We start from the raw sequence: 57,425 nt of genomic DNA, 5'->3' as shown, positions 1-57,425 counted from the left end.
CCGCTTCGGCCAAGTCCGCGTCGGTGGCGGCCAGGTTGGCGTCGCGCTGCTCGTTACGCTTCTCGACCTTCGCCTTCACATCGTCCATCTTGGCCGACGCGTCAGCCTTCATCTGCGCCCACTTACTCTGCGCCTGCTCGGCGGTATCACCCGCCTTCTGTTCGACATCCTTGCCCGCCTGATCGAGGTCGACCTGGGCCTGGTCGATTCGCGAGCGTAGTTTGTCGCGCGACTCGCCGGCCGCGCTCTTCACCGCGGACAGCCCCTCGGCAGTGCGCTTCTCGAGGGCCTCGAACTGCATGGAGAAATCCATCTCGTTCCCTCCCCTTACTCGACTCCGGAGCCTGCTTCCGACAGATACAGCCAACTCCTGGTGAAGACTCATGACAACCCCGAGCCCGCGATCTTCGAGGTCGACCGGACTCGACCTTGCGCGGGACGCCAGCGCCGCACCTGCGAGCCGGTTCCGCATTGCAGAAGTCCGAGAAAATCAATGACCGCGGGGAGCGCCAGGCAGTTGTTCGCTGGCGGGGTGGCACGTAGCGCGTCGAGGGCACGGCAGGCCCGGGATCGGAAGCCAGGAGGGGAAGACACTCAGCTGGGCTGCGCCGACGAAGTCGGCTCGTCCACGGCCCGCAGGACCGGCTTGCATGCGAGCACACGGCGTCGGCGGGCAGGACAGCGGTGATCGCAGACGAGTCCACGCGACCCCGGAGGCCTGGCCTGGACCGTGTCGGTCACTCGGGCACGCCGCCAGCTGCTGGCCGTCCGGCTACCCCCAGGGTCTACCGACGGCTGGCAGCTTGTCACGGGCTCCCCGCCGGGATCAGCTCATTCGGCAGCGGGTACGGGCGGGTACGTCACGCTCAGCAGTCCAGTGTGGGAACAGCCTGGGAACAAAGAGGTGTCGATCCAAAGCAACTGGAGTCACGATCGGCCGAACTGGTGATGGCTGGCTACGCCTGCAGGGGCGTATGTCGGTAGGGTTGCGTCGGTTTCCTAAACCGTGCGTCGCAGGTTCGAATCCTGCCGGGGGCACCCAACAAACCTGCAGGTCATGCGCGTGTCCCCCTTGATAGCCGAACCGTACAGGGGATCGGCGTGGGGCCACTCGTGGTGCGAAGTGAGGTTATTCAGCGCTGCTGGAGTGTGGGGGCGTGGGTCGATAGGCCCTTGCGTTCGTCGGGGGCGTCGAAGGTCGGCGGGTCTGGTGCGCGGGTTCAAGTCGGCCGGGACTTGTGTTGTCGTCGATCCGGGGGTCACGCTAGTTGCGTGGAAAGGTCTGACGAAGACCGCGCAGTCGGTGAGATCGTCGACCGACTGGCGAGGCTGTTCCCGCAGATTCCGCCGGCCGAGGTCGCCGAGACCGTTTCCGCGTCGCGGCCGGAGTTCGACGCCGTCCCCATCCGCGACTTCGTCCCGCTGTTCGTCGAGCGCAGCGCGAAGCACAAGCTCCGCGGGTGGCCGCCTACGTCTAGTTGATCTGAGGCGTGACTGGTCTTTTCGTTCCGGGCTGTTACCTCAGTGTGGTCAGGCGACGACGGGCCGAAGTGAGACTGTCGGCTGCCTGCTCCAAATACTTGGATGCAGCCTCCAGGTCGGCATCGGCTTGCATGATGACCTGCCCTGGCGTGACAGTGCGGTAGGGCTTGGGCTGGCCGTCTGCCCCCCAGGCGACCATATCTTTGTAGCGTTGAAGCTTGAACGAGAGCATCATCTGAGCCGCTGCGGACATCATGATCCGGAGCTCGTGGATGTTGGCGACGATTCCCATCGTGTCGACCTGATCATCAGGTCGGCGTCTTTCAAGCTCGACGGCTCGCAGCAGGCCGGAGTAGGCGTGCTGCAGTGCTCGGTGGACATCGTCAGTGTCGAAGTCCACTGGAAATCACCCTCCAAGTCCAGGTGGACTACCGCAGCAGCCTGGCAAGGAGCATCGCAAGTCCTGGATGGTTCAACCTGCGACTTCGTTATCATCACAGTACTCGCCCGAGATCTTGACGATTACGTGTCAACCGCAAGTGCAGTGCTGTGGGTCACCCCGCTCGCCTGTCTGACTACTTGTGCTGTGTGGTCCTGCCTGGCATGGACTCGAGGCTAGTGGTCGACGTAGGCCGCGTGAGCCACCTCGAAGCGATGTTCGGTGTACTGCTCTACGGTCGCCGATGTAGACACTGACAGCGCGAGGATTCCGATCAGGGCAACCGTTGCCGTTAGTCGGCGCTCTCGAGGTGGGGGCTTGAGCAGCGCGTTGGTCCGGGGCAACCACTGGGCCGCCTGCGATGGTAAGCAACGGCGGTGCGCTCGGTCGCCGAGTGGCGGTTGCGGTTGCCAGGCCGGCCTTGGCGACTGCTCGAGCGGTTATTTCACGGTCTCCCACGGCGACGGCTGCATCTTCGTCGGCCCATCGTTCCACGGACGTCCGGACGACAGAAGGCACGGCTGCGAGCAACGGGTTGACGGCTGCGGCCAGCTCGCTGAGGGCGATGCTGCGATCCGGCGACGGTTCCCGTTCTACGAGATGCACGTACAGGTGGTGTCGGTGATTCAGGTGCGCGGCCTCGTGGGCAAGCAGCACCCGGCGTTCGTCGCCGTCCAGAGCGGCAAGCATCCCGGTGGAGACCACGATGCGTCCGGCAACGAAGCCAGGTACCGTGCCGGCTCGGCGGGCGCCGTACCGATGGTCGCCGTGCTGCGCCGGGCAGATCGCGACTACGCCGTGCCGATCGACTGGCAGGTCTCGTCGCCGGCTGTGCGACCGGCGCCGGGGCGGAGTTTGGCGCCGTACGTGGATGGGGCGGCATTGCTTCTGCTGGAACTCGGGGTCGTGGTTTGTGCCTGGTGGCTTGTTCGAGGTCCGGGAGGTTCACGATGAGGTCTCGTGCGGTCGTAGTGATCGCGTCAATCGCGCTGTCCGGACAGTCCCTTGCCGCCCCGGCTGCCGACCCGTTCGTCGACGTCATCGTGGTGATGAAGTCGCAGGTGGCTCCCACAGTCGTCACTCCGGATCGGCGGGAGCGGATTCGTCAACTGGAGAAGGCGTTGCGGGATCACGCCGACGCGACGCAGCGCGGTGCCCGTGACCTTCTCGCCGTACGGCGCAAGCAGGGCCGGGTGACGTCAGTCGTCCCACTGTGGATCACCAACGCGATCGGCGCGCGGCTCCGGTCCAGTGTGGCGGTGGAGCTGGCGGGCCGTCCGGATGTCCGCGAGGTACGGCCGAGTACTACGATCCAGGCGCCGTCCGCCGCCGTTGCGACGGCTGTTGAGCCGAACGTGGCGCAAGTGAACGCACCGGCGTTGTGGGACCTCGGCTACCGGGGTCAGGGCATGGTCGTGGCGTCGATGGACACCGGCGTCGACATCAGCCACCCCGAGCTGGCCGCACGCTGGCGTGGTGGCGGCAACAGCTGGTACGACCCGAACGGCCAGCATCCGGCCACGCCGATCGACCTGGCCGGACACGGTACGCAGACGATGGGAGTGATGGCCGGGGGCGACGGCGGTGGTTCGTCGATCGGTGTCGCGCCGGACGCGCGGTGGATCGCGGTGAAGATCTTCAACGACCGCGGCCAGGCCACGTCGACTGCCATCCATCTCGGCTATCAGTGGCTGCTCGACCCGGACGGGAACCCGGCGACCGCCGACGCGCCGAACGTGGTGAACAACTCGTGGACGATGACCACGGGCAGCTGCAGCCTGGAGTTCCAGCCGGACCTACGCAACCTCCGCACCGCCGGCATCCTGCCGGTATTTGCTGCCGGCAACTACGGGCCGACGGCGGGGACGTCCGCCAGCCCGGCGAACAATCCGGAGGCGCTCGCGGTCGGCTCGGTCGACGGCAACGGACTGATCGATCCCTACAGCAGCCGCGGACCATCCGCGTGTACCGTGGGGACCTATCCACAACTGGTTGCGCCCGGCACGGACATCCGCACGACCGACCTGTACGGCGGCTACCTGGACGTCTCGGGGACCTCACTGGCGGCGCCGCATGTCGCCGGCGCGTTGGCTTTGCTCCTCCAGGCGTCGCCGGGGCTATCGGCTGATGGTCAACAGGCCGCACTGCAGGCCGGTGCGGTCGATCTGGGTCCTGCGGGTGCCGACAACGACTACGGCGCCGGCCGACTCGATGTGTTGGCGTCGTACAACTGGTTGCGGAGTACGCCGGACTTCAGTGTGACCGTCACGCCGGCAGCGGTCAGCGTCCTGCCGGGCGGTACTGCGACCTACACCGTGACGGTCGCCAGCAGTGGTGGGTTCACGGGAGATGTCGCGCTCTCGCTCAGCGGTCTCGCCGGGAGCTTCAATCCGCCGGTTGTAGTGGGAGGTGTCGGAACTGCTGCGCTCACAGTGGTCGCGCCTTCGACTCTGGGGACCACTGCGCTCGTCGTCACTGGTACCAGCGGGGTTGTCAGCCATAGCGCGTCGGCGTCGCTGACCGTCGTACCGCCGCCGGACTACAGTCTCACCGCGACTCCGGCCACGCGGACGGTGAACGCTGGCGCGGCTACGGCGTACACGGTGTCCGTCAACCCGGCCAACGGCTTTGCCGGGGACGTGACGCTGTCCGTCGCCGGTTTGCCGGCCAGTGTGGGCACGGTGGCGGTCAGTCCGGCTGTTGTGCATGGCAACGGTACGGCGCAACTCGCTCTCAGCACTGCGGCGACGGCACCCGCCGGCACCTACACGCTGACGGTGTCGAGCTCCAGCGGTGCACTCACTCATTCGGTGACGGTAAAGCTGATCGTCAACAGGCCGGACTTCGCCGTGACGATGAGTCCGTCGTCGGTGACGGTCACCCGTGGACAGACTGCGACGTACACGGTCACTGTGTCGTCGATCAGTGGTTTCGCGGGCTCGGTGAGTCTGAAGGCGTCGGGGCTGCCGGCGAACGCGTCTGCGATCTGGACCGGCAATCCGGTCACAGCTCCGGGAACGACCACGCTGAAGGTGAAGACGACATTCAGCACGACCCGCGGAACCTTCAGCCTCAAGGTGACCGCCACCAGCGGATCCCTGAGCCACCAGGCCGGCGCGGCCTTGGTGGTCCGCTAACACCTTCCACCGGTTGACAATAGTTCTATTCCTCGTTAACTATTGCAACATGGTGGAAGATCAGGTGGATCGGTTCGGGGTATGACGGGCATCCGAACGAAAAGTCCCGTTAGCAGGTCTCGGTTCGGCGGCTTACCGTGACTTTCCGTTCGGATGTGCTTCTGCGATGGTTTCTGCGGCCTGGGGCGCTGCTGTCTGTTCGCCGTGCTCGCGCAGCATCCGCAGCACGGTTGCGGGCGAGGGGTGCTGCCCCTTCTTCTTGCCCGTGGTGATGACCAGGCGCTTGGCGACGTCGCGCAGGCTCACTCCCTGCTCACGCAGGTGCAGGGCCATGGACAGCATGTCCTGGTCGGTGACGCCGGCGCCGCCGATGGTCTTGCCGCGCTTGCGGGCTGACTCGTGGCCTTCCAGGGTGCGGTCTCGGATGTATTCGCGTTCCATACCGGACAGGGCGGCCAGCACGGTGAATACCACTCCCGACGGGTCGTGCGAGCCCTGGAGTTCGCCGGCGAGGAACTCCAGGCCGATGTCGTTAGCCTTCAGTTCCTCGGCCAGAGCGGCCAGTTCGATGCCGCGGCCGAGCCGCTTGTGTTCGTGAACAACGAGGGTGACTCCTACGGCGGAGCTGCGGATCTCGGGGCCAGCTTGACCGCAGCCTCCAGCTCCGGCCTGCGGGTGGCCCGGGTAGAGATCTTTTCGGAGAAGACACGAGTGACGCCGGCACCGGAGAGGGCGTCGAGTTGGGAGTCCAGGGATTGGCGCGTGGTCGAGGCGCGGGCGTACCCGATCCGAACATGCCCGACCGGCTCGCCGCCGAGCTCGACCGGCCGCGGCAACTCGGTCCATACAGATCCCGGCCGGCGTACGGCCGGTGTCGGCACGTTCAGCACCTTGGCCAGCCGCGGGACGAGCCGAAAGCGGGCAGTGTGGTACTGGACCGCCACCTTTCCCTTCCCCGTACGGCACGGCGAGCCAGCCGGGGCGGCGCAGGTCGACATCGGGCACGCATACGCTTCCACGTGCTGGTAGTCCCGGTGACCATGGTCGGCGCTGCTCACAGCGACCGACTGTTTCATAAGTACGTTTCACTCGTCCAGTTGTTTGCAACAACTCATGAAACGTCAGCGCCCGCTCGTCGTTGGCGGGGCGCCGACGTGTTTCACGAGCGACCACCTATGAAACAAGACCCGACGACACGGGCCTCCCGAGATCCGATCGCTTACTTGTCACTTGGCGACAGCTCCGGGAGCTCCTTAAGCCGTGTAGCGAGACACGCCGAGCGTGTTCGCGTCCGCGGCACGTTGCGCGTTGGTCGACAGGACGTTGGAGTCGAGGTCGTAGGTGTAGTCGGTCTTCGCCTTCTCCGCGCCGGTCTTCAGCTCCTGGACCTGCGACATCCGGGCGAGGCCGTCGGTGGTGATCTTGAAGGTGTCGGCGAGGGCGTTGGGGTTGTCGTCCTTGACCTCGGTCTGCTGGCCGTTCATGTCGGCGGCTTCAGGCCGCAACTACCAGCTCGTGAAGAGCCGGCCTACCGTCGCGTCAGGACCTGATCTTGAAGGCTACGACATCCTCGAAATGCGCGGCTACTACCGAAAATCCCTCGTCCGTCAGGACCGGGCCACTCAGGCCCGCGTTGTACTGAACCTCGACGATGTACTGCCCGAAGCGGCCCACATATACATAGTTGGTGCAATAGTCATCTCCCTTAATGCAGACCGCCTTGTAAGCATCTGAGGGAGCAGGCGCACGCAAGGCAACGGATCTCGTGCCGTCGCACTCACCCGGATCGCAATAGACGACGGCAGGATCGGATCTTGCGAACTCCAGGCGAGCCAATCCTGGAGAACTGTATCTGTACACCCTCTGAGCCAGACGGCCAGACGCATTCCCCCAAGCCCGTCCCGCCTTATCGGATGGCCACAGGTCGCCATCCATCAACCGTGTAGGAATCTCGCGCTCATACTGCCACTGCGTGGATTCAGCTGAAAATCCGGCCGCACCATCGAGCAGCGAATCCGCGTCAACGTCCCGTCGCGATCCGTGGTATGCCACCAACAACCCGCACAGAACCAACGCGATCACGAAAGCCAACAGGGATAGCAATAGCGACCGTCGTCGGCGATGACCGCGTTGCGTCGCACTCACATCATGTATGACCACTGGGACCGTGCTTTCACATCAGGGAAACTTCACTACCTGGCTTGCGCGAATCGCATCAAGATCATCCACCAGTCTGTCGACGGCAGACGCCAACTCGGCCTCTGTCAGATCTATACCGTACTTCTCATAGAGATCGACGCCGACGTCGACCGAGAGCTTGTCGCCGTTGTCGTTCTTACCCGCAGCGCCGCCCCCGTTCGCGCCGACTTGAAGCTCTTGCCGACCGATGCCGACCCTACTGCCAACATAGCCGTAGTGGATGTTGGAGTAGATATCATAGCTTACGGCCAGATTCTTACCCGGAACCGCCCAGTATCTTTCAGAGACAGCCTTTATATCATACTGCCGTTGCAAGATGGGCTTGTGATCCCATTGACACCCTGAGCAGACGGTTTGGTGCCAGATCCAAAGATTGTCCGCGTGGGCGCCAATGCCCATGAATTGCTGGGTTCGCATGGCATTTGCTGTGTCTGAACGCGAGTTGCGATACATTTCGCCATAGATGTAGGTGATCGAGTTTCGATACCGCCGTTCGCCTTCTTCACGGCTGAGCGAAGACTTGGTCGTTGAGACGTACGACGGCCAGTCGTTGGTGTGAACGCTCTCCTGTTGTGTCAGGCCAACGCGACCCTCGCGGTCGGCTGGCAAGGTTGGAATCGGCTTGATCGGGTTCCCGTCATCGTCGATGGCGTAGTGGCCGTCGAGTTCGATGCCGGTGATGGGGTTGCCGCCGGCGAAGGCATACCGGTTGGCGTTCCATGGGTCGGTGCCCAGGGCGAGGTCCTTCAGGGCGCCGTTGTAGTAGTCGCGGGACAGGTAGCGGTTGAGGCCGGGGTTGTATTCGCGGAACCCCATGTCATAGGTGCCGGTGGCCCCGTCGAAACGGGCCGAGTTGAAGCGGTACGGGTTGACGATGTCGGCGTCCTGGGCCTGATCGTCCTTGATCGCGTCGTCGCCCGTCGTACCGACCTTGTCCGGCTGACCGTAAGCGGTGTACCGGTAGGTCGAGGTCGTCGTGCCGGTGGTGGCGTCAGTGAGGGTTTCGACGTCGCCGTGCGGGTTGGTGCCGTAGAACGACTTCTTCGACGTCGTACCGCTCACTGGCGAGTCGACCAGCGACAAGTTCTCACCGCCGGCGCCGTACGCGTAGGACTTGGAGGTCTTCCAGGTCCCGGTGCTGCCTTGCTCTTCCTCGACCGTGACCTGGTTCGCCAGCCCGACGAACGTGTACCTAGTGGTGACCGAGGCCGCCGTGCCGACCTTCTCGGACTGGTTACTGACGCGGTCGAACGGGTCGTAAGTCTGGTTCCGGGTGTACGTCGCCGTGCCGGTCGTGTCGAACTTCTGCTGCCGGACCAGGCGGTCGTAGCCGTCGTAGGCGTTCTGCTCGACCACCTGCGAACCAACGTCGGTCGTGGTGGTGCGACCGAACGGGTCGTAGCGCTGGTTCAGGGTCGTGGTGCCGGTGACGGTTTTGGTTAGCCGGTTGCGGTCGTAGGTCATCGTCGACGTCGTCGCGCCGATGGTTTGCTTGGTGGTGTTGCCGGCCGCGTCGTACTCGTACGCCTCGTTGTCGCCCTTGTCCACACCGGTTTTGGTCACCGCGGCGAGTTGCCGGGCGGGTGTGTAGGTGTAGGCCGAGGCCTGGTCCAGGTACTCCGAGGAGTTCGCCTGCAGGACCTTCTCGACATCCAGCGAGCGGTCGCCGTCGGGGTTGTAGTACAGCGAGTGCGACGAGACGAGCTTGCCGCCGGTGGTCTTCTCGGTCAGGATCCGGGGCAGGCCGTCCTCGTGGTACGTGTACGTCGCCAGGTTCCCGTTCGGTTTGGTGATCGTGGAGCGCAGGCCGCGGGGGTCGTAGGTGTAACTCCAGGTATCCGTGCTCGTCGACGTGGAGCCGGCCTTGACGGTGTCGACCAGGTTGCGGACGTCCCAGGTGTAGCCGGTGTAGCGGGTGACGCCGACGGTGTTGGCGTCCGCAGGTCGTTGTGCGTTGGTCGACAGGATGTTGGAGTCGAGGTCGTAGGTGTAGTCGGTGGTCGCCTTGCTCGTCGTGCCCTTGAGCTCCTCGACCTTTGTGGTGCGGGCCAGGCCGTCGGTGGTGACCTTGTAGGTGTCGGTGGCGGCGCTCGGGTTGTTGTCCTTGACCTCGGTCTGCTGACCGTTGGCGTCGTAGTTGTAGGTGAACGACCGGCTGTCGACCGGGTTGGTCGACACCAGTTTGATCGCGTCCGCGCTCACGACACCGGTGGCAGAAGGCTTCAGGGTGATGGATTTGGCGACGCCGTTCGGGAAGCTGTAGTTGCCCAGGTTGATCCACGGGGTGGCCGCGGTGCACCCCTTCTGGTCAACCGTCTTGGTAGCCGCCCCGGTGGAGTGGTTGATCGTGTACGTCGCCGCCGTCGTAGCGCCGGTGGTTACGGGGCAGGATGCGTAGACGTCGAACGAGCCCGCCACATCGGGCAGCACCCGCCAGTTGAACGTGTCACTCGCTTCCGGCGTACCAACCGCGGCGGCCGTGTGGGTGCGGTAGTTGGCGCCCTGCGTGTTCGTGCCGCCGGTGACCGTCGCCCAGGTCCCGGTGGAACTGGTCTGCCAGGTGTCGGCGTTGTCGACGATGTCGACCGGCTGCTGCGCGGCCGTGTCCGAACGCGACGCCAACGCACCATCAGGGTAGTAGCCCCAGGCTTGCGTGCGCTTCGCGTCATCGCCCGGCACCGTCAACGTACGGTCCGTCTGCTGACCCAGCTGGTTGTAGCCGTACGTCGCGGTAATCTGCCACGGATCCGTCGAGGTCTTGATGTCACCGGAGCCGTAGTAGGTGAAGTTGGTCCACTGCGTCGCTGGCGGCTGAGTGCTGCCGAATGTCGGTTCGGATTGTGCTTTGATCTCGCCGGTCGGGTAGTACTGGATGAACGTGCTCGACGGCGTCTTGTACAAGGTGGTCGTGGTGTCGAACGCCGACTTGTTCTGGACCGGCCGGTTGTTCTTGTCGTAGACGGTCTCCGAATACAGCGCAGTCGGACGATCGGCGTTGGTCGGGCGCGTCTGCCGGGTGACGTTGCCGACCTCGTCATAGGTCAGCTTGGTGACCCACTGCTCCTGATGCCCACCGATGGCCGTGTGCGGAACACTAACCTCGATCGGCTGCCCGGCCTCGTCGTACTTGGTCGTCTTCGTGTGCCCGGTCTGGTCGATCTCCGCGGTCACCAGCCCGTCCGCGTCGTACACCTTCTTGCTCGTGTAGCCGGCGGCATCTGTGACGGCCGTGGGCTGGTGGTTGAGGTCGTAGACCGTCTTCGAGGTGTAGTCCGTCGCCGGCGACGCGTTGCGCAGCGGGTCGATCACGGTGGTCTGGTTGCCGACCAGGTCGTACTCGTAGCTCGTGGTCGGCGTCTTCGTCGACCCGTCCGAATCAAGGAACGGGGTCTCGACCTTCAGCACCTGACCGATCCGGTCATAGCTGTACTTCGTGACGAAGTCGTTCGGGTCGGTGGTGGTCGCGACGCCCTTCGGCGCGGTCTCGGTGACCTTCCGCCCGAGCACGTCGTAGGTGTAGACGAGCTGCCGGCCGGTCGTGTTGTTGTCCGGCAGCGTCTTCGTCAACAGGTTGTCCGCGGCGTCGTACGTCGATACCGACTGTGCACCGTTGGGCGCGGTCTCCTTGGTGACGTTGTCGTTGAGGTCGTACTCGGTCGCGGTGGTGCGGGTCACCGCGGGGGTCTGGGTCGCGTCGTAGGGCTTGGTGACCTTGGTCGGTCGCCCGAATGCGTCGTACTCCGCGGTCGTCAACCGCTGCTGCGCGTCCTTGACCTGCACCACGTTGCCGCGGATGTCGTAGGTGAAGTCGGTCTCCGCCAGCAACGGGTCGGTGATCGACAGCGGATAGCCGCTCGGGTCGTAGTTCGAGTCGGCGCCGTACTGGGTCGCGTTGCCCCGCGCGTCGGTGGCCGTGGCCAGGGTCCCGTTGGAGTTGTAGGCGTAGGTCGGGCCGAAGCCGCGGCCGTTCTTCACGGTCTTGACGTTGCCGTTCGCCTCATAGGTGAAGGTGTCCGTGCGGCCGGCGGCGCTCGTCTTCGACAGCAGCACGGTCGGCTTCGCGCCGGTGGTCAGTGTCTGGTAGGTCAGCAGCACGCCTGGCAGGCCGTTCTTGATCGCCATCGCGTCGCGCACGATCAGCGGGTAGCCGGTGTTCGGGTCGTACTCCCAGGTCGACACCGCGTCGTTCGGCTCCTGCAGCCGGATCACGTTGTGGTCGCTGTCCCAGCCCAGCAGGGTGGCTTTCGTTCCGCCGGTCGCGTTCTGGTTGGCGTCCAGGATGCTCGTCGTACGTCCGTAGCCGTCCATCCGGTACGTCGTCACCGACGGCGTGGACCCGTTGACATCGGTCACCGTGGCGACGATGTCCTCAGCGGCCGAACCGTCCGGGTCGGCGTACGAGAATGTCGTGTCGTTCCCGCGCCGGTCGGTGTAGCTCTTCGGCCACAACGCGTAGGTCGAGTTCTCCGTCGACGTGTAGTACAGGACCTTGGTCTCGGCGTTGCGCGGGTCCTTGACCGAGATCAACTTGGTGTTGCCGTTGTTCGACGTGTCGGTGTAGCCGAGCTGGAACGACTTCACCGGAGCACCCGCCCCGAACGACTGAGTGGCGGGATCGAACGCGCCGCCGTCCTCGAGCTTGGTCAACTGGTGCGAGCTGTTGTAGTTGAACTTCAGCGCCCGCCCGGACACGTCCCGGATCCACACCAAACCGGCAGTGTTGTAGCCGAGCGTCAGCACCTGCCGATTGCGCGAGTCCGTCACCGTCGTCAACCGGCCGGAAGTGTCATAGGCGAACGACATCGTGTTGCCGTTACGGTCCACCACCGACGTCTGCCGACCCGTGTCCTGGTTGAAATAGAACCGCGTCCCGTCCGGGCGAGAGAACACCCACTGATGCGCCGCGTCAGCCGTCAGGTCACGGATGAGGTCCATGCCCACACCGGCCGGCCGCGTGTAGGTCAGCAGGTTCGCCGTCTGCGTGTCGAGCTTGTAGGTGTGCGTCGTACCGTCGCCGTCGACGAACGTCATCAGGTTGTTGACGCTGTTACCGCTCGGCACCGAAAGCCAGCTGCCCAGCCTGGTCAGCGTCGCCGGCTGCACCGAGATACCGAACCCGGCGCCTGGGTCGGTGCCGTCCATCGAGTTGTAGGCCAGCCTGACGAACGCCGACGGCCCGATCGACGGGTTCGACAACGCATCGTACGACCACACCGCGTTCCCGGAGTACAGGTTCGTGAGGAACTGGGAACCGCCGCCGGTCTCCTCGCCGGTGTATGACAGGAACTTCTCCAGACCGAGCTGGTTGGATGTCGGGTCCTCGACATACCGGTCGACGCACAGGTAGCCGGTGGTCACGACGACACAGCCCTGCGACGGGGGTGTGGTGTTCGACGACGGCGGGACCGTCGTGGAGAACCAGTCCGTGCCGGTCCACAGGTCCAGGTAGATGTCGTAGGCCAGCCGTTTCGTGCCGGTGTCGGAGTTGATCGGCGTCCGGATCGGCAGGTTCAGCCTGACCGCCTCGCCCGGCGCCAGCGCCTTGCCCAGCGGCACGAAGTTGCGGTCACCCGACACAGTGATGTCCGTGGTGCTGCCCGGCTCGGTCCAGCGGTAGGACAACTGCAACCCGGCCGGCCAGGTCTGGCTGGTCGTGTTCGTGACCGTGACCGGCGTCGTGATCGTAGTGCCCGGGACGAACCGCTCCGGCATCTCGTCGGCCTGATAGGTCTCCGCCTGGTTCTTGGCCAGGTGCTCGATCCACAACCGCGGCCGGAACAGCGTGTCAGGCGACTCGCCGTTCGTGATGCTCACCAGCTGCTGGCCCGCCGCAGCCGGCGCCTCGTCACGCGTCCGCAGCAACAGGCCGTGGTTGTCACCGGGGTTGTCGACCCACGACTGCAACTTCGTGAGCAGGCCCGGGTTGGCCGCGGAGGCGAACGTCAGCCGCTGCGCGTTGCCGTCGGGGTGCACCGATCCCAACAGGGCGGGATCGTAGTCACCACCTGGAGCGGTCCAGTTGATCGTCGACGTCGCTTGATTCCAGGTCGCCTGATCTTCGACGAAGTCCTTCGTTAGTCCGTAGAGGTCGAAGTCCGCGCGGCCGCTGCCGGAGCCGTAGTTCGAGAACAACTCCACCCGCGCGTCGGTGACCTTCGTGCCCTGCTTGATCGACGACGTGTCGAACTCGAACACCCCACGCTCGGCGCCGTACGTCGGGTGATTGTTACCGACCTGCACCCAATACCGCGTGTTCGACGTGCCGCCGTCCGGACGTTGCAGATTCACCGTCGCCTGTGTCTTGCTCAACGTCGTGTCGGAGATGTCACCACCAAACGACTGCAGGATCCGGCCCTCACGCGGCATCGTCACCGTCTGGACGTTCGACGCGGCCTTGCCGTTCGACGACCCGTCCCCCACCGTCCGGGCCACGATCCAGTAGCTGTACGTCGCGGGCTCGGTTGCCGAGGACGGCGTCGCGGTGTCGTCGGTGAACGACGTCACATCCGGGGGCACCGTCCCGACCAACTCCAAGGCAGCCGGAGCGGTAGTCGAGTAGTAGTCGCCGACCGGCGTGGCGCACGTGTTCCCCGGCAGCGCGCGACAGCCGCGGAAGATCTGGTACTCGACCAGGTCGTCGTCATCGGCCGGCGTCGGGTCGACGTACTTGCTCCAGGTGAGCTCCGCGCCGCTGGCGTTGATCGTCGACGGCGGGTTGAGCGCGACACCCGGCTCGTCGTACGTGACCACCAGGTTCGGCCGGGCCGCGGTCTCCCCGCCGTACGTGTCCTCGCTCGCGCTGTAATACAGACCACCGGCCGGCGCGGTCGCCGGGTTCTCGTCGACTGCCTTCAGCATCACCCCGTAGTTCGGCGACGAGCCGTTCAGCCACGACTGGACATAGCTGCCCAGCCCGTACGAATGCCAACCATCCCGGTCACCGGCCTGCTTGGTCGCCGTCGAGTACTTCGTCCACTTCATCGCATCCGCGATCGGGATGGTGGCGACCCCGCTCTGGTCGCGTTTGGCCGTCACCCGCGTTGTGTTGCCGGGGCGCGCGTGGATCGTTCCCAGCGTGTACCAGAGGTCGCCTCCGGCTCCGGGCGTACCGGCCGTCTGGTTCCACACGACCGGCTGCGTGGTCGGCACGCCGTCGGGCGTCGCGCCGATGAGCGTCGTCGGCAGGCTGCCCCGCACGCTTGACGGGTAGTAGTGCCCCTGCACCTGGTAGTCGCCCTCGCTCGGCACCCGCGCATCCCACGTGAACGTATCCGGCGTGGTCCCCGTCGGTGCATACGAGAACGAGCCGTTGATGGCGCTCGTGTTGCTTTGGTACTTCCAGGACCCTTCATACGACGCCGACAGGGTGTCCTGGTCGTCCACCTGCACCGTGTTGGTGGCGTACGTCCCGTTCCAGAAGGTGTTCATCGACGCCCACGTGGCGGTCGACTCCGACCAGTCCGACGTGACCTTCACCGCCGAGAACGGCAGCTTCACGTCTGCGCCGAAGCCTGCCCCGTAGTGCACGTTCAGATCAGCAGACCGGATCGTGGTGGTCGACGGGATCATCGACAGGTCGAACTTCAGCAGACCACGCCACGTGTTGTGGCTGGCGTCGTCGCCGACCAGCATCGTCGGGTTCGTGCCGTAGTTCGTGGTGCCGTTCGCCTCGGAGATCGACGTGTCCTGCGCGGCCGTCGGATCCGGTACGACGACGATCGTCGGGTCGATGACGATCGGGAACACCCGCTCCTTCGCCGTCAGCCACGCCTGGTCCGGCTTGAGCGTGAGCAGCGTCTTGCCGCCCTGCTGGGTCACCGTCTGCGTGATCTTCTCCGAATACCCCGGCTGCCCGAGCCGGTTCGCCGCCGACGAGTCGTACATGTTCGGCGCCGGGATCACATACTTCGGACGGGTGTCGCCGTTCTTCTTAAAGAAGCCGATCGATCCGTCCGGTTGCGCTTTGGCCGTCAGGCCGCTGGTGCGTAGCTCGAACGTGTACTCGTTCGCCGCGTCGGCCGGCGCCGTCAGTACGACGGTCTCCTTCACGCCCGTGCGCGACACGTAGTAGCGAACGTCTGCCGTACCGAAGACGTCGGCGAAGCCCACCGAGGAGTCCTTCACCAGCGGCGTCAACTGCCGCTTCTCGCCCGCCGCGCCGAGACTGATCGACGCCCCGTCGGCCTCGAACGACAGCAGCCGGTCGGTCGACTTTCCGAACCGGGTACGGAAGCCGTTCTTCGCGTTCTCGAACGCGTCCTCGCCAGTGCCGGCCGTGACCTTGGTGTCGATGTCTTGCCACTTGCCCTTGGAGTCCTTGTAGTGCACCGGCTCCGTCGACAACTCGACCTGCGTCGTGCCGTCCGACATCCGGTAGCTCGACGACGTCGCCGTACGACGCTCCTGCATCTCCCGCACCCGCGTCGGCTTCCCGGTCGCGGCTGCGGTGGTCGACGAGGTCTTGGCCACCCGCGCAGGCACCGGAGGTGCCAGCGGACCAACGGCTGCGCGAGGAGCTTGCTGTACCGCGACCCGCGCAACCTGCTGTGGATGCGCGAGCGCGAGCGCGGGGACGCCGAACGATGCCGGAAGAGACAGGACCAGGGCAGACGTCAGCAACCTGCGGGTGCGGCGCATCGACACTCCAAGACTGGGCGGGAATCCGGCGCACCCCGAGTACCACCGGCAAAGACAAGAAGATTTGTACCTGTCGAACACCCACCGTGGCAACCCAGTTGCATGTTGTTGCAACGACCCGCCCGCAGCGACCCACCGGCCGGTCCGACCGTGTTAAAGAGCCCAGTCGGTCGCGACCAGGGCAGGATTCGCAAGCGCCGGCCACCGGGCCGCGGAAATAGTCACCGGCTGGGGACCGTGTTGTGATATCGACCTGACTGGCCGAGATCTCGACGGGACTCGCCGGCAGAACCTGCAGGGCATCCAGCCGGTGGCCACGACGCTGCTGCGCCGTGGCCGCCCCAACATCGCGAGCGTGGGTCAGGGCTGCGTTGTCGTCTCCAGCTTGTACTTCGGTACTGCGACTCGGACCTTGGCCGCCACGGTGTCGGCTGGTACGTCGATGGTTCCGCGGGAGACCCATTCGGTGATGTTGCCGACCATCGTCACGACCGCCTGCTGTGAGGCTTCGTCTGGGGCGGGGACGGTCCAGTTCGTCGGGCAGCGTCGTACCAGGAAGCAGCCGTAGGCGAAGGTGGAGCCGTTCATCACCCGGGCGCCCGACGGTGCGGTGTAGGCGGTGACGTGCATCGGGGTCGCCCTGCCGTTCGAGCGGCACGTTCCGGTGCCGCTGGCCAGTGTGGTCAGCCCAGGCTGTTTGTAGAGGTCCGGCCAGACGAAGTCGACCTCTCCGGCGATGAACCCGGGCAGCTGGGTGCCGGCTGGGACACCGTCGAACATCCAGCCGGTCCCGGTGGTCAGGGTGTTGCCCAGCACCGGACAGAAGTAGTCCGCGCCCAGCAGCGGCTGCGACGCGTACGCATCACCCTGGTATCGCCAGGTGGTGGAGTTGTAGCCGTCGGTATACCGGTCGATGTCCCACGCCCGCCGGGTGTCGTCGGTGAACGTGATCAAGCGGTAGGCCGTGTTCGCGCCGAGGTTGGCGACGTTCACACCGCGGGCGATGCCCTGGCTGAGCGCGGCACGCATCCGCAACGAGTAGTACTCGTCGTGCCCTGGCAGGAACAGCGTCCCCGCCCGGGACGGCAGTTGGGCGCCGAACTCGTCCAGGTCGTTGTCGGTCCAGTAGGTGACGTCCAGCCCCTTGGACTCGGCCCAGAACACCAGCCCCTGCTCGAGCGAGAGGTACTGCCCGGAGCCCTGTCCCTCGTTGTAGGGGCGGTCGAAGGTCAGCCGGCCGGAGCCGCCGTCGACTCCCCCGGTGTAGAAGCCCGCTCCGCCGTAGCTGTTGTACGCCTGCCAAGTCGCGTTCGCCTGCTGGATCAACAGGTCGTGCTTCGTACCAGTGTCGTCCCTGACCGTCAGCGGCGCGTACGACGCCGCCGTCCCGTCGCTGACCTTGATCAGATACGTGCCCGGAACCCACACCTTGTCGACGGGGATGCTCAAGGTCTTGGTCCAGTGGGCCGCCGACGTCATCCGCAGGTCCTTGCCGTCGAGCGACGTACCCCCGGTGGTCGGCTTGTCCTGGGCCACGGTCGGTACGTCGTCCTCCCGCCAGACCTCCCGCGCTCCGAGACCGGCGTAGTACCCCATCCGATAGGCGACAACGCTCACCGGATTGCCCGAGGTGACCTTCAGATCCACAGTGTCACCGCAGCTGGCCGACACCTCGGTCAGATAGGCGGCCAACGGACCGTCCATGGTTTGTGGGATGACCCAGTCGGCCGTGCCGGCCTTGGCGTTCTCCGCGGACGTCGTCGGCCAACTGTCGGGGCACCCGGCGGGGATCGCGGCGAAGCCGGCCGCCGCGAGCACGGGCATCGGGGCGGGCGGCGCGATGAACGGCACGCTCGCGGAGCCGGCGGTCAGGACGACACCCGTCGAGGTCGTCGCGGACACGCTCAGGCTCATCGTGCCGCCGTACTTGGACAGCACGACACCGTTGACCGGAATCCCGAGGCGTGCGCCGGGCTGGACGCTGATCGGTGCCTTCGGCTTCCAGGTCGCGTAGCCGCCGTCGACGGTGAGAGTGCCGTTGATGGTGGTGTACGTGCCGGTGGCGCCGGTCGGCAACTGCATACGAACGGCAGCAAGGGTGCCGGCCTTGGTGACGGTGGCCTGATACACCAGGTTCGTTGTCTGCCCGGGGATCGGGTTGGTCGCCTTGATCGCCACCTGCGGCGTGTAGGTCTGCAAGGGCTGCAGGACGCCGGCGCCGGAGGTGATGACCTGCCCAGCCGTTCCGATCGATTTGAATCCCAGCGTCCACGGGCCGCCGGCGGGCAGCTTCAACCCATACAGCGGGATCGCGAGCCGGGCACCGACGGCAACGTTGACAGTCTTGGCCGGACGCCAGCGCAACACGGTGCTCGTGACCGAGCTGACCGTGCCGTTGACCGAGGTCACCCGCCCGGTCGTCCCGGCCGGAATCGCCATGGTGATCTCGCGAATCGTGCCCGCCTTCAGCACCGTCGCGCGGTACGTCAAGGTCGTCGTCCCGGTCGTCGCCTGCGTGGCGGTGACGGAGATATTGGCAGCCGCCGCGTCGGCGGCGCGGTTGATGAACAGGATCGCGGCCGCAGCGACGGCCAGCGCCGCCACCGAGGCAAGCAGCCTGCGAAGCAAGGTTCCCCCCAGATCGTGTGGATCGTCCCCGGAGGGAGAGTACGGAACGAATCCCCGTCTCGGTAATTTATTGCCGATCATTAACCGAAACCGGCCTATACCGCCACGGTGCGTACGCGCACGAGCACCCAACGGGACCATGTCCCAGGCGAAGATGCCGGCTTGGACTCGGTCCCGGCGCCGATTTGGCCGTCAGCGTGGCGCGGGCCGCGTCGGCAGATCACGGACCCCAGAGCCACTCTGCCGGATTCGCCGTGGGCCTGGTTCTTGGCACACCCCGGTCGCCGGGCGTCTACCCGCCGACCGGCTCGTCGAGCAGCAACAGGCGGCGCCCGTCGGAACCGAACCGACGACCTTCTCATTACGAGGAAGACCTACACCGTCGCATCTGCTCTCTACCAGCGTCTTCAGCAACACGTCCGCCCCCAACGAGCGCGAGATTCCCCATGCGTATCCGTCATTTCGTGCCACGAGTCATGCCACGCATCTCGACCACCTCAGGACGCTGATCACGCCGCCGGCGTCGGCACCTTCTGATCCGCAGGAGCCTGCACAGCTCGATGACCGCCGCCCTGCTTCACACGCTCCTGCTGCCAGTGGTGCCGACCAACGCACCTCGTCAGGGGTCGTTGGGGTCGGACTGGGGCCATCGGCGACCCGTGATTTCAGAGTCGCCGATAAGTCGTCTGATCGAGTCCGTACGATCGTGTTGGGGCGCATGCCCCCGATATTCTCGGAACCGCCTACGCCGGTCGCCATCAGTCCACCCGGCGTGTTAGCAAATCCGTTAGCAGTTCCAGAATCTGACGCGGGAGGCTCGGTTCATGCTGATCAGCGGCCGCCCACCCGATGACGTAGCCGTGCCCGTGCAGATTCGTCGACTCGGCGGCGACGAGTCAGTTATCCCGGTCTGGCGCAACGGCCTTGGCGGCTTGACCTTTCAGGTAGGTGCAGGACCTTCGCGCAGGTTCGCAAAGTGGGCACCGGCCGGATCTGGCGTCGACCTGCCCGCAGAAGTCGAGCGGCTGCAATGGGCCTGTGAGTTCGCATCGGTACCAGTCGTGCTCGACTACGGGGCGGACGCTGACGGAGCTTGGATGCTTACGGCCGGGCTGCCCGGGGACAGCGCTATCAGCGATCATTGGAAAGAGAATCCCGAGACGGCCGTCCGCGCAGCTGGTGTAGGGCTGCGAGCGCTTCACGACGAGCTGCCAGTTGACAGGTGTCCATTCACCTGGTCGGTGGAAGACAGGACTGAGCAAGCCGCTGTTGCGGGCAAGGACTCGACGAGCGGTCTCCCAGCTTCAACCTCGATAGACAAGCTGGTGGTGTGCCACGGCGACGCCTGTGTGCCAAACACTCTCATCACTGAGGACGGCCAGTATTCGGGCCAGGTCGATATGGCTCACCTCGGTACGGCTGACCGATGGGCAGATCTCGCTGTCGCGACTTGGAGTACCGAGTGGAACTACGGCCCAGGCTGGGAGGAAACCTTGCTTTCCGCGTACGGAGTTGAGCCCGATCCGATCCGGACCGCGTACTACCGCGCGCTCTGGGCTCTCGACACCACGCCCGCCCCATCCCCCTAATCGCCGCAAGCCCCAGACCAGCACGAACGCACACCTAGCGGTGCCCTGCACATGACTCCCACCCCGCGTCTTCCCGTCTGCCGTTCAGCCCCACTGGCGGCTCCTGATAGGTCCTGGGCCTGACTGAGCTGAGCGGCAGGCGGGAAGACGCACCCCGGCCCCCGACCAAAGTGCCGGCCGATCGGACCCGTCATCTCGGAGTCGTGAGGCCCCGCCGGAGGCACTGCTCTTGGCTCTCCTGAAAGACACCGAGAGCGGGCGCGGGCGGTGAACGGCCGGAGGCCGCATACGCACGCCCGCGCCGCGCGCCGAAGGCGCGCCTTGATCTGTTAGAGGCAAACTCAGCAACCGAGATGCCTGCACGTTGTCCTCCGTCGACTGATGCGCGACGCTCGTCCGCCAGCTGATCTGCGACAGTCGAATGCACGGATCGCGGCATGTGAGTGCGTTTCCCTTGTTAGGCGCGGCTGGGGTTGAGAAGTGACCTGAGGATGTTTTCCATCTCGTCGAGGCTGTCTTGCCGGCCGTCGAAACTGGTCATGTGGTCGCGTCCGGCCTTGTCGCGGAACGCGAGTCTCCAGGTGAACGTCGTTATTCCGTCACGTTCCTGCAGCTCCATCGTTTCGACTGCCTCAACATCCGGCCAACAGTTGAAGTGCCACGTCTCCACGGTTCGGGCCGGCGCCTCGACCTCTAGGTATGTCCCGCTGAACGAGAACACGGTGCCGTCTCCGGTCACGAAGGAGGAGTGGTAATTGCCCCCGACCCGCAAGTCGATCGAGCATTCCGTCATCCGGTCCGGGGGTGTCGCACCCCACTTGCTCACGTGCTCGGGCTTCGTCAACACGTCGAAGACGAGAGCGATCGGAGCGTCGAACTCTCGGGTGATGACAACCTCGAGCTCGTTGGGGAACGTGATGACTGCAGAGCCGTGCCGATCAGGTGCCACTGTCCTCTCCTTGTCGTTGCAACTCTTCGAGGTAGTCCTCGATCCGATCCAGTCGGTCGTTGATCGCCCGCTCGTACTTGGCCACCCAGTCGTGCAAGGGTTGAAGGTGCTCTGGAGCCAGGCGGTAGAGCCGGCGGCGGCCATCGGCCCGGCAGCTAACGAGTCCCACCTCACCGAGCACCCGTAGGTGCCTGGAGACCTGGGGCTGAGACATCGAGACGTCGCGGACTATCGCCCCAACCGGCTTCTCGCCTGTGAGCAGCACATCGAGGATCGCGCGGCGGTGGACGTCACCGACTGCGTTGAAGACATCCGAAGTTGTCGAGGCGCGGGCCACCGTTCGAACATATCTCCATATGGATATGTGTCAATACTTCGGACGCCGAAGCGCTCCCCGGTGGGCAACCGCTCATCGGCATGTCAGTGAGCTCGGATGGCGGCCGGAAGGTTCTGTCAGGTGGCGGAGGCCATGTAGGCGGCGAGGATGTAGTTGGGGTGGCGGTCGAGGTTGTTGCGGGCGCGGTCGTAGCGCATGGTGGTTCTCGGGTCGGCGTGGCGGGCGGCGATCTGGACGTCGCGTAGGTCGACGCCGGCGTCGAGCATGGTGGTGACGAAGGTGTGCCTGAGCATGTGCCGGTGCATCCGCGGCAGCTTGACCCCCGCTTGTTTCGGCGAGGTGCCGCAGTCTGCGGGTGGCGCAGTGCCGGTCCATCCGGGTGCCGCGAGACGTCAGCAGGATCGGTCCAGCCGCCCGGTCGTCGACGGCGCGTTCGATGGCCCGGCCAACGGCTGGGGGAAGCGGAACCAGGGCGATCTTGTCGCCCTTGCCGTGCACGCGCAGATCCCGGTGGCCGTGTTGTTCGCCGAGATCTTCGATGTCGCTGCCGGTGGCCTCGAAGATCCGCAGCCCGAGCAGACCCAACATCGTTACCAGGGCGAAGTCGAACCGACTGGGTGATTGCCTGGCCACGGACAACATGGCCTCGAACTGCAGGTGACTCAACCCGAGGGTCGGCGATTGGGCCGGCACGTGCGGGCGGCGCACGTACTCAGCCGGGGAGTGCTCGAGAACGCCGTCGATCACGCAGGTCCGGTAGAAGCCCGCAACGACCGACAACCGGCGCGACACCGTCGACGGCTGGTGCCGGCGCACCTCCTGTAACCACCGGACATACAGCTCAACGTGTGGCCGGCCCGCTGTCAGCGGGTCCAGGCCCCGCCGCTCGCACCACACCAGATACCCCCGCAGGTCCGACTCGGTGTGGATGCGGGACTGGCCCTTGAACCGAGCCAAGTAGGCAGCGACAGCTAACCGCAGCACGCCAGACATGACGACAACGACACCGGAAACGGCCGGCCCTGGCTGTGAGATCTCCATTTCCCCCGGTGCCCAAGAACGTGCCAGTCACGTCAACCGCTCACACATGCACCATCTGCGGCGGATCCGGACGTCGTCCGGCTCCTAGGATCAGGGGCATGACGGTTGACTGGCTTCGCGCGTTCCCTCGGGATTTAGCGCCTGTGGTCACCAAAGCAGCCCTGAAGTTACCACCCTCGGAGTTCGACCAGTCCGGCCTGATCACCGAGAGCAACTCGCGCGCGTGGCCGACTCTTGTGGCATCGGGCCAAGCGATTGAGGTTCCCTACCGGATCTACAGCGATCACCTCTCGGCTCGCGACTGGGATGCGGCCACCTCAGTCGAGCGCACAGTCCTTGGGTGCTTCTACTCACGACACCACGATGGGCACGTTCGGCAAACCGCGCTGCCCTGGCTGCTCGACTCCGCTGAACCCTTCGTCGCTCCGTTCGTTGTGCAGTTCCTCGGCGAGTACGTCCTGGAGATCGTCGTGGACATAGCCGAACGGATCGAACGCGACCGCGTCAACGGCTCGTGCCTCCTGGAGGCGCTCTCCCAATTCGCACATGAAAACCCCGCCTTCGTGACCCTCACCGAAGCCCGCGCACGAAGCTATTGGGCCGAGTACTACCGCCGTGAGTTCGTCTGGGCGCGGGACTATCCGGCGCTGATTGCCATCTCTCGCATCAACGCGTAGCGCACGCATGGAGCAAGCGCTGATCGGCATGACCACACGGATCGCGGCATGCGGAAACGCCGAAGCGAAGCTAGAGTCTTCGCCTGTGGAGGTGCCGGACGACGTTTGGTCTGTGGCCGACCGCTTCCTGTTCGACGGCAGGATCATCAGGGCGCTCGAGCATTTGGCGGAAGTGGGTGGACTCTCGCTAGGCAACGCGATCGATGCTGTAGATGAGCGCGTGGCGTTCCTGAAGGCGAACCACGCGGTGGGCTTCACGGTCCCGCTTGAGACTTATGGTCAGGGCTCCTACTCCTGATGGCGGGGGTCAACTCGGCGACATCGGTCGCCCGGACGGCGGCTACTCCGGTTGCCGCAGCGCACGCCATCTGCGGCACGTCCGAGCGACATGGTCCCTTCGTCGGGCGACGGTCATGAATGGTTGCGCAGTCGTCGCCGCACCACACGCCGCCGCAGGGTGGGCGAGGCCACCACCTCGTAACCGGCATCGAGGAAGACCTGGACTAGCCCGACCGAGGCCTCGTCCCAGATCACGGTCTTGCCCGGCGGCGGCTCGATCGGGTACCCCTCCAGGACGCGGGCGCCGACCTGCTCGCCGTACTCAACGGTGGCGGCGGCGAGCTCGTAGGTCAGCCCCGACTGACGCCGGCCCTTGCGCACGACGAAGCACGTGACTGACCAGACGCCCTCAAGCTCGGGGTCCATCCGCATCCACGCCTGCTTCCGGCTCCACAGCCTCGGGTAGTTCTCCCGCGGCTCGACCGCGACCCAGCCGGCCGCCTCGCCGCCGACGTACCCGATCAGCCCCGACGTCGCTCCGGTGGTGGTACCGCAGGCGGTCTGCTCCAGCAGCGCGGCATCCCTCTGCTCCTGGGTCGTGTCCCGCCAGATCCAGCCGGGCACCTTCAGCGCTTGGCAACGGCACTTGTGGGCTCCACCCGTGGCGAAGACCGCCTCGACGTCCTCTGTCGATGCTTGATTGGCCGGGAGCCACACGAAGTCGGGCATGCAGCCATCATGCTCTTCGCTGGGCCTGCCATCGGCGAAGACCGCGGTCCACCACCGGCACGCGAACGAACGGGCGGAGGGTCTGGGAGAGACGGTCTTCGTACCAGCAGGTCCACGCCTTCACTATCTGCGGCAAATCCGGGCGTTCGGCCCGGAGATCCGTACCTCTGACCAGCACATGGCTGAAGCTCGAAGCGGGCAGCGAATAGACGAGGAGTGGAAGCGCTACTTCAGCCTGCGCGAGGAAGAGTGTGTGACAGAGCTCGAGGTCATGGCCAGCACCAAAGCGATGACCAGGATGAGGCAGGCGATTGGCCACAGCCACTCAGGGTTGTGGGGCCAGGCCACGAGTACGGCCGGAATGGTGAGGGCGATGGCGAGACCGGCGGCGGCCAAGATGTCGACAACGCGCCGCCTGGTCGGGCTTTCCTGAGTCTCCGCGTACGAACTCTCGGGAGCCTCGCCTTGATTGCTCGATCGCGGGGTCTGCGCCCAGTAGGTGATCAGGCTGGCCGCGCGCTCCTCGGCGCGCTTGGGCTTCCACAAGCCCACGGCGGTGCAAGGGCGACCATCTCGTCGAATGATGATGATTCCGTGCGAGCCGGACCTGGCTGAAACGACGTTGTCTCTGGCGATTCGGTGAGTCCGCAGCCGATTGCGCACAACCAGCTCGTCGGGTGACAGCCAGACCGCGGGCCGTACGACGCCAAACCACCACAGCGCCGCGTATATCGCGATCGCCGTGAGCGGGTCGCTGATCGGGTGGTCGTCTTGCATCGCGCTGGAGATCAGGGCGATCGCGCCAGTCGCGACGACTGCCGCTCCCGTGCCGAGCCGGATGGACAGGGCCACCCGCCAACAGCGGCCGACCGCACCGTCAGCCAACTGCGGTCCCACGCGACGCTCTGTGCTCACACGCGAATCATCGCAGGCACACGCCTGGCAGCGGAACCCGCTGCCACACTCGCCGCGCCGAGGGTAACCAGGCCAGGCCCGGCGGCACATTTGCTCCACGAGCGCTCGACCCGATAACGCCGGGCCCTGGCATGATCCGCAGTTGGCCTTCCCGTCGAGCCCTTCCTGAATTCGGCATGTGCGTGCGTTGGCCGGCGCCCAGGGTCGCCAGGCATTCCAGCCGGTAACGAATCAATCGGCGAACATGTGTCGCGCCTCTGCTGGCGGATCACATCGTGCTGGGCGGGCCTGCCCGGTAAGCCAACAATGCGACTGCCGACCTTCTCATTACGAGGAAGAACGACAGCGTCGCATCTGCTCTCTACCAGCGCTTCTAGCAACACGGCCGCCCCAGAGAGAGCGCGAGATTCCCCATGCGTATCCGTCGTTTCGTGCCACGAGTCATGCCATGCATGTCGACCACCCCCCGGTTGCGGCGATCGTCCACGTGCGTCGCTGCTCGTGCAGTGCGAGACGGCTACCGCGTTTTTAGCTTGTACGTGGATGGAGACAACGTGGCCGCACTGCGGCTGTACCTCGGCTCCGGGTTCGTCGACCACCATCAAACCGCTGGCGGCATAGTGGTGGTCAAGCAACTGGACGGCTGACGCCGTCGCCACACCTGGCCTTCTAGGGGCAGGTTCGGGTGATCGCCTGGGCGGCGTTGCGATCGGCCGCGGTGATCGGCAGCGCGTACTTGCGGGCGACCTGGAGGTACTGCAGGACGTAGGTGCATCGGTAGCTGCGGTTGATCGGCAGCCACTCGCCAGGCCCAGCGTCGTTCTTTGACGCGTTGGCCGGTCCATCAACAGCCAGCAGGTTCGCTGCCTGGTCGTTCGCGAAGTCGACGCGTCGCTGGAGCGGCCATCGCGCCGCGCCCATGTCCCACGCCCGGGCGAGCGGATACACGTGGTCGATCTGCACCTTGGTCGCGACGGCCTTGCGGAACTCGACCCGGCGACCTGTGTAGGGCTCGACGGGGAGGGTGCCAGCGATGACCACGCATCTGGAGCCGCTGCGGTACTGCACCGCGGTCAGTTGGGCCGCGAGTACGTCGTTGCGGGTGTCGCAGCCGTTGTGGCCACCGCGGCCAGCGTGGTCGTCGGTCCAGGTCTGCCCGAACTGGTCTCGCTTGTATCCCGGCACCTCAGGCCGGGCGGCAATGACTCGGAGCTCGCGGAGTTCGGCAGAGATCAGCTTGGCCGTGCCGGTCGCTGGCTGAACGGTGACAGGACTGCTGGTGGGCGTGGCTGGCGGAGGTGGGTTCGATTTGGCCGGGTTGGCTCCGGCGACTGGATAAGCGCACCCGGTGATGACGACGGCGAGGACGGTCAAGGCGGCAAGGGGTTGCGCATCACGTGACCTTAAAGTATGGCTGAGGTCTCGCGCGCCTCAGGTCATGGCTCGGGCTCCTCTCGGACTCACGAGCTGCGCGAGCTGGGCAACGCTCAGCGGTTCATCATCGATCCTTCAGATGCGGAACGGAGACCAGTCAATCGCGACGTGGACGACGCGAACCGGTCTGTACGGCATCGACCTGCAACCACGATTGCAAACCGCGTACCTGGCCTTGGCGGCATGCTGGGTCGACACGTAGTGTCCGCGTTGTGCCCAAGAAGATGCTGGTCCTGGCCGCCGCTGTGCTCGGTGCAGTTGTTATGGCGGTGATGGCGGTTGTTCTCGACATGCCTGGCTACCTCGCCTTTGGGGCGACTGCGGCGTTCGTCGCAATTGGCTATGTTCTGCCGTTTCGCGGATTGCCGCTCCTCGTGGCCAGACGACAGCGCGAGCCGACTGGGGTACCGGGAGTAGCCGTGATCTTCACCGTGCTCGGCATCATCATGTCGCTCTTCTGCACCACCGCGGTTGATGGAGCTGACTCATCGATACAGGCCGCAGGATGGTTCGGTGTCGCGATGATGACAGCGCTAGGTGCGATCACCGTCGCGGGCCTTCGATGCGCCGAGAGCCTGAGGGCGGCACAGCCGTCAGGCGCTTGACGATTACGCGTCGAGCGCGCGGGCAGTCCACCGGGGATGCGGGATCTCACGGGCAGACGGGCGGCTCGGGTCGTTCGCCGAGGCGGTAGGCGGCCGGCACGGATCGCGGCTATGTCAGTGCGTTTGTCCGGTTGACTTTCGCAGGGCGGCGCGCTTGGTGTCGCAGGTTCTGTGGTCGGGCTCTTGTCCGCCTCTAGCTGCTCCAGTTCGGTCACCAACGGCTGGGGCGGCACGCCCTGGTCAAGCCAGCCAAGTGTCAGATCGGCCCAGTAGTCGCTGGCTCCGATGGCGTACCTGACCAGCTCCGTGGGTCGTAGTCCCGCTCGAGTCCGGCGTCGAACTCGCGCTCTAGATCGACGAGGAACGGCAGCATGGGTGCGTCGGTTCTAGCACGATCTCAGCTTGCCGGAGACTGACCTCGCAATGCGCCAACTGCGGCATGTCCGGGCGTTCGGTTGGCAAGGCTGGCAGTGATACCCGGAGCATGGGTGGCGCGAGGCGCGGTGATCGTCCCGTCGGGTCTGCCCGGCAATCTCTGGTTCTGGGAGATCACGGCTGTTCTCCGCCTCCAGGGCCTGACCTCCCCGGGACGGTAGGACCTCCGCCTCTTGTGACTGTCCGCGGAGAGCCACAGCGTGAAGAAGACCGACCCAGTACATCGATTGGATCGGAGGTCCGGCAATGGCGCATCTGCGGAGGCGCAAGGTTATGCCCACGGCTGCACGGCCAGTGGCGAGCAGTGCCGCAGTCCCCGGTGATCCGCCGATCGGCAGGAGGAGTGGAACCGACGCAGACCTAACCGTTCCGATCGATGTCCCAGCGGTCGTCGGGTTCGGTTTCTGGGTCGCTGCCTCGACGGCGGTGGTTGCGGCAGTCTCTGTTGCGACCGGGATCACGACACCACCGCGGTCGGGGCCGAACTGCCACGGCGGGTGCGTCGCGTATCCGTACACCGATGCTGCGGCGTTCGTGCCGCGGGACTACCTGTGGATGTACCCGACGCTGCTGATGGCCGTTGTGTTCCTCGTCCTGTCGGTCTGCCTCCACTACTGGGTGCCGCCCGGTCGGAGGCTGTTCAGCGCTGCCGGTGTGTGCCTGACGGTGATGGCGGCGGGAGCGCTGGTGGTCGACTACGCGGTTCAGCTCACCGTCTTGCAGGCCGGCCTACGTACTGGTGAAACGGAGGACCTCTCGGTCTTGTCCCAGTACAACCCCCACGGGATGTTCATCGGGTTGGAGAACGTCGGATACGCGACGCTGAACTTGGCGTTCGTGTTCCTTGGCATCGCCCTGGCGACACGGGGATCCAAGCTGGCTCGCGCGACCGCGTGGGTCTTCGTTGCTGGTGGCGCGTTGACCCTTCTTCTCCTGGTTGTCTTTGCGGGCATCTACGGCACCGGCTTGGACTACCGGTTCGAGGTGATGTCGCTGCTGGTCACCTGGCTCGTGCTGATCACCGTGGGAGTCCTGCTCAGCGTCACGTTCGCACGTGCCGGCCTGACCCACGACGCCCACCTCACCAGAGAGAAGGTGTCGCATGGTGACACTGCTGATTGACCAGGTGCTCCCGAGCTACGACTACGCCATCGTGCACGCGAGCGTCTTCCACACCCCACCGGAGGCGTGCTTCCGCGCAGCATGCGAGCTCGACGTGCTCCGGAACCCTCTGGTGCGGACCCTGATCAGGGCCCGCTCGCTGGCGACACCGAGCCAGCGGCCACGACGCCTGCGGGTCCTCGACATGGCTGGGCCACCGTTGAACTGGCTCACGTTGGCCGAAGGCGCCGGCAGCGAGATAGTCCTCGGTCAGCTCTCGCGGCCCTGGGCGGCGGACGCCGCATCCCCAACGCAGCCTCGGACGGCGGAGGAGTTCGCTGCATTCGACCGGCCAGGTTTCGCCAAGATCGCGCTGAGCCTGCGGGCAGACCCCTATGGGGCAGCCTCGGCGATTCTCACCGTGGAGACTCGGGTCGCGCTCACCGACGCCGACAGCCGGCGCCGGTTCCGCCGATACTGGCGGATGGTGCGCCCGGCCAGCGAGTTGATCAGACGCCTCGCGTTCCGGCAGATCGCAGCAGACCTCGCGGCTCCACGCGCCGATGTGCAGGGCGAGATCGACATCTTGCGACCTACCGACATCGTGTTCGACACCGTGGCCGACGAACGCAACGAGCCCCACTTCAACCCGCGGCTGCACCGGGTCGAAAAGGCGACACCCGGCCCCGTTGGGGTCGGGACGACGTTCCGGGCGGAGACCACGACGATGGGGCGCAGCGTGCCCATGACCATCGAGTACACCGACTTCCAGCGTCCGCACCGACTCGGGTCCGTCACCCACATGCAGGCCATGGACATCGAGGGCGCCTTGACCTTCGACCCGACCTCCGAAGGCACGCGCATGAGCTGGGCCTGGAACTTGCATCCCCATGGCGCAGCGGCACTGATCCACCCGCTCGTCGTGGCGGTGGGCCGGCGGCAGGAGCGGGCTATCTGGGGCGAACTGAAGCGCTACCTCGAGGACAACCAACAAGCATCTGGCCAAAAGGGCGACGCTTGATCACCACACTGCCGATCAAGCGAGGCCTGAAGCCGGCTTCCATTGCCTCCCTGGAGTCGCGTTCGCGTCAGCAGCCGCTATCGACAACCTCGCGGCCGGCCTCCACACCGACTGGTCCGTCGTCATCGTGCATCTGGTCATCAGCGCGGTCAGCCTCGCCGTGCTGGCCTGGTATCTGCACACCGCCTCTCATGAAGTTCCAGACAAGCCCGGGACCGCACAGCCATCCCATACCCCAACGCTGCCGCTGCCCTGAGCGGCGGCTCCTTGCGTCTCGTTGAGAGTTCGTGCCGGTTCAGGCCATCCTGACATCGTGTTCGGCACGGGCCCGCGGTCAAGACCCTTCTCGAGTCGACGGTGCCGCATCTCCCGGCACCCGCTCACTGCTCATCGGGGCTCCCTCGGCGTCGTAAGCGGGGCAGAGACCTAGCGGTACGGAAGACTCAAGGATGCGGCGGCTCTCCCCGGGGATCACCTTTGTGTCGCTTCGAGGCGGGGCTGGACCTCAAAGACAGGATGGTCGTGCGGGTCGGGGAGTGAACGGAAGCACCGCTTGACGCTACGGCCGGCGATCTTGCGGTAGTCAGCAATGATCTGGGCTCGTTGGTCGACGGGGACCTCGCGGGCGACGAATCGCTCTGGCCCTCCGTGGCCGTGGAGTTCGCCCTCGCCCGCGGCGCGCAAATTCTGCACCCAGTCCGACTCCCCGAACGGCGCCACCAGATAGCGCCGTGGCCCGACCTGGACGGGAATGACCGGGACGTGCCGTGGCTGGCCGGTACGTCGGCCGGTCACGGTCAACTGCTCGACACCGCCGGTCCTGAGCTTGCCGACCACCGGGTTGACCACATGCCGGGTGAACCCCGGCGGCTTCAAATACACCATCACTGGACCTCCCCATGGGTGGCGGTTCTACGGTTCGCCCAGAGGCTCGCCGCCACCAGAGGCTAAGGTCCCGTCGCCCTGGGCGTCAGCGCACCCGCCAGGGCGAGCAGACCTGAATCAGTACCGCGATTGCTCGGCCCCGCATGTACGAGGAGCGATTCCTGTCATCGGCATGAGCGCGCGGATCGCGGCTACTTGAGGATGTTCCCCTGACTGATGGCCGGTTGGATGTTGAAGGACTGACGGAGCGCGCTGACTCGCTGCTGAAGAGGGATGCGAGGCGGGGGGGACTATCAGCCATGACTGTCGACGCGGCCGGCCTGCGCGCTATCGCAGAGTGCGTGAAACTCGTCACCGCCGAGTTCGACAGGAACCTCGACTGGCGTCTTGAGAGCCTTGAGACTCTCGACGAGGTGTGCGCGCACCTTCTGAGTGCAGGCCCGCTCAACGCGGATCGACAGGATCTGTGGTGGAAGCTCGTTGGCACGTACGTCGGCGAAGTTGTCCTGGCCGCCTACACCGAGACGGTCAGCGCTCTCCGGACCTGCCTCCCGCAGTCGCTCAGGTCGTACCGCCATGGTGGCCGGCGTGGCCAGATGAGTAGAGCGGCAGGCGGAACAGCATGACGGCGACCATGGCCACGCATGCCAGACCGCACACGCTCGGAACCAGTGCCTGCTGCGACACGATGCCGATCCAGTACCCGGCGATCAGCAGCACGCCGGCTGCCACGGACGACCCGGCCATCTCCAAGGTGGGCCGCCACTCCATGCGCCGGAACCGCATCCAGGCAACCATCGCACCCGCCAGGATGACGGAGCAGATGAGCGCTGACAGTGCGGGAGCTTCTTGTGTCAGGTCGGTGAACCCGAGAAGCGCCGCGACGCCGAAGAACACGCCAATCAAGACGCCTCCTCCGAGGCACATGACCGCGCACATTTCCAGGAAGTGGAAGCCAAACCGGCTGGTCGACTTCGCGGTCCGTGAGATCGGCCCGTCGCGGGCCGGAGCCTTGTGCGGGGATCTCGCTGTGTGTAGTACTCGCATGGGAACCTCCCTCGGTTGGCCCCTGGCCGCCGGGAGTCTCCCCCCAGTAGCGCATGGGGCAGACGTCTTTTCTGCCATCATCCGCTCCGCTCTCGGGCGTACGAAGGGTCCAACGTCTCCAGCGGTCAGGGCTATGGACCCCCTCCGGGCAGCCGACCGTTTCTGGTACCGGGCAGTGTCCGAATCTGCTGCCGCTCTACGGCTCGGAACGGCATGCGCGGCGCGTCGAAGAGGGGGCGTTCGGCCCTGTCACCGGTCATCGGCCGGGGGAACTTTTGGGGGGTCGGTGTCAGCCCGGCCACGCTCACCCAGTCGGAGTTTGCGCCGTAGAGCAGCGCAACGACGAGTCCATCTCGGGTGCCGAACGCCCACACCCGGGTCGCATAGTCGCGCCCGGTCACGCGGCCCCGTCTGCCGCAGTTCGCATGCGTTCGAGCAAGGTTGGGCATGGCCGCTCAGGGTCGGATGGCAATGCGGGGCATCCGGCCTGGCTCTTTCGTCACCGCGCTGTCGCGCGCATGCTCGATGGCGGGTGCGTGTACACCTGGAAGGCGAGGTGGCCCGTCATGAGGTTGCGACGCAAGACCGCGCCCACGAGCGGCGACCAGGACGTTCCCGCCGGCCCGGGGCCAGGGCGCTCGCACGTTGGCGGGGTCGTGGCCGGATCGCTGGCCGCGGGTTTCGTTGCGGCGGTGATCCTGCCGTTCCTCCCAGTCGGCACGGTAGATGTGGACTTCGCCACCGCCATGGTGCTGTTCGGTTTTGCGCTCGGGTGGGCGCTGATGGCGGTTCTGTCTACTCGGTTCACCGATCAGCCACAACGCTGGGCCGTGGCGCCGGCGATCTTCATGGCGTTGTCCGGGGCGCTGGTGCTGTTGGCCCCGGACGCGATGGTGGATGCGCTGGGGTGGGTCTGGCCGCCGGCGCTGGTGGTCTTGGTGGTCTGGGCCTGGACCCGCGCCAGGCGCGCGCTGCACAGCCGGACCAGGGTGTGGCTGCTGAACCCGGTGCTGGTCATCCTGGTGATCTTCGCCCTCGGCGGAGCGTACGAGACGATCCGCCAATCGACCGAACCTGGGGTCGTCATGCGCGGTCAGCTCGTCGATGTGGGACCGTACCGACTCCACCTGGAGTGCACTGGCTCACGCGGCCCGACCGTGATTCTTGAACCGGGTGGCGGCGGCTCCGCGGCCTCGATGGGGCTGATCGCACCCGCTGTGGCCCGCGACAGCAGAGTGTGCGTGTACGACCGGGCGGGGCGTGGCTGGAGTGATCCTGCCGCGAGTCCGCCCGATGGTGCGCAGATCGCCACCGATCTGCACAATCTGCTGGATCGCGCACACGTTCCGGGTCCGTACGTACTGGCCGGGCATTCCTTTGGCGGCCTGTACGTGAGGACGTACGCCGCCAAGGGATGGATCGCTGCTCAGAACGAGATGGCCACGCTGTCGACAGCCTTCATCGCGTCGAGTCGGGGTCGACCCACGCTTCCTTCGTGGAAAACCCAGCTCACGCCGCCGCGGTCACCCGCGCGATCCACGACGTGGTCGTATCCGTGCAGACCGGGGAACCCCTGAAGGGTCCCTGACGCGGCATTCGCCGTCCGCACATCGGCATGAGCGCGCGGATCGCGGCAGATAAGTGCGTTCGTGGGTCCGGCGGACAAAATGCTCGGATGAAGTCCGACTTGGAGCGATTGTCCGAGGAGTACGAGCAGGTCGAGGCCACGTTCATGGCGGCTGTCCGTGATCGGCTCGGCCATGCGCAACTTGCAGTCACGGCGAGGACCGTGGCGGAGGCCGCGGCTCGATTCAATGCCGAGGCGTACCGCAAGTTCCACGCCGGCGAAGAGGACGCCTGGATGCCCTTGGATCAGCTCACGGAACGCACGGAGGTCCTGGCAGAGCTGTGGGCCGACCTGGCGAGCGCCTTCGGCGGGTAACCCCACCACCGAATCTGCGCGGACAGCGGCAGAAGAGTGCGTTCTGATGGCTCTGGGGCACAATCCAGTTCGTGTCTGTAAAGGTCTCGAAGCGCGACGATCGCTCGTTACCAGGCCATGTCGCCGTGCAGTTCCACCCCGACTGGCCCTTCCGTCATGAGGGGATGGTGATCCAGGCGATCGCGCGAGATGGCATCTACCGCTCCCAGTTCGAGACCAAGATCTCGAACGGTGGTTTGACTGCATTCCCAGGCGGTGATCGCTGGCACTGGGAGAGTCGGCTTTTCGCGGGCCGATACGATCTCGCGCACCCCTCCGAGCGACCGATCTACGGGGCCCTGGACCGAGGTCGCTACGCCCAGGGTCCGGCTGTCCGCTTCGGGTCAGCGTTCCTGCGGCTCCGGCAGGACGTCACGTCGCGATCGACCTTCTGCTTTCCGGACTCAGCGTTCGCGCCCGTGTCTGTCGCCGGACCGGAGACATTGCCGGAGTTGCAGGCACTGGCGTGCGCGGCCGAGCACGACGACCTCGATGACTACATCGAGGCGCACGTGCATGGCGGCCTCAGGCTGGATCGAGACGTCGAATCCATAGTTCTCGATCCGTGCTTCCGGGGTACTCCGGTCGAGCACGAGGCGCTCGAGACAGGGTGTCCGGTGGAGTGGCATCCGGGTTTGCGGGTGTCCACAGCTCACCTGGACCCGGCTTACCGTGGTGCCGAGTTTGTCGATCTGGCTCGCTCTCTGGGGGAGGAACTGACACCGGCGGTTATCGGTTCCGCCGCGCGATCCGGTCTGCATGATCTTCAATCACTCAAACGCGTTTGGCACTTGCTGGCGCGATTCGGCCGGCTGACGTAACCCAACCAGTACGTGCGCTCATCGGCATGAGCGCGATTCACTCTCTGCGGCAGATCCGGGCGAGCGTGGCCGCCCTCACCGCGGCAGATCCGGGCGAGCGTGGCCGCCCTCACCGCGGCATGACCGGCAACCGCCTCACACGTGTGGTCAGATGGTCTCGAGCGAGCTGATGGCACGATCAGTTACCGGAACCAACCGCTGTCTCGCTGGCAACAAGTGCTTGTCGACGGCACATGGAGACTGGCTCCTGAGGGGAGATGGTCATGGCAGGCCCACTGCTCGAGACCAAGCTCCACGTCCCCAGGGGACGACGCGGTCTGGTAGCGCGTCCGAGACTGAGCGAGCGCCTGAGCCGCGGGGCGGAGTCGACGCTCACGCTCGTCTCAGCTCCGGCCGGGTTCGGTAAGACGACGTTGCTGGCCGAGTGGCTGGCAGGCGCGCCTGCCGAAGGACGGTCCGCGGCGTGGCTCTCGCTCGACCGGCGCGACAACGATCCCGCCCTGTTCTGGTCGTACCTTGTCGCCGCGCTGCAGGCAGCGTCGCCGGGGGTCGGTGCCGGTGCGCTCTTGCTCCTGCAGTCGTCTCAGACGCCGATCGAAGCGGTCCTCGCCACTCTGCTCAACGACCTCAGCGCCAGCTCGGACGACGTCGTGCTCGTGCTCGACGACTACCACGTCATCGACGCACGCGACGTACAGGACGGGATGGCCTTCCTGCTGGAGCACCTCCCCCCACAGATGCACCTGGTGATCGCCAGCCGCGCAGACCCGACGCTGCCGCTGTCTCGCTTGCGAGGGCGCGGCGAGCTCGTTGAGATCCGCGCCGCCGATCTGCGCTTCACGCCTGACGAGGCCGCGGCGTACCTAAACGAGGTGATGGGACTGGTACTGACGGCGCAGGACGTCGCAGCGTTGGAGGGGCGCACGGAAGGGTGGATCGCCGCGCTCCAGCTGGCGGCGCTCTCGATGCAGGGCCGCGCCGACATCGCAGGCTTTATCGCGGGCTTTGCCGGGGATGACCGGTACATCATCGACTACATGGTCGAAGAGGTCTTGCAGCGCCAGCCCGACAATGTCCGCAGCTTCCTGCTGAAGACCTCCATCCTCAGCCGGCTGAGCGGCCCGCTCTGCGATGCCGTGACCGGCCAGCACGGCGGCAAGCCCATGCTGGAGGCTCTCGATCGGGGGAACCTGTTCCTTATCCAGCTCGACGACCGCCGCCAGTGGTATCGCTACCAGCATCTTTTCGGAGACGTGCTGCGAGCGCATCTGCTGGACGAGCAGCCTGACCGCGTCCATGAGCTGCACCTGCGCGCGAGCGACTGGTACGAGCGGAACGGCGAACGATCCGAGGCGATCCGCCACGCGCTGGCCGCCGAGGATTTCGAGCGGGCGGCGGACCTGGTCGAGCTGGCGATCCCGGCCATGCGCAGGAGCCGGCAGGAGTCCACAATGCGTGGCTGGCTCGAGGCGCTTCCCGGCGAGGTGGTCCAGGTCAGGCCCGTGCTGATTGTCGGGTATGCCGGAGCGTTGCTGCTGGGCGGCGAGCTCGAAGGCGTGGAGGCGCGGCTGGAGGACGCCGAGCGGTGGCTGGACACGACGACCGGTACCCATGTGGGACCGGAAGCCTCGCCGGCGGGGATGGTCGTCGTCGACGACGAAGAGTTTCGAGGCGTCCCGGGGACGATCGAGCTGTATCGCGCTGCTCTGGCCCTGGCCCGGGGCGACGTGCCCGGCACCGAGGGGCATGCCCGGCGGGCGCTCGAGCTTTCGCCTGAGGAAGACCACCTCCGGCGCGCATCGGCATCGGGGCTGTTGGGGCTGGCGTACTGGACGAGCGGAGACCTGGATCAAGCGCACCGGGCGTATGCCGACTGCATGGCGGGGCTGCGGCGGGTCGGGCACGTCGCCGACACCTTTGGGTGCGCGATCGCGCTGGCGGATATACGGCGTAGGCAAGGCCGGCTCGGCGACGCGATGCACACCTACGAGCAGGCCTTGCAGCTCGCATCCGAGCAGGGCGGGTCGGTGTTGCGGGGGACGGCGGACATGTATGTCGGGATCAGCGAGATCCACCGCGAGCGGAACGACCTGCCTACCGCCACGCAGTACTTGCTGCGGAGCCAGGAGCTCGGCGAGCACCTCGGGTTGCTGCAGAACCCATACCGCTGGCGGGTCGCGATGGCTCGGGTACGCGAGGCTGAGGGGGATCTGGGCGCCGCACTCGACCTGCTCAATGAGGCGGAGCGCCTGTATGTCAGTGACTTCTTCCCCAACGTGCGGCCGGTCCCGGCGTGGAGGGCACGGGTCTGGGTCGAGCAGGGGGCGTTGGGTGAAGCGATCGGCTGGGTGCGTGAGCAGGGTCTTTCCGCCACGGACGACCTCAGCTACCTGCGCGAGTTCGAGCACATCACCCTGGTCAGGGTGCTCTTGGCCCAGCCCAGGGCAGAGCGTGCAGAGGGCTCCATCGACGAGGCGACCCAGCTCTTGGATCGGCTCCTGCAAGCAGCAGAAGAGGGGGGAAGGACGGGGAGCGTCATCGAGATCCTGGTGCTGCAGGCGCTTGCCCACCAGACGCGAGGCGAGATCCCGGCTGCGCTTGTATCGCTGGAACGTGCGCTGACGCTGTCTGAGCCGGAGGGCTACGTCCGAGTGTTCGCGGATGAGGGCGCACCCATGGCCATACTGCTGAGAGCTGCCGCACGGGTAGCACCTGGCGAACAAGAGGGGATCGCCCGGGACGATGTGCGTCGGCTCCTGGCGGCCGTTGACAAGACTGAGGACAGCCCTCCCGTCAGTCAGGGCTTGCCCGAGGACCGACAGGGTTTGGTTGAGCCACTGAGCAAACGCGAGCTGGAAGTGCTTCGGCTGCTCGGGACCGACCTGGACGGCCCGGACATCGCCCGCGAGCTCGTGGTGTCCCTGAACACCGTGCGGACCCACACCAAGAACATCTACGCCAAGCTCGGCGTGAACAACCGTCGGGCAGCGGTGCGCCGGGCCGAGCAGCTTGACCTGTTGTCCCGGACCCGCGACCGCTGAACCCGGCGCCGGCCAGATCACCACATAGATCACCACACGTGGTGATGCCCGCTCACCACATCCGTTCCTACCTTTCGAGCATGCGAACGAACGGACCGTACGAAATCCGCCTCAAGGGGCACCTGGATTCCCGATGGGCCGGCTGGTTCGACGGACTGACCATCACCAACGAGAACGACGGCACCACCCTCATCCAAGGCTCGGTGGTCGACCAGGCCGCGCTGTATGGCTTGCTCCAGAAGATCCGCGACATGGGCCTGCCGCTGGTCTCGGTCACTCAGGTCGAGCCCGACCAGCCCGATGTACCCACCGCCGATCCTCGATAGCTCATCAACCCACTAAAGATCAATCGCGAAAAGGGATAGACCGACATGGCCACCACCGTCCAGACCGCAGCAACGAAACGAGTCCCGAAGGACCCAACGCGAAAGACCTCGCTCGTCGCGGGCATCTTCTACCTGATTACCTTCGTCTCAATCCCCACACTCGCCCCCCCAGCCCTCTACAGCTCGGTGAAGGGCAAGGACTTCATCATCAGCTCCGCCGCCGACACCCCCGCCCTATGGGGCTGCTTCCTCGAGGTCATCGTCGCCCTCGCCGGCATCGGCACCGCCATCACGCTGTATCCGGTGGTCAAGCGACAGAACCAAGGCATGGCGCTCGGCTTCGTCGCCTCCCGCACCCTTGAAGCCGCCATGCTCTTCACCGGTGTCGCGAGCCTCCTCTCGCTCGTGACCCTGCACCAGGACCTGGGCACAGCGGCCGGAGCCGACGCAGCCTCGCTGGCCGCCATCGGCGCGTCGCACGTCGCGACCTACCACTGGGCGTTCACGCTCGGAGGGAGCCTCATGCCGGGCATCAACGCCATCCTGCTGGGCACCTTGCTGTACCGATCCGGCCTCGTGCCACGCGTCCTTCCCATGATCGGACTCATCGGAGCCCCACTGCACCTCACCGCGGTAGTTCTGACGATGTTCGGCGTCGTCGACCGGGTCGGCACGGTGACGGGGATCGCCGTCATCCCGATCGCCTTGTGGGAGCTCTCGCTGGGCGTCTATCTGATCGTCAAAGGCTTCAAGCCCTGCCCCATCACAGATGCCATCCGCGAAGAGGCAACCCCGCCCGCCTACCGCGAGGTCGCCGTCTGAGCGTCGAAAACGCGGCCGGGCCCACGAGGGGCCCGGCCGCTTCGTCGATGTGGGCGCTCAACGAACACCCTTCACGGGCAGGATGGCGAATGCTCCGATGATGGCGCAGAGCCCGGCGATCGCGTAAAGCACGCCGTAGCTGCCGCTGCTGATCGCCAGGATGGCCGGCGCGATCGCGGGCGCGATGGAGAACGGAAGCGCGCCCGCGATGTTGAACAGGCCGAGATCCTTGGCAGCGTTGTCCTTGTCCGGCAGCACGTGACAACTAGCGCGAGGTCGACGGCCGCATACACGCCGAAGCCGAGTCCGCCGATGGCCATCCCGACCAGGAAACCGTTGAAGCTGCTGGCGATGGCTTGTCCGCCTTGGCAAGCCGGCGATCCTTCAACGTGACCGCCAAGAGGAGGATGAAGAATCCGCCGATCGCGCACGGGGCCAGGAACATGGTGAGCTGGTTGCCGGTGAAGAGCTTGACCACGAAGGTGCCGCTCACCGACGCGATGGGCACACAGACACCCAGGACACCGGAGACCTGACCGCGTTGAACGACCGAGACCTGGTCTGGTAGCACCGCCACCATGGCGGCGAGCAGTGCGTTGAAGAACACCTGGGCGATGCACCATCCGAGCAGGACGACCGGGATGTTGGGTGCCAACGCGACAACGAGGACGCCGAGGGGGCCGACCACCAGGCCGATGGCCATCCATGGCCGCCGCATGCCCAGCTTCGACGAGGTGCGGTCGCTCATCTTCCCGAAGAACGGATTGGCGAGATTGACAGCAGGGAGCCGGTCGCGGCGACAAGTGCCAAGCTGTTCGGTGCCTGTTTGATCCCCACGAGCGCGTTGACCTTCAGTGCCAAGGTGACCAGCAGCGGCGCCCGGCGGCGAAACTGCTCGCGATCTCATCAGGCTGAACGTCCGCTATTCGGCAGATCCGTACGTTGTCGGCCGGTCGGGTGCTGCCTCCGCGCCACGCGCTGCCGGTTGGGCCACCTGTCGACGTCGGACCGACGACCTTCTCATTACGAGGAAGAACTACAGCGTCGCATCTGCTCTCCACCAGCGCTTCTAGCAACGCGGCCTCCCCCAGCGAGCGCGAGATTCCCCAGGCGTATCCGTCGTTTCGTGCCACGAGTCATGCCATGCATCTCGACCACCCGGGCTCGGCTCACGCCTGGTCGGCCGACCAGGTGCACCAGGCGCCGGACTTCTGATCCGTAGGAGCCTGCACGTGCTCACGTGTCACGTCGCCGAACCTAGCCGACCGCCGCGTGCCTGGCTGCTCCGTGCTCGCTGCTCGGGGTCGTTGGGGTCGCGGAAACGTCCCGAGACCGGCATCGTCGAGGTCGAGCGGACCGTGTCCCTGGGCGGGACCGTCTCGTTGGGATCCCGCGTGGTGCTGGTGGCGTGGATGCTGGCCGGCCGGTCGGGGTGTGGATCGAGGACGGTGCACCGCTGCTGTTCTTCTGGGCCGTGCATGGGACGGCAATGGGCGCCCGGACAATTCGAGGCCAAAGGCCAGGTATCGGGCCCTCAATGGTCCAACTCGGCGGGTGGCATCTTGGGGGGAAGACCGCTACTGAGGCGAAGAACAATCTCAGGATTGTGCTGGGGACTCGGGCGACGTTGAGCGTGCCTGCGGAGATTGAGCCTCAGACTCGGGTGTCCGTGGTGGCTGAGCTGTTTCTGGCTGAGGTGAAGGAGGTTGGGAAGCAGGATGTCGGCCAAGACCGACTCGGATGGAAGAGCCAGCACGTCGTGCCAGCTCCAGCGTCGCTGCACACCGGTCTCCGACGTGACCGTCAACTTTGTCCTTGGGGATCAGTGGAGTCACGCTCGCTGACAACACCGGGAAGTCGTCGGTGAGTTGCTGGCCAGGTGGGAGTCTGTGATCATCGGATCCGCTTCTGCCTTCGAACCCGCGGTTGATGACCGCCATCTGAACCTCCTCGCCGGCAGATCTTTCATTCTGCCCCGGACTGCTGCTCGGCCAACCTGAGGTCCCCCCATCGATCGGGTCGGTCCGCAGAAATCGATCCAGTGCCGTCGAGACGTTGCTCATGCGATCTGCTGCTCCGGCAAGTAGCCGGCGTCGACCAACGCGGTCCGCAGCTTACGGCGGGCGTCGAACATCATCTTGTAGATCGCGTTGTGTGTCGCGCCGAGCTGATCAGCGAGGACATCGGTGGGCATGCCCTTCAGCACCATCGCGACAAAGACCATCCGTTGCTTTGCCGTCAGCTTCTCGTCGACGGCGCGATGCACGGCATCCATCAGATCCCGGCTTTCGGCATGCGACTCCGGCTCGATCCCCACTCGTGCGGGAAGGCGCTGCCAGTCCTCGTCGTCGAACGCAACATCAGCCCGCTGCCAGAAGTGCCGGTGGACCTTGGCGGCCACGTCGAAGATCACGAACTTGTACGCCCAGGTGGTGAACTTGCAATCACCGCGGAACGTCTCGACTTTGCCGCAGATCGCCAGCAGGGCGTCCGCGGCGGCCTGGTGTGCGATGTCGTCCAGCTCCGGGCCGACGAGTCGCAGCCTAGCCGCCCGCCGCCCGGCCTCTGCCCTCGCTGCCCGCTGGAGAAACTCGTACAAGCGTCGGCTCGCAAGCTCACGCCGATCTCCACCGCTGCTCAAGTCGCGAACCCAGGCACGGTTCTCCCGGGCCACCTCTGGAGAGACGACCCGCACCTGCGACAAGGACTCGGAACACTCGCTCTTCATGGATCTCCGCCGATCAACTCAACGCAGTGACCACAGGTCCGACACACCTGTGTCGACCGGTGAAACAGCAACATGGACGCCATCGTCCATTCGGGACTCCATCCAGCCAGCACCCAAGCGGCGACGTGTCAGGCGCGGACTCGTCACCTCCTTCCGCGAAGATGCGTCATTCATCGCACAGGAGCTGAAGGAGCTAGGCACCGTCACGCTCAAGTCGGCCTGACTGCAAACACAGCATCGCTCCCCCGCGACCTCCAGAGACATCTCGACAGGTGGGCTATATCGTCCTGTTCCATCGTCCGAGCAGGTAAGGTCCGGCATCCGATGTGAGATCGCCTCGAGCTCGCATGCTCCGGTGTCCTGGTCGCGGTGGCATGGCGGTCGGTCGGTTTGGCTCGCCAGGGCGTCACGATCATCAGCCCCGGCAACGGCCGAGCCGACGCCCTCGGCATGAGCCCAGCCGACACAGGAAGCAGCGCGCAGCGATCGGCACAGATCCTCACAATGCTGATCGACAGCGACACCACGGGCACCACTCGACAACCTCACGCAAAGGTCAGCCGCGGAGATCTCCGGGAACGGAATGATGCTGAGGAACAGCTTCTGCCACTCCAGCCAGCGCTGCTGGACCTGCCGGAACATGTTGCCCCGGATCGCGCCGTCCATGGCGCCGTACACCTGGTTGCCCTTCTCCTCCTCCATCGGGAAGCACGACCGCATGATTTGCTTCAGCGGATCCTTCTTCCGCACCGTCTCGAACGTGTAGTCGGTGCCGAACCGGACCGCCGCGGTGACGAAGGTCGGCTCCCACCACAGTTCGGTCATCTTGGCATGCGCCTTGGTGAGACTCTGCCTGCTCATGGACTGCCTCCAGGGTCGGGAGCCGGCCGGGGGGTGGAACGGCTCCGGAGGTGGGCGTTAGAGCGATGAAAGCGCAGCGACGACGGACTTGCGTCTCAACATGAGATACGGGTCACACCCTTGCGGATTTACCTTGGGTCATGTTCCGTTGACTCCAGGTCCCAGGGTTCAGAACAGCAGCGTTGGGGACCGCGCCCCTTTGCCACAGGGACCATCACCGAGCGGCGGAACGCCGCCTGGACCTTCCAGCCGATGTAGCTGATATCAAGCGGGAAGACAGCTTGTCCTGGAAGGGAGCCGCGCTGTCTTCCCTCTACCTGTTACCGTCTCCGGCGCTTAGGCCACGACCGCAAAGAACTAGGTCGCTGTTAGCGGTGGACGCAGGCGACGCCGAGCCGCCTTCTCGGTGTCATTGGTACCTGCCGTCACCCTCGTGTCCTGCTCCACTGCGGTCACAGCTGGCCGACGCCCGCCGGCAGGTCCCGGCCATGGTAGGTGACTAGGTGCGCAGTTCCGTCGGCCAGCCGGTAGGACAGGCGGCTCCAGCACGAGTACCGCCCGGATCAGATGTATTCGTCCGGGGTGATCTCGAAGAGCCTGATCTTACGGTAGATCGACGCCCGCGAGATCCCGAGCGACGTGGCCGCCACGTCCTTGCGACCCTCGCCGGCGCGCAGCGACCGCACGATGGCCCCGCGCTCGAGCCATTCCATCGGGGTAAGCCGGCGGCGCAGCCCGCGACCGAAGCGAGCCGGCAAGTCGGAAATGTCGAGCTTGTGGAGATCGGTGGCACGCAGCATCTCGGCTAGCAGGTCGTTGATCTCGGCCACGTTCCCCGGCCAGCGTTCGTGCTGGAGCCTGGTCATCAGCTGCTCGGTGACCGCGACGGAACGCGTTCCGGGCTGCCGGGCGAGCAGCGCCGCGACGATCGCCGGGAGATCCTCGATCCGCTCCCGCAGCGGCGGTACTAGCACGGTCGGAACGCCAGTGGTGCCCAGTTCGGGCGTGATCGGGTCGCCCTCAGCGACGCAGACGGTCAGCGCCAGCCAGCCGGCGTCGGTGACCGCTCGCACCTCAGCGCACAGCCGGTCGAGCGCGTTGGCCGTCAGGCGCTCGCCGTGCTTGACCATGACCGGCGACCCCGCGCGGAGCGCTGCGCCGACGTCGGTGATCAGCCGGTCGAGATCGTCCGGGCCAGCATTCCGGACCGCGTCACGAACGACGACCATCTTGCCCGCGGCATGCAGTTGCAGCGCCGCCTCCACCAAGGCGGCCTTGCCGACCCCGGGCTCGCCGATCACCGCGAGCGGATCGCGTTGCGCGCAATGCCGGCTCACTCTCCGCGCCGCATCCAGCACCGCCGGAGTGCTGGCGGCGAATCGGGGGAGCATGCCTGCCACCGGTCTCCTTCGGGCGGGCGGCCGGGGCGTCGTACCGGACGGGAAGGCCAGCGCGCCCACAAGCTCGTTGCCGCGGCGCACAGCGCGGAGCCGAAGCATCGTCTCCCTGCCGTCGGACATGGTCAGCGGTGTCTCCGCGGCGTCCGACCGCCCGAGGGCGTCCCGCACCATGGTCCACGTGTCACCGTGCTCGACCGCGCCGATCACCCGCGCCACCTCCGGCGTCGACATCCAGACGCTGTCGCTGATCGCGAGGACGGCGGATCCGGACCGCCGTGAGGCACCGAGGTACTCGTCCAGCAGCATCCGCTCGCCCTGTCCGCGGAGTGCGACCAGCCGCGCCTCGACCACGGCCACCGCCTGTCGCACCAGCGCCGCGAGGGCCGGGTTGGCGCACGCGGCCCAGGTGGTGATATCCAGCACGCCGACGAATCGGTGGCTGAACGGGTCACGGACCGGGGCGCCGAAACAGGCGAAGTCCTGCAGTGGCTCGGAGAAGTGCTCGTGTCCGCGAACCGCATACGCTCCCCGATCCTCGAGGGCGCTGCCGATGCCGTTGGTCCCGACATGGTGCTCGGCGTAGCTGAACCCTGGCGCAAGCAGGACCGAGTCGAGCCGGCGCTCGAAGTCACCGTCCCCAGAACGGCGGAGCAGCACCCGCCCGCGACTGTCGGCCAGGATCGCCGAGACGGGGCTGCCGGCCACGTCCTGGGCGACCCCGTCGACGACGGAGCTTGCCGCCCTGGCCAGACGTGAGGCGAGGTTGACGTTCTCGACGTACGAGGTGGTGAGCTCGTTGGCGTCGACGCCGTCGTCGGACGAGCGACGCCACGAGGCGAGGATCTCCGCGCTCGGCCCCTCGATCTCCTCGATCCGCCCACCGGTCAGCAGCCGCTCCCTGGCCCGGAGCAGCGTCGCGCCCCAGTCGTCGGTCATCGCCGAGAACCTCACCGCCTCTCAAGGTGAGACGCGGAACACACCGCATGGCCACTTTACTCCCATGAAGACGCGATCTCGGCAGCTGCCGGCCGACAGAGAGGGCAACGATGACCGTCGATCTCACCCCCGCGACCTCGCTGTCCACCGTGGCCGGTTACGGGTTGGCGCCGAGCCGCGGGATCCTGAACAGCGCCGCCCACATCATGCCTGCCGGGCCTGCGTCGCACTCGACCGAGGCGCGCGACCAATTCAGCGGTCGCGCAGAGATCGGGGGTGACGTCCGAGGCGAGGAGCTCCGCACTGGGGTCGGCGCGCTCAGGGAGCCGGCCGTCATCAACGGCGGCCACGGCAGCGAGCATTGTGTCGAGGTCCAGTGCACCGCCGACCACGCAGTCACGACCGTGGCCTCCCGTTGGGCGAACGCAATCTGGTGAACGACCACACCCACGAGCACGGCTACTACCGCCGCCTGGACGGGACGTGCAGTTACTGTGCGGACACGCACCCGGCCGAGCCCGCCATCCGAATGCAGGTCTTCGACCGCGAGACCGGCTCTTGGATCGTCGAGTCCGTCCTGAGCGAGGCGGCGTGATGCGCCATCCTCTACTCCACCGCGCGAGTCCTCGATCACCTCGCCGCCGAAACCGTCTAAGCCCTGTGAGACCTGCGCGCCAAGCCAACCACGACCACGACACGACGCGCCGGGCAGTGAGTGCCCGCAATCAGCCGCCGCGTCGCCGAATACCTGCATTGCGAGCCCCCTTGTTGGGCCGCCCGGCCGTGTTGGCGCCCACTGGAGCTAGCCCCTGCTAGGCGGCAGTAGGTCCACCTCCGGACGCGGTCCCGGCTGACGGGCATCCGCCCGCTGGTTTGCGCTACTCAGGGTCGTGGTCGGCGGCTGCCCGGGGGCAGAAGCTGTTCGGCGATCTCGTCAACAAGAGCCGGTAGGTTGTAGTTGGCCTACTCGGTGAACTTCTCGTGCGCGGCCATCGCCGCGCCGACGATGCCGGCGTTGTTGAGCAGCTGAGCCGGCTTCACCGGAGTGGAGATCTCGAGCAGCGGCACCCACTTGTCGGCGTGCCTGCTGACCCCGCCGCCGACCACGAACAGGTCGGGGGTGAACAGGTTCTCCACGTGCCGAAGGTATCGCTGCACTCGCTTGGCCCACTGTTTGTACGACAGGCCCTCGTTGTCCTTCGCCGCCGAGGAGGCCTTCTCCTCCGCGTCGTACCCGTCCAGCTCGAGGTGACCGAGCTCGGTGTTGGGCACGAGCTGGCCGTCGAGCAGCAGCGCGCTGCCGATACCGGTGCCGAAGGTGAGCAGGATGACCACGCCGTCGACGCCCTTGGCTCAGTCCGTTGAGTCATACGCGACGTTCCAGACCTGGCCCGTCCGGGCCGTGGCCAGGTGATGCAGCAGGGTTGTCGCCTGCCGGCCGGAGTCGGCGCCGCCGGCGTCCTTCTGACTGATCACGAAGCGCCGGATCAAGGGGTCATCGATCGCCTCCGGATCGATCGCGGCGATCCAGGTCCGCAGTGATTCGCCCATCTTCTGTGCGCGGAGGGCGTTGACCGTGATTCCGGTCCCGACCAGCTCGGTAGCAAGGTACGCGGTGTGTGCCTCCAGCGCGGCGACGCAGGCCGCGTAGATGTTTCCGCCGGGCCACGAGTCCAAGTCGCCGACGACGCCGCAGACATTGGCGATCCGTCCCCAGCCCTGACGGATCATCGCCGGGATCACCGCGCCGGACAGCGTCACGACACTCGCGACATTGATGCTGAGGGCACGCAGTACGGCCGCCGGGTCGAGATTGGCTACCGGGCCCAGCGGTGCCACCGTTGCAGCGTTGTTGATCAGGATGTCGACCTCGCCGAAGACCTGCTCGACGCTCTGGACGAGGCCGGGAATCGACCAGGGATCAGCCAGATCGGCGGTGAACCCGGACGCCTCGCCCCCGGCCGACCGGATGGCGTCCACCGTGGCGTCGGCGCGAGCTCTCGAGGTCGCGACCACCGCGACTGCCGCACCGGCGGCACCCAATTGCTGGGCGATGGCCCGGCCGACCGCGCGACCTGCGCCTGTCACCAAAGCAACTCTGCCGACGAAGGCCCGTGCCGGGCTCAGACTTCCGTGCATGTTAGTTGGAGTCCGGACAGCACCTGTCTCTTACTTGCCGCGCCGCGATCAGGATCCTCAGAAGCGGTAAGACCGGGCCCTCGATCGGCACACAAGTAGGAACATCCGGGTCATTCCGGCCCGTACGGATCGAGGGAGACGGTCATGAGTGGATACTTCGAAGGTCGCAAGCTCATCGTGGTCGGTGGGAGCAGCGGCATGGGACTGCAGACGGCACGTGACGTTGCCGGGCAAGGCGCCACTGCCGTGATCGTCGGGCGCCAGCAGGCCAAGGTCGACGAGACGGTCGCTGAGCTCGGCAAGAAGGGTGAGGCCTGGGGCATCACCGCGGACCTGGCGGATCGCAAGCAGGTCGAGGACGTACAGGCACAGCTCGCCGCGGAGCACGCGGATGCGACGCTGCTGGTCAATGCGGCCGGCTTCTTCATCCCCAAGGGATTCCTCGACTACAGCCAGGAGGACTACGACGCGTACCTGGAGCTGAGCCGGGCCACGTTCTTCCTCACCCAGACGGTGGTACGGGGAATGCAGGCCGCAGGCTCCGGCGGCGCGATCGTCAACATCGGCAGCATGTGGGCCCACCAGGCGATCGCGGCGACGCCGGCGACCGCCTACTCGATGGCGAAGGCCGGCCTGCACGCGCTGACCCACAACCTCGCCATGGAACTGGCGGCAGACGGCATTCGCGTCAACGCGGTCGCTCCGGCGGTCGTGGCCACTCCGTTGTACGAGGGCTTCGTCCCCGCCGACAAGCTCGAAGAGACCGTGAAGAGCTTCGACGGCTTCCACCCGCTCGGACGGGTCGGAACCGCGCAGGACATCGCGTCCTCGATCGTGTTCCTGCTCTCACCGGAGGCGAGCTGGATCACCGGAGCGATCCTGAACGTCGACGGCGGCGTCATGGCCGGCCGCAACTGACGGCCCGCGGCCGAGCGCGCGCTCGATCACATCCGGCTGGAATGAGCGTGGAGTGTCGATGACGAGTTTTCGGACCGTGTCCGCCGGCGGGATGGAGGTCTTCTACCGCGAGGCCGGCAAACCGGGAGCACCGAAACTCCTGCTGCTGGGCGGATTCCCCGCCTCGTCCCACCAGTTCCGGAACCTGATGCCGGCGCTGGCCGACAGGTTCCATCTGGTCGCGATCGACTACCCCGGCTGCGGAAACACCGAGCTGCCCGATCCGGCCAACTGGGAGTACACCTTCGATCATCTCGCCGAGATCGTCGACGAGACGTTGCTCGCCATCGACTTCGCCGGACCGATGGGCCTGTACATGCAGGATCACGGCGGTCCGGTGGGTAACCGGCTGATCTCGCTGCATCGGGACTGGTTCCGGTGGCAGATCATCCAGAACGCCAACATCTACGAGGAAGGGCTCACCGAGCTCTGGGACGGGCTGCGGAACGGCCTCGGGGTCGGCCGCAGCACCGAACCACCGATCGACGTCCTCCTCGAACCGGAAACGGTGCAGGCCATCTACCTCACCGGCCACCCCGATCCGGCGAAGATCAGCCCGGACAACTGGAACCTCGACCTGCACTTCCTGACCCGGCCGAACGCGCGTACGGCGCAACTGGAGCTGTTCCACGACTACCGGACGAACATCGCCATGTACCCGGCCTGGCAGGCGCGACTGCGCCGGGACCAGCCCAAAACGCTGATCTGCTTGGGGCCAAGGTGACATCTTCTTCACCCCCGCCGGCGGAGAGGCCTATCTGTGCGAGCTCCCCGACGCGAAACTGGTCCGCCTCGACTCCGGACATTTCGCGTTGGAGGACTGCCTGCAACAGATCGCCGACGAGATCAGCACGTTCTACGACGAGGTCGTCAGGTCCTGATGCTGACGAAGCCGTGGCGGGTCCGGCTGATGATTGAGGACCGGCTGGCAAGAATCGATGTCTGTGGAGTGTTCGACGCCCGGACCGCGACCGCGGTCCGGGCCGAGTTCCACGACCTCGCCGTCCTCGCGGAGGCCGTACTGCTCGATCTCGGAAAGGTGACCGGCCTCGCGGAAGGATTCGACCTGCCGGGCCTCGTCGACGAGATCCAGCGGCACTGCTGGATCGCGGGATGCCGGCTGTATCTCAGCGCGACGCACCCAACGGTGACGGCAGCCTTGTCAAGACAAGGCTTCTCGTACTGCGGCGATCGCTGAGCTGCTCAAGCGAGCTGTTGCTCCGGTAGGTAGCCGGCCTCGATCAGAGCGGCCCGCAGCTTGCGGCGGGCATCGAACATCATCTTGTAGATCGCGTTGTGCGTCGATCCGAGCTGATCAGCGAGCACATCCGTCGGCATTCCGTTCAGCACCAGCGCGACAAAGACCAGCTTCTGCTTCGCCGTCAGCGTCTCGTTGACAGCGCGATGCACAGCCTCCATCAGATCCCGGCTCTCGGCGTGAGCTTCTGGCCCGATGCCGAGTCGCGTTGGCAGCCGTTCCCAGTCCTCGTCGTCGAACCTGACCCCGGCCCGCTGCCAGAAGTGCCGGTTGATCTTGGCGGCCACGTCGAAGATCACGAACTTGTACGCCCAGGTGGTGAACTTGCAGTCACCGCGGAACGTCTCGACCTTGCCGCAGATCGTCAGCAGAGCATCCGCGGCGGCCTGGTGCGCGATGTCGTCCAACTCCGGTCCGGCGAGCCGCAGCCTGGAGGCGCGCCGCCCCACCTCTGACCTTGCCGCGCGCAGGAGAACTTCGTACAGGCGACGGCTCGCGCCTTCGCGCTGATCTCCGTCGCCGCTCAGGTCGCGGACCCAGACCTCGTTCTCCCCCGCGACCTCTGCAGAGACGACCCGCACCTGCGTCAACGACTCGGAACTCTCTCTCTTCACTGGAATCTCCCGCGATCAACGCACCGTAGTGACCACAGGTCCGGCACGTCCGTGCTGATCGACGAAACGATAACATGGACGATACCGTCCATTCATGAGGCCGTCCAATCATCGCGATCACCAGCCCTAAAAGGCATTGACTGATCGTTTCACCGTCAGAGAACGGGTCTAAACCGTCCTATTCACCGACACCGTCAGCAGCGAGTCGTAGGTCCCGGCGGCCAATGGACCATCGGGCTGCTGCAGGGCGCTGCCGGTCGACAAGCTCCCCAGGTCGACCGCGGCGTAGCCGATGTCGTCGATGAGAGCGCCGACCGCCGCTCGGGCGTCCTCGTCGTCGCCGGACAGGAACATCACCCGCCGCCCCGCCTCGTTCGCGGGCGGCAGGGCCAGTACCGAGGCCGGCAACGTACAGAAGGTTTTGACCACCCTCGCGCCGGCGGCGGAGGCCTGTACGACCTCGCTCGTCGTCAGCCCGCCGAGCTCGTACCGGCCCGGCTGCCGAAAGTGGCTCGCGGGTGCAGTGGCATCCACGAGGATCCGGCCGTGCCATGGCGGCAACTCCTCGAGCAGCGGGACGACCGCGGGCCACGGGATCGCGAACACGACGAGATCTGCGGCCGCGACAGCGCTGATCTCGAGCGCACTGACCTGGGGGCCAAGCTCCTCCACGACAGGTTCGAGCGTCGCCGGGCCGCGGCTGTTGCACAGTACGACGTCCTGGCCCGACGCGACGATATGCGCGGCCAGCGCTCGCCCCACCGCACCGGAGCCCACGATGCCGATCGTCGCTGCCATCGATGACGACCTGTCCCTCGGGGATAGCGGGCCGGACGAACTGCGAGAACCCCGGAAGGTCGACCGGCCGGTCCGACACGAATGTGCATCGAGGTCGCCGGACGGCGACCTCGTCATTGCTAGACGGTGTCGCGGGTCTGCGGCGCCCTTACTCCCCGACGAATCGAGACCCGGATGGACGACCTCGCCAGGATCCGCGACGAGATCAGGAACCACGCTTCGAACGCGTGGGCGACGGAGCGCGGGTACGAGCCGATCTACTCGGCGTCACCGAGGTCAAGGATCGTTGTCATCGGCCAGGCCCCCGGCAAGCAGGCTCAGGAGAGCCAGGTCCCGTGGAACGACCCGAGCGGCGTCAAGCTGCGGCAGTGGCTGGGCGCCACCGACGCACAGTTCTACGACCCGGACACAATCGCTCTGCTGCCGATGGACTTCTACTATCCGGGCAAAGGCGCCCACGGCGATCTCCCGCCGCGGGCGGACTTCGCGCCGTTGTGGCACCCGAGGATCCTGAAGTTGATGCCGGCCGTCCGGCTCACCGTTCTGATCGGGAGCTATGCCCAGAAACATTATCTGGGGACCAGCGCCAAGAAGAACCTCACCGAGACCGTCCGCGCCTGCCGGGACTACCTTCCCGACCGGATTCCGCTCGTCCACCCCTCCCCGCTGAACTTCCGCTGGCAGGCCAAGAACCCGTGGTTCGAGACGGACGTGATTCCCACGCTGCAAGCGCTGGTCGCGAACGCTACTCGTAGCGACCTTCGAACGTGACACCGTCGCTCAGGCCGGTGAACCTGAGTCCGACGATCCGCGTGTCGTCGACCATCCAGCGAAGCGCGTAACAGGCCCGATACGACGGCGGCCAGAACGAGCAGAACCGCCCCTGGTCGTCGAGGTACCACTCCCCTGGACTGTCGCCGCCGCGCTCGGTGTAGGTCGTCTTCCCGTCGGCCGTGAAGACCTGGGTCGCACCGTCGGTGTACACCAACCGGCGGGCAGTCACCGCCTTCGGGATGTCAGCAGCCGCAACCGCCGCACCGTCCTCGGCCCGAATCCCCTGCAATACGTCATCCATCGTGACCAACGCCTTCCTTGCTCGACTTGCCTTCGATTCCTTGGTGGCCACTGAGGCTCGCGTGCTTACTGGTCGCGTGGGGGTGATGGAGGTCGAAGGCGGGCGAATCCGATCGGATCCGCGGCAGCTTCTCGAAGTTGTGCCGCGGCGGCGGCGAACTGGTCGCCCACTCCAGCGACCGGCCCCAGCCCCACGGATCGTCGACACCCACCTTCGGCGTCTTCCGCGACTTGTAGACGTTGTAGAAGAACGGCAGCATCGACAGGCCCAGGATGAACGCACCGATGCTCGAGATCTCGTTCAGCACGGTGAACCCCTCGCTCGCCTTGTAGTCGGCGTACCGCCGCGGCATGCCCTCCACTCCGAGCCAGTGCTGCACCAGGAACGTCGTGTGGAACCCGATGAACAGCAACCAGAAGTGCAGCTTGCCCAGCCGCTCGTCCAGCATCCGGCCGGTGAACTTCGGCCACCAGAAATAGAACCCGGCGAACATCGCGAACACCACGGTCCCGAAGACCACGTAATGGATGTGCGCGACCACGAAGTACGAGTCCGACAGCTGATAGTCCAGCGTGGGTGAAGCGAGGATGACGCCGGTCAGACCGCCGAAGAGGAAGGTGGTCAGGAAGCCGACCGACCAGAGCATCGGGGTCTCGAACGAGATGGCGCCACCCCACATCGTGCCGATCCAGTTGAAGAACTTCACCCCGGTCGGGACCGCGATCAGAAAGGACATGAACGAGAAGAACGGCAGATTCACCGCGCCGGTGACGAACATGTGATGCGCCCACACGGTCGTGGACAGCGCGCCGATGCCGAGTGTGGCCGCAGCCAGTCCCACGTAGCCGAAGATCGGCTTGCGGCTGAATACCGGCAGGATCTCGGTGACGATGCCGAAGAACGGCAACGCGATGATGTACACCTCGGGATGCCCGAAGAACCAGAACAGGTGCTGCCACAGTATCGGCCCACCGTTCGCCGCATCGTAGATATGAGCTCCCAGGGCCCTGTCTGCCTCGAGCATCAGCAGCGCACCGGCCAGGGTCGGGAACGCGATCAGCACCAGCAACGAGGTCACCAGCACGTTCCAGCAGAAGATCGGCAGCCGGAACATCGTCATGCCCGGACCGCGCATGGTGATGATCGTGGTGATGAAGTTGACCGCACCGAGGATCGTGCCGAGACCTGACAGCCACAGGCCGAGAATCCACAGGTCTCCACCGACCCCCGGCGAACGCGCAGCGGCAGACAATGGCGAATACCCTGTCCATCCCCAGTCCGCTGCACCGCCTGGGGTCGCGAAGCCGCCAATCGTGATCAGGGCGCCGAACAGGTAGAGCCAGTAGCTGAACATGTTCAGCCGCGGGAACGCGACGTCCGGAGCACCGATCTGGATCGGCATGATCACGTTCGCGAAGCCGACGAACAGCGGCGTCGCGAACAGCAGCAGCATGATCGTGCCGTGCACGGTGAAGAGTTGGTTGTAGACCTCCTCGTTCACGATCTGCAGACCCGGCTTGACCAGCTCGGCCCGAATGATCAGGGCGAGCACTCCGGCCAGCAGAAAGAAGCTGAACGAGGTGATCAGGTACAGGGCGCCGATCCGCTTGTGATCGGTGGTGGTCAGCCACCCGGCCAGCTTCGTCCCCGGGTACGTCCCGGCCGGCGACGTCTGCACCTCGCTGAGGGCAGCCCGCTCAGATGTAGTCACAGCAGCTCCGCAGATCGTCGCGACAAGTTAATGGACGATACAGTCCTCATCATTGACGCGGCAAGCGTCACAAAATAAGACTGTGTGCGACGGCAGCGAGCCGCTAAGAGGACGATATAGTTCCTTTGCTCCAGGCTCATGGTTCCCCAGAGGTGAACGCAATGGCTGATCAGCAACTCCCCACACCGGTCGAGTGGCTCGACGCGCGCGTGGGCATCCTGAAATCAGGTACGAAGAAGGACGGGTCCGGAGGACTTCGCAAGGTCTACCCGGAGCACTGGTCGTACCTGCGCGGCGAGATCGCGCTCTACAGCTTCGTCATCCTGATCCTGACCGGCATCTTCCTGACCTTCTGGTTCAAGCCGTCGATGGCCGAGGTCGAGTACCAGGGCTCGTACAGCCTGCTCAAAGGCCTGCACATGTCGGAGGCGTATGCGTCTACGCTGAACATCACCTTCGACATTCGCGGCGGCCTGCTGATCCGGCAGATCCACCACTGGGCCGCGGTGCTGTTCATCGCGTCGATGATGGTGCACCTGCTCCGCATCTTCTTCACCGGCGCCCTCCGCAAACCACGCGAGCTGAACTGGCTGATCGGCTTCGGAACCCTGTTCCTGGGCATCATCGAGGGCTTCATCGGCTACGGTCTGCCCGACGACCTGCTGTCCGGCACCGGTCTGCGGATCACCAACGGCATGATCCAGCCATCACCCGTCATCGGCACGTACCTGAAGTTCTTCATCTTCGGTGGCGAGTTCCCCGGCGACACGTTCGTCCCACGCTTCTTCACCGTGCACGTCCTACTGCTGCCTGGTCTGCTGCTTGCACTGATTACCGTGCACCTGTTGCGAGTACACCGAGAAGCACCAACCCATCTCCATCTACGAGGCCTACTCGCTCACGGCCCGCGACCGGCTCATCCCGTACGAGCTGGAGCCGGACACCGACGACAACGGCGTCCGCGCCCCGCGCCGGGCCCTCAACAAGGCCCGCGCCACCCTGTCCCGGTTCTACGACTAACACGCAGAGAGGGCGTGCCCATCGCCTCAGTGATGGGCACGCCCTCAGGGGTTATGGACTCAGGCGGTAGTGCGGTGCGGAAGGACCCAGTTCGGGCGGGCGAAGTGGCACGTGTAGCCCGCTGGGTACGTCAGCAGGTAGTCCTGGTGCTCCGGCTCAGCCTCCCAGAACGGCGCCTCCGGCTCGATCGTGGTCACCGCCTTGCCGGGCCACAGCCCTGACGCATCGACGTCCGCGATCGTCTCGCGGGCAACCTTGTCCTGCTCGGGGGTGAGCGGGAAGATCGCCGACCGGTAGCTCGTACCGATGTCGTTGCCCTGGCGGTTCTTGGTCGACGGGTCGTGGATCTGGAAGAAGAACGCCAAGATGTCACGGTAAGTCGTCTGCCCCGGGTCGAAGACGATCTCGACCGCCTCCGCGTGCCCGGGGTGATTGCGGTACGTCGGGTGGTCGTTCTGCCCGCCGGTGTAGCCGACGCGTGTGTCGAGCACGCCGGGCTGCCGGCGGATCAGGTCCTCCACACCCCAGAAGCACCCGCCCGCGAGAACCGCGGTCTCTGTGCCCGGCGGGCGGGTGATCTCGCCGGTGTCGTGAATTCCACTCGTCATGATGCGTGCTCCTCCGTACTGGTGGCCTCGAACAGTGACCGGTACTCGCCGTAGCTCTGTGCCTCGAGCTCTGCGACCGGGACGAAACGCAGCGAGGCGGAGTTCATGCAGTACCGCTGACCGCCTTCGGCGACGGGGCCGTCACCGAAGACATGGCCGAGATGGCTGCCGGCGCCGGTGGACAGCGCCTCCGTACGGACCATCCCGTACGACTTGTCGGTCTCCGTACGGACGGCGTCCGCCGCGAGCGGCCTGGTGAAGCTCGGCCAGCCGGTGCCGCTGTCGTACTTGTCGGTCGACGAGAACAAGGGCTGTCCGGAGACAACATCGACGTAGATCCCGGCCTCGTGGTTGTCCCAGTACTCGTTCCGGAACGCGGGCTCGGTCGCGCCGTCCTGAGTGACGCGGAACTGGTTGGCGGTGAGGCGGCTCAGCGCCTCCGGAGTCTTCCTGTAGTCGTGAGACACGATTTCTCCCTCTCTGACGTCGCTGGCTGCGCCGTCACTATGCACAACACCGTGGGCTGCTGAATTGGTCCCGAGTTCCGCGAAACCCGCCGTGACCGCGATCTCAGTCCGGGGGGAGTTCGGCTTCCCGCACAGCGGCAAGCAGCCCGTCCACATCCCCCGCGCAGGCTTCACAGGCAGCCAGGTGCGCAGCGACCCCTGGGTACTGTTCGGCGGCGTCGACGCCGGCGGCGAGCAACTCGGCGTACAGGTGCATGACAGCCATCGCCTCATCGCACCCGACGTCCCGCGGGTCGGTGGCCAAGAACCGCTCGAGCCTCTCCCGCGACGCGGTCATGACCTCTCACCCTCCGTCTGTCTGTGATCAGCAGCCGGTTCTGATAACGGTTAGTGGTCGTGCGGGTCGGAATCTTACGCCCCGCAGCGAACTCGGCCTGTGTGGTAAGACGTCGAGGGTGGCGTGCCGCCAACGCATATGAACCGAAAGTGCGGTGCAACTAGGAGCTGGATCCAGGGAGGTTCCGGATGAGGGCAATTGTAGTGGCGGACGAGAGCGCAGGGACGGGTGGGATGACGCTGGCCGAGCGTCCCGACCCGGTGCCGGCGATCAACGACGTGGTCGTCGAGATTCACGCCTCGGGCTACGTTCCGACCGAGGTCACGTGGTCGTCGACGTGGACCGATCGCACCAACCGCAACCGGAAGCAGCCGATCCCCGGGCACGAACTGGCCGGCGTGGTCACCGCGCTCGGCTACGGCACGACCGGACTGTCCGTCGGTCAACGGGTGTTCGGCCTCGCGGACTGGCACCGCGACGGCACCCTCGCGGAGTACGTGGCGATCGAGGCGCGCAACCTCGCGCCGCTCCCGGGCGACGTCGACTTCACGGTCGGCGCGAGCCTGCCGATCTCCGGACTGACCGCGTGGCAGGGGCTGTTCCAGCACGGCCGCCTCGAGGCTGGGCAGACCGTGCTCGCCCACGGCGCGGCCGGCGCCGTCGGGACGATGGTCACGCAGCTCGCCCGTGAGTTCGGTGCGTACGTCATCGGCACCGGTCGCGCCGCCGACCGGGAGAAGGCGCTCGACTACGGCGCCCACGCCTTCGTCGACCTCGACAACGACTCGCTCGAAGACATCGGCGGCGTCGACCTGGTGTTCGACGTGATCGGCGGCGACATCCAGAAGCGGTCCGCGGCCCTGGTCCGCCCCGGCGGAACCCTGGTCACCGTCGTCGGACCACCCGAGGCACGCCCCGCGGACGGCCTGGCGATCGACTTCGTGGTCGAGGCCGACCGCGGGCAGCTCATCGAGATCGTCCAACGCGTCCGCGACGGCCGGCTGCGGACGAACATCGGCACCGTGGTGCCCATCGACGACGCCGTAGCCACCTTCAACTCCACCGAACGAACCAAGGGCAAGATCATCATCGGAATTCGTTCCTACTAAGACCCGCAGCACAGCGACGGGCCTCGCGGATCAAATCAGCCGCGAGGCCCGGTGCGACGGGGAAATGACCCTCATTTGATGTGGCGGAGTCAGGGAGCGATCTCGAGTCTGGTTCGTCGTACGTCAGTGCTAGGCCAGTCCCGGCGTATCGATGCAATACATGCCGCGGCGTTCGGTGAGCATCAGAAGAATCGTGTCGCAGTCCCTGCATCGAGCCACCGTGCCGGGACCGGACATGTACACCGCCATCTCGGCCACCACACCGGTCTTCCCGCATCCGGTGCACTTGTATCCCATGGTCGTCATGTCTCGCGCGAAAAGATCGTGCATGACGCCCGCGATCGCATTGCCGTCGAGAGGTTGCATTGTCGTCACCCTCCTGTCCCGCCGAACCGTTCGGTCCGGATCCGTTCCGGGTCATGCCCCAAAGAGACCATGGCCGCGGCCGCGGCCTCGACGAACGCCGTCGGTCCGCAGATGTACGTGAGCGGCTTCTCCCCGGCCGGCCATCCGGTGGTGGCCAGGAGTGCCGGGTCGATCCGTCCGCGGTAGCCACGCCAATCGTCCGGGGCCTCGCGAGTCAACGTGACCGAGACATCAATCAGGTCGTCCGCAGCCAGCTTGAAGAGTTCCTCGCGGTAGATCAACAGTTCGAGCGACCGCGAGGAGCACAGCACGCGAACAGGCACCCGGCTGCCGCTCGCGCGGTGATGCCGGACCATCGACCGGAACGGAGTCATCCCCGATCCGCCACCGATCAGGAACAACGGGGCGCCACCGGGCTCGTTCTCCCAGACGAAGTATCCGCCGACCGGGCCCCGCAGCTCGAGCTCGTCCCCCGGGCGCAACT

The 57,425-nt window shown here is 65.9% G+C and carries 55 protein-coding genes and 2 pseudogenes (2 of these 57 running past the window's edge); 24 read left to right on the top strand and 33 right to left on the bottom strand.

The window, feature by feature from the left end:
• Window positions 1–301, bottom strand: partial view of a hypothetical protein gene (locus tag OG558_RS22700; protein ID WP_405072088.1) — the 5' portion only. It extends 125 nt beyond the left edge of the window; the window shows 301 of its 426 coding nt (coding positions 1–301); its start codon is at window positions 299–301; its stop codon lies beyond the left edge, outside the window.
• Between the two features lie 971 nt (window positions 302–1,272).
• Between OG558_RS22700 and OG558_RS22695 the strand changes: the two genes are divergently transcribed.
• Window positions 1,273–1,482, top strand: coding sequence for a three-helix bundle dimerization domain-containing protein (locus OG558_RS22695; RefSeq protein WP_405072087.1), 210 nt, complete (start codon window positions 1,273–1,275; stop codon window positions 1,480–1,482).
• Window positions 1,483–1,516: 34 nt separating this feature from the next.
• Here the strand turns inward: OG558_RS22695 and OG558_RS22690 are convergent, their stop codons facing one another.
• Both OG558_RS22690 and OG558_RS22685 read right to left on the bottom strand, forming a co-directional pair.
• Window positions 1,517–1,882, bottom strand: coding sequence for a hypothetical protein (locus OG558_RS22690; protein ID WP_405072086.1), 366 nt, complete (start codon window positions 1,880–1,882; stop codon window positions 1,517–1,519).
• 129 nt (window positions 1,883–2,011) lie between these two features.
• Complete coding sequence (locus OG558_RS22685) at window positions 2,012–2,611, bottom strand: hypothetical protein (protein ID WP_405072198.1); 600 nt, start codon at window positions 2,609–2,611, stop codon at window positions 2,012–2,014.
• On the opposite strand from OG558_RS22685, the gene OG558_RS22680 reads away from it, so the two are divergent.
• Window positions 2,543–2,875, top strand: coding sequence for a hypothetical protein (locus OG558_RS22680; protein ID WP_405072307.1), 333 nt, complete (start codon window positions 2,543–2,545; stop codon window positions 2,873–2,875). The two genes, OG558_RS22685 and OG558_RS22680, sit on opposite strands and share 69 nt — an antisense overlap.
• Window positions 2,872–5,058 carry a S8 family serine peptidase gene (locus OG558_RS22675; RefSeq protein WP_405072085.1) on the top strand — a complete coding sequence of 729 codons (2,187 nt, stop codon included), beginning with the start codon at window positions 2,872–2,874 and terminating at the stop codon, window positions 5,056–5,058. The genes OG558_RS22680 and OG558_RS22675 overlap by 4 nt, the downstream gene beginning before the upstream one ends.
• 132 nt (window positions 5,059–5,190) lie before the next feature.
• On the opposite strand, the gene OG558_RS22670 is transcribed toward OG558_RS22675, so the two are convergent.
• From OG558_RS22670 to OG558_RS22645, 6 genes are all read right to left on the bottom strand, one after another.
• Window positions 5,191–5,622 (bottom strand): recombinase family protein, encoded by a 432-nt coding sequence (locus OG558_RS22670; RefSeq protein WP_405072197.1) that lies wholly within the window; start codon window positions 5,620–5,622, stop codon window positions 5,191–5,193.
• Window positions 5,623–5,672: 50 nt separating this feature from the next.
• On the bottom strand, window positions 5,673–6,002 hold the full coding sequence (locus OG558_RS22665; RefSeq protein ID WP_405072084.1) for a recombinase family protein: 330 nt from the start codon (window positions 6,000–6,002) through the stop codon (window positions 5,673–5,675).
• A 309-nt stretch (window positions 6,003–6,311) separates the two neighbouring features.
• On the bottom strand, window positions 6,312–6,542 hold the full coding sequence (locus OG558_RS22660) for a hypothetical protein (protein WP_405072083.1): 231 nt from the start codon (window positions 6,540–6,542) through the stop codon (window positions 6,312–6,314).
• 55 nt (window positions 6,543–6,597) lie between these two features.
• A complete protein-coding gene (locus OG558_RS22655; RefSeq protein WP_405072082.1) occupies window positions 6,598–7,149 on the bottom strand; it encodes a hypothetical protein in 552 nt (183 codons plus the stop codon).
• A gap of 87 nt (window positions 7,150–7,236) precedes the next feature.
• Window positions 7,237–15,894: a DNRLRE domain-containing protein gene (locus tag OG558_RS22650; protein WP_405072081.1), complete on the bottom strand. Its 8,658-nt coding sequence runs from the start codon at window positions 15,892–15,894 to the stop codon at window positions 7,237–7,239.
• Between the two features lie 360 nt (window positions 15,895–16,254).
• The gene (locus tag OG558_RS22645; RefSeq protein ID WP_405072080.1) at window positions 16,255–18,522 is read right to left on the bottom strand and encodes a N,N-dimethylformamidase beta subunit family domain-containing protein; all 2,268 of its coding nucleotides are present in this window, start codon (window positions 18,520–18,522) and stop codon (window positions 16,255–16,257) included.
• 824 nt (window positions 18,523–19,346) lie between these two features.
• Here OG558_RS22645 and OG558_RS22640 point away from each other — a divergent pair.
• Entirely contained in the window at window positions 19,347–20,111 is a 765-nt protein-coding gene (locus tag OG558_RS22640) for a phosphotransferase (protein WP_405072079.1), read from the top strand.
• Window positions 20,112–20,568: 457 nt separating this feature from the next.
• Here OG558_RS22640 and OG558_RS22635 read toward each other — a convergent pair whose 3' ends face one another.
• From OG558_RS22635 to OG558_RS22625, 3 genes are all read right to left on the bottom strand, one after another.
• The gene (locus OG558_RS22635) at window positions 20,569–21,060 is read right to left on the bottom strand and encodes an SRPBCC domain-containing protein (RefSeq protein WP_405072078.1); all 492 of its coding nucleotides are present in this window, start codon (window positions 21,058–21,060) and stop codon (window positions 20,569–20,571) included.
• Window positions 21,050–21,397, bottom strand: coding sequence for an ArsR/SmtB family transcription factor (locus tag OG558_RS22630; protein ID WP_405072077.1), 348 nt, complete (start codon window positions 21,395–21,397; stop codon window positions 21,050–21,052). Before OG558_RS22630 ends, OG558_RS22635 begins: the two co-directional genes overlap by 11 nt.
• A 116-nt stretch (window positions 21,398–21,513) precedes the next feature.
• Complete coding sequence (locus OG558_RS22625; RefSeq protein ID WP_405072076.1) at window positions 21,514–21,702, bottom strand: tyrosine-type recombinase/integrase; 189 nt, start codon at window positions 21,700–21,702, stop codon at window positions 21,514–21,516.
• A gap of 58 nt (window positions 21,703–21,760) precedes the next feature.
• On the opposite strand from OG558_RS22625, the gene OG558_RS22620 reads away from it, so the two are divergent.
• From OG558_RS22620 to OG558_RS22610, 3 genes are all read left to right on the top strand, one after another.
• Entirely contained in the window at window positions 21,761–22,018 is a 258-nt protein-coding gene (locus tag OG558_RS22620) for a hypothetical protein (RefSeq protein ID WP_405072075.1), read from the top strand.
• 518 nt (window positions 22,019–22,536) lie between these two features.
• Window positions 22,537–23,115: a hypothetical protein gene (locus OG558_RS22615; RefSeq protein ID WP_405072074.1), complete on the top strand. Its 579-nt coding sequence runs from the start codon at window positions 22,537–22,539 to the stop codon at window positions 23,113–23,115.
• A 7-nt stretch (window positions 23,116–23,122) separates the two neighbouring features.
• Window positions 23,123–23,413, top strand: coding sequence for a hypothetical protein (locus OG558_RS22610; protein WP_405072073.1), 291 nt, complete (start codon window positions 23,123–23,125; stop codon window positions 23,411–23,413).
• 113 nt (window positions 23,414–23,526) lie between these two features.
• Here the strand turns inward: OG558_RS22610 and OG558_RS22605 are convergent, their stop codons facing one another.
• The 3 genes from OG558_RS22605 to OG558_RS22595 form a co-directional block, all read right to left on the bottom strand.
• Entirely contained in the window at window positions 23,527–24,123 is a 597-nt protein-coding gene (locus OG558_RS22605) for a hypothetical protein (RefSeq protein ID WP_405072072.1), read from the bottom strand.
• A gap of 225 nt (window positions 24,124–24,348) precedes the next feature.
• Window positions 24,349–25,020, bottom strand: a complete 672-nt coding sequence (locus OG558_RS22600; RefSeq protein WP_405072071.1) for a hypothetical protein — start codon at window positions 25,018–25,020, stop codon at window positions 24,349–24,351.
• Window positions 25,021–25,707: 687 nt separating this feature from the next.
• Window positions 25,708–26,412: an HNH endonuclease family protein gene (locus tag OG558_RS22595; RefSeq protein WP_405072070.1), complete on the bottom strand. Its 705-nt coding sequence runs from the start codon at window positions 26,410–26,412 to the stop codon at window positions 25,708–25,710.
• 272 nt (window positions 26,413–26,684) lie between these two features.
• Between OG558_RS22595 and OG558_RS22590 the strand changes: the two genes are divergently transcribed.
• From OG558_RS22590 to OG558_RS22580, 3 genes are all read left to right on the top strand, one after another.
• Entirely contained in the window at window positions 26,685–27,077 is a 393-nt protein-coding gene (locus OG558_RS22590) for a hypothetical protein (RefSeq protein WP_405072069.1), read from the top strand.
• A 969-nt stretch (window positions 27,078–28,046) separates the two neighbouring features.
• Window positions 28,047–28,634 (top strand): hypothetical protein, encoded by a 588-nt coding sequence (locus OG558_RS22585; protein WP_405072068.1) that lies wholly within the window; start codon window positions 28,047–28,049, stop codon window positions 28,632–28,634.
• On the top strand, window positions 28,618–29,634 hold the full coding sequence (locus tag OG558_RS22580; protein WP_405072067.1) for an SRPBCC family protein: 1,017 nt from the start codon (window positions 28,618–28,620) through the stop codon (window positions 29,632–29,634). Before OG558_RS22585 ends, OG558_RS22580 begins: the two co-directional genes overlap by 17 nt.
• A gap of 471 nt (window positions 29,635–30,105) precedes the next feature.
• Here the strand turns inward: OG558_RS22580 and OG558_RS22575 are convergent, their stop codons facing one another.
• Together OG558_RS22575 and OG558_RS22570 are read right to left on the bottom strand one after the other, a co-directional pair.
• The gene (locus tag OG558_RS22575; protein ID WP_405072066.1) at window positions 30,106–30,519 is read right to left on the bottom strand and encodes a nitroreductase family deazaflavin-dependent oxidoreductase; all 414 of its coding nucleotides are present in this window, start codon (window positions 30,517–30,519) and stop codon (window positions 30,106–30,108) included.
• A gap of 561 nt (window positions 30,520–31,080) precedes the next feature.
• A complete protein-coding gene (locus OG558_RS22570; protein WP_405072065.1) occupies window positions 31,081–31,425 on the bottom strand; it encodes a hypothetical protein in 345 nt (114 codons plus the stop codon).
• 707 nt (window positions 31,426–32,132) lie between these two features.
• Between OG558_RS22570 and OG558_RS22565 the strand changes: the two genes are divergently transcribed.
• The 6 genes from OG558_RS22565 to OG558_RS22540 all read left to right on the top strand — a co-directional run bounded on the left by OG558_RS22565 (window position 32,133) and on the right by OG558_RS22540 (window position 38,557).
• Window positions 32,133–33,143, top strand: coding sequence for an alpha/beta fold hydrolase (locus tag OG558_RS22565; RefSeq protein ID WP_405072064.1), 1,011 nt, complete (start codon window positions 32,133–32,135; stop codon window positions 33,141–33,143).
• 98 nt (window positions 33,144–33,241) lie between these two features.
• Complete coding sequence (locus OG558_RS22560) at window positions 33,242–33,508, top strand: hypothetical protein (protein WP_405072063.1); 267 nt, start codon at window positions 33,242–33,244, stop codon at window positions 33,506–33,508.
• A gap of 71 nt (window positions 33,509–33,579) precedes the next feature.
• Window positions 33,580–34,368, top strand: coding sequence for a DUF3626 domain-containing protein (locus tag OG558_RS22555; protein ID WP_405072062.1), 789 nt, complete (start codon window positions 33,580–33,582; stop codon window positions 34,366–34,368).
• Window positions 34,369–34,781: 413 nt separating this feature from the next.
• Window positions 34,782–37,409, top strand: coding sequence for a LuxR C-terminal-related transcriptional regulator (locus OG558_RS22550; protein ID WP_405072061.1), 2,628 nt, complete (start codon window positions 34,782–34,784; stop codon window positions 37,407–37,409).
• Between the two features lie 80 nt (window positions 37,410–37,489).
• A complete protein-coding gene (locus tag OG558_RS22545; RefSeq protein ID WP_329482602.1) occupies window positions 37,490–37,735 on the top strand; it encodes a hypothetical protein in 246 nt (81 codons plus the stop codon).
• 45 nt (window positions 37,736–37,780) lie between these two features.
• Window positions 37,781–38,557 (top strand): DUF4386 domain-containing protein, encoded by a 777-nt coding sequence (locus OG558_RS22540; RefSeq protein ID WP_329482603.1) that lies wholly within the window; start codon window positions 37,781–37,783, stop codon window positions 38,555–38,557.
• A 57-nt stretch (window positions 38,558–38,614) separates the two neighbouring features.
• On the opposite strand, the gene OG558_RS22535 is transcribed toward OG558_RS22540, so the two are convergent.
• From OG558_RS22535 to OG558_RS22515, 5 genes are all read right to left on the bottom strand, one after another.
• Window positions 38,615–38,815, bottom strand: coding sequence for a hypothetical protein (locus OG558_RS22535; protein ID WP_328522204.1), 201 nt, complete (start codon window positions 38,813–38,815; stop codon window positions 38,615–38,617).
• Between the two features lie 7 nt (window positions 38,816–38,822).
• Window positions 38,823–39,464, bottom strand: a complete 642-nt coding sequence (locus OG558_RS22530; protein WP_405072060.1) for an MFS transporter — start codon at window positions 39,462–39,464, stop codon at window positions 38,823–38,825.
• 1,152 nt (window positions 39,465–40,616) lie between these two features.
• On the bottom strand, window positions 40,617–41,285 hold the full coding sequence (locus OG558_RS22525; RefSeq protein WP_405072059.1) for an RNA polymerase sigma factor: 669 nt from the start codon (window positions 41,283–41,285) through the stop codon (window positions 40,617–40,619).
• Window positions 41,286–41,303: 18 nt separating this feature from the next.
• A complete protein-coding gene (locus OG558_RS22520; RefSeq protein WP_405072196.1) occupies window positions 41,304–42,110 on the bottom strand; it encodes a hypothetical protein in 807 nt (268 codons plus the stop codon).
• A 599-nt stretch (window positions 42,111–42,709) separates the two neighbouring features.
• Entirely contained in the window at window positions 42,710–44,482 is a 1,773-nt protein-coding gene (locus tag OG558_RS22515; RefSeq protein WP_405072058.1) for a sigma-54-dependent Fis family transcriptional regulator, read from the bottom strand.
• A 110-nt stretch (window positions 44,483–44,592) separates the two neighbouring features.
• Between OG558_RS22515 and OG558_RS22510 the strand changes: the two genes are divergently transcribed.
• Window positions 44,593–44,919: a hypothetical protein gene (locus OG558_RS22510; RefSeq protein WP_405072057.1), complete on the top strand. Its 327-nt coding sequence runs from the start codon at window positions 44,593–44,595 to the stop codon at window positions 44,917–44,919.
• Entirely contained in the window at window positions 44,916–45,077 is a 162-nt protein-coding gene (locus tag OG558_RS22505; RefSeq protein ID WP_405072056.1) for a hypothetical protein, read from the top strand. Before OG558_RS22510 ends, OG558_RS22505 begins: the two co-directional genes overlap by 4 nt.
• Before the next feature lie 368 nt (window positions 45,078–45,445).
• Here OG558_RS22505 and OG558_RS22500 read toward each other — a convergent pair.
• Both OG558_RS22500 and OG558_RS22495 read right to left on the bottom strand, forming a co-directional pair.
• Window positions 45,446–45,835 (bottom strand): annotated as a pseudogene (locus OG558_RS22500) (ROK family protein); the annotation flags it as partial.
• Window positions 45,836–46,570: an SDR family NAD(P)-dependent oxidoreductase gene (locus tag OG558_RS22495; RefSeq protein WP_405072055.1), complete on the bottom strand. Its 735-nt coding sequence runs from the start codon at window positions 46,568–46,570 to the stop codon at window positions 45,836–45,838.
• A gap of 195 nt (window positions 46,571–46,765) precedes the next feature.
• On the opposite strand from OG558_RS22495, the gene OG558_RS22490 reads away from it, so the two are divergent.
• The 3 genes from OG558_RS22490 to OG558_RS22480 all read left to right on the top strand — a co-directional run bounded on the left by OG558_RS22490 (window position 46,766) and on the right by OG558_RS22480 (window position 48,776).
• The gene (locus tag OG558_RS22490; protein ID WP_405072054.1) at window positions 46,766–47,539 is read left to right on the top strand and encodes an SDR family NAD(P)-dependent oxidoreductase; all 774 of its coding nucleotides are present in this window, start codon (window positions 46,766–46,768) and stop codon (window positions 47,537–47,539) included.
• A 58-nt stretch (window positions 47,540–47,597) separates the two neighbouring features.
• Complete coding sequence (locus OG558_RS22485) at window positions 47,598–48,302, top strand: alpha/beta fold hydrolase (RefSeq protein WP_405072053.1); 705 nt, start codon at window positions 47,598–47,600, stop codon at window positions 48,300–48,302.
• A 156-nt stretch (window positions 48,303–48,458) separates the two neighbouring features.
• Window positions 48,459–48,776, top strand: coding sequence for a hypothetical protein (locus tag OG558_RS22480; RefSeq protein ID WP_405072052.1), 318 nt, complete (start codon window positions 48,459–48,461; stop codon window positions 48,774–48,776).
• Window positions 48,777–48,781: 5 nt separating this feature from the next.
• Here OG558_RS22480 and OG558_RS22475 read toward each other — a convergent pair whose 3' ends face one another.
• Both OG558_RS22475 and OG558_RS22470 read right to left on the bottom strand, forming a co-directional pair.
• Window positions 48,782–49,450: a sigma-70 family RNA polymerase sigma factor gene (locus OG558_RS22475; protein WP_405072051.1), complete on the bottom strand. Its 669-nt coding sequence runs from the start codon at window positions 49,448–49,450 to the stop codon at window positions 48,782–48,784.
• Between the two features lie 168 nt (window positions 49,451–49,618).
• On the bottom strand, window positions 49,619–50,248 hold the full coding sequence (locus tag OG558_RS22470; RefSeq protein WP_405072050.1) for an NADPH-dependent F420 reductase: 630 nt from the start codon (window positions 50,246–50,248) through the stop codon (window positions 49,619–49,621).
• A 174-nt stretch (window positions 50,249–50,422) separates the two neighbouring features.
• On the opposite strand from OG558_RS22470, the gene OG558_RS22465 reads away from it, so the two are divergent.
• Window positions 50,423–51,019: a uracil-DNA glycosylase family protein gene (locus OG558_RS22465; RefSeq protein ID WP_405072049.1), complete on the top strand. Its 597-nt coding sequence runs from the start codon at window positions 50,423–50,425 to the stop codon at window positions 51,017–51,019.
• Here OG558_RS22465 and OG558_RS22460 read toward each other — a convergent pair.
• A complete protein-coding gene (locus tag OG558_RS22460; protein ID WP_405072048.1) occupies window positions 50,994–51,323 on the bottom strand; it encodes a hypothetical protein in 330 nt (109 codons plus the stop codon). The genes OG558_RS22465 and OG558_RS22460 overlap by 26 nt on opposite strands.
• Window positions 51,316–53,001, bottom strand: coding sequence for a cytochrome c oxidase subunit I (ctaD, locus tag OG558_RS22455; protein WP_405072195.1), 1,686 nt, complete (start codon window positions 52,999–53,001; stop codon window positions 51,316–51,318). Before ctaD ends, OG558_RS22460 begins: the two co-directional genes overlap by 8 nt.
• Window positions 53,002–53,195: 194 nt before the next feature.
• Between ctaD and OG558_RS22450 the strand changes: the two are divergent.
• Window positions 53,196–53,969 (top strand): annotated as a pseudogene (locus tag OG558_RS22450) (cytochrome bc complex cytochrome b subunit); the annotation flags it as partial.
• Window positions 53,970–54,113: 144 nt separating this feature from the next.
• On the opposite strand, the gene msrA reads toward OG558_RS22450, so the two are convergent.
• The 3 genes from msrA to OG558_RS22435 form a co-directional block, all read right to left on the bottom strand.
• Window positions 54,114–54,662 carry a peptide-methionine (S)-S-oxide reductase MsrA gene (gene msrA / locus OG558_RS22445; protein ID WP_405072047.1) on the bottom strand — a complete coding sequence of 183 codons (549 nt, stop codon included), beginning with the start codon at window positions 54,660–54,662 and terminating at the stop codon, window positions 54,114–54,116.
• Window positions 54,659–55,129 carry a peptide-methionine (R)-S-oxide reductase MsrB gene (gene msrB / locus OG558_RS22440; RefSeq protein WP_405072046.1) on the bottom strand — a complete coding sequence of 157 codons (471 nt, stop codon included), beginning with the start codon at window positions 55,127–55,129 and terminating at the stop codon, window positions 54,659–54,661. The genes msrA and msrB overlap by 4 nt, the downstream gene beginning before the upstream one ends.
• A gap of 103 nt (window positions 55,130–55,232) precedes the next feature.
• On the bottom strand, window positions 55,233–55,466 hold the full coding sequence (locus OG558_RS22435) for a hypothetical protein (protein ID WP_329474927.1): 234 nt from the start codon (window positions 55,464–55,466) through the stop codon (window positions 55,233–55,235).
• A gap of 188 nt (window positions 55,467–55,654) precedes the next feature.
• Between OG558_RS22435 and OG558_RS22430 the strand changes: the two genes are divergently transcribed.
• Complete coding sequence (locus OG558_RS22430; RefSeq protein WP_405072045.1) at window positions 55,655–56,575, top strand: NADP-dependent oxidoreductase; 921 nt, start codon at window positions 55,655–55,657, stop codon at window positions 56,573–56,575.
• A 129-nt stretch (window positions 56,576–56,704) separates the two neighbouring features.
• On the opposite strand, the gene OG558_RS22425 is transcribed toward OG558_RS22430, so the two are convergent.
• Window positions 56,705–56,941 carry a DUF6510 family protein gene (locus tag OG558_RS22425; protein ID WP_329474925.1) on the bottom strand — a complete coding sequence of 79 codons (237 nt, stop codon included), beginning with the start codon at window positions 56,939–56,941 and terminating at the stop codon, window positions 56,705–56,707.
• A 5-nt stretch (window positions 56,942–56,946) separates the two neighbouring features.
• A protein-coding gene (locus tag OG558_RS22420) for a ferredoxin reductase (protein WP_405072044.1) crosses the window boundary here: on the bottom strand, window positions 56,947–57,425 show its 3' portion. 196 nt of this gene lie beyond the right edge of the window; 479 of the gene's 675 nt are visible here — the last part of the coding sequence; its start codon lies off the right edge, out of view; the stop codon is at window positions 56,947–56,949.

This window comes from Kribbella sp. NBC_01510 (genome assembly GCF_045040325.1).
Taxonomy (GTDB): Bacteria; Actinomycetota; Actinomycetes; order Propionibacteriales; family Kribbellaceae; genus Kribbella.
Note: the sequence above shows the minus strand (reverse complement) of the source record. Positions and strands in the feature narration are given on the sequence as shown.

Bases quoted from the DNA above. Each gene is read 5' to 3' on its own strand.
- OG558_RS22540 (WP_329482603.1), top strand. From the start codon at position 37,781: ATGGCCACCACCGTCCAGACCGCAGCAACGAAACGAGTCCCGAAGGAC.
- OG558_RS22485 (WP_405072053.1), top strand. From the start codon at position 47,598: ATGACGAGTTTTCGGACCGTGTCCGCCGGCGGGATGGAGGTCTTCTAC.
- OG558_RS22530 (WP_405072060.1), bottom strand. From the start codon at position 39,464: ATGAGATCGCGAGCAGTTTCGCCGCCGGGCGCCGCTGCTGGTCACCTT.
- OG558_RS22575 (WP_405072066.1), bottom strand. From the start codon at position 30,519: ATGGTGTATTTGAAGCCGCCGGGGTTCACCCGGCATGTGGTCAACCCG.
- OG558_RS22515 (WP_405072058.1), bottom strand. From the start codon at position 44,482: ATGACCGACGACTGGGGCGCGACGCTGCTCCGGGCCAGGGAGCGGCTG.
- OG558_RS22650 (WP_405072081.1), bottom strand. From the start codon at position 15,894: ATGCGCCGCACCCGCAGGTTGCTGACGTCTGCCCTGGTCCTGTCTCTT.
- OG558_RS22625 (WP_405072076.1), bottom strand. From the start codon at position 21,702: ATGCACCGGCACATGCTCAGGCACACCTTCGTCACCACCATGCTCGAC.
- msrA (WP_405072047.1), bottom strand. From the start codon at position 54,662: ATGACGAGTGGAATTCACGACACCGGCGAGATCACCCGCCCGCCGGGC.
- OG558_RS22430 (WP_405072045.1), top strand. From the start codon at position 55,655: ATGAGGGCAATTGTAGTGGCGGACGAGAGCGCAGGGACGGGTGGGATG.
- OG558_RS22525 (WP_405072059.1), bottom strand. From the start codon at position 41,285: ATGAAGAGCGAGTGTTCCGAGTCCTTGTCGCAGGTGCGGGTCGTCTCT.
- OG558_RS22675 (WP_405072085.1), top strand. From the start codon at position 2,872: ATGAGGTCTCGTGCGGTCGTAGTGATCGCGTCAATCGCGCTGTCCGGA.
- OG558_RS22545 (WP_329482602.1), top strand. From the start codon at position 37,490: ATGCGAACGAACGGACCGTACGAAATCCGCCTCAAGGGGCACCTGGAT.
- OG558_RS22490 (WP_405072054.1), top strand. From the start codon at position 46,766: ATGAGTGGATACTTCGAAGGTCGCAAGCTCATCGTGGTCGGTGGGAGC.
- OG558_RS22640 (WP_405072079.1), top strand. From the start codon at position 19,347: ATGCTGATCAGCGGCCGCCCACCCGATGACGTAGCCGTGCCCGTGCAG.
- OG558_RS22465 (WP_405072049.1), top strand. From the start codon at position 50,423: ATGGACGACCTCGCCAGGATCCGCGACGAGATCAGGAACCACGCTTCG.
- OG558_RS22615 (WP_405072074.1), top strand. From the start codon at position 22,537: ATGACGGTTGACTGGCTTCGCGCGTTCCCTCGGGATTTAGCGCCTGTG.
- OG558_RS22480 (WP_405072052.1), top strand. From the start codon at position 48,459: ATGCTGACGAAGCCGTGGCGGGTCCGGCTGATGATTGAGGACCGGCTG.
- OG558_RS22460 (WP_405072048.1), bottom strand. From the start codon at position 51,323: ATGGATGACGTATTGCAGGGGATTCGGGCCGAGGACGGTGCGGCGGTT.
- OG558_RS22605 (WP_405072072.1), bottom strand. From the start codon at position 24,123: ATGCCCGACTTCGTGTGGCTCCCGGCCAATCAAGCATCGACAGAGGAC.
- OG558_RS22435 (WP_329474927.1), bottom strand. From the start codon at position 55,466: ATGACCGCGTCGCGGGAGAGGCTCGAGCGGTTCTTGGCCACCGACCCG.
- OG558_RS22610 (WP_405072073.1), top strand. From the start codon at position 23,123: ATGGAGCAAGCGCTGATCGGCATGACCACACGGATCGCGGCATGCGGA.
- OG558_RS22470 (WP_405072050.1), bottom strand. From the start codon at position 50,248: ATGGCAGCGACGATCGGCATCGTGGGCTCCGGTGCGGTGGGGCGAGCG.
- OG558_RS22560 (WP_405072063.1), top strand. From the start codon at position 33,242: ATGAAGTCCGACTTGGAGCGATTGTCCGAGGAGTACGAGCAGGTCGAG.
- OG558_RS22660 (WP_405072083.1), bottom strand. From the start codon at position 6,542: ATGAACGGCCAGCAGACCGAGGTCAAGGACGACAACCCCAACGCCCTC.
- OG558_RS22565 (WP_405072064.1), top strand. From the start codon at position 32,133: ATGAGGTTGCGACGCAAGACCGCGCCCACGAGCGGCGACCAGGACGTT.
- OG558_RS22510 (WP_405072057.1), top strand. From the start codon at position 44,593: ATGACCGTCGATCTCACCCCCGCGACCTCGCTGTCCACCGTGGCCGGT.
- OG558_RS22425 (WP_329474925.1), bottom strand. From the start codon at position 56,941: ATGCAACCTCTCGACGGCAATGCGATCGCGGGCGTCATGCACGATCTT.
- OG558_RS22685 (WP_405072198.1), bottom strand. From the start codon at position 2,611: ATGCTTGCCGCTCTGGACGGCGACGAACGCCGGGTGCTGCTTGCCCAC.
- OG558_RS22520 (WP_405072196.1), bottom strand. From the start codon at position 42,110: ATGACCGAACTGTGGTGGGAGCCGACCTTCGTCACCGCGGCGGTCCGG.